Raw genomic sequence first — 56031 nt, 5'->3', positions numbered from 1 at the left:
CCGACCGGGGCCGGCGCACGCACCGCGCCCGCCGCACCGGTCGTGCCGGGGACGACCGCCGCCCCGCCCTGCGAGCCCGTCCCGCCCTGCGGACCCGCCGCACCCGCCGCACGGCCCGCGTCCGGCACCGCGCTCGCCGACACCAGGCGATCGATCCCCTCGGCCGCCTGCACGAGCCGGCGCGCCTCGTCGTCGGGCAGCTCGTCGAGCAGGACGCGCGTCCACCCGCCCGGGCCGAGCACGACCGGGACGCCGAGGACGCCGCGCGACGGCACGCCGTCGGCCGGGGCGAGGCGTCCGTCGAGCTCGCCGTCGAGCGCGACCTGCCCCGCGACGACGATCTCGCGGCCGTCGAGGATCACCTCCAGCAGGTCGACGGTCGCGCTCGCGGTGCCCGCGGGGGTCTTGGCGCCGGACTGGTGCGTCATCCAGGGCCGCGTGACGAGCCGCAGGTCGGCGGGCCAGGTGTCGATGAGCTCGAACGCGGCGCCCATGTCCTGGCTCGCGACGCGCGCGAGCTCGTCCTTCGCCGCGGCGATCTCGCCCGGCAGCGCGTCGAGCGTGCGGCCGCGGCGCAGCGCGGCGACGGCGCGCGCCCGCTCGTCGGCGTCGAGCCCGCTCACCCGGACGGTCGACCAGAGCGGGACGGCGTCCTCGCCGTGCTGGCCCCCCACGAACCCGCCGACGCGGTGCCGCCGCACGCCCAGCTCGACCGCGAGCTCGCGCCGGAACCGCAGCGTGTCGAGCCAGGCCCCCATGCCGAGCACGCGGTGCCGCCCGAGCCGTTCCGCCATGACCGCGACACCGAGCTCGACGGGGTTCGTCACGACGATCACGACCTCGTGCCCCGAGCCGTGCCGCGCGATCGCGTCCGCGTACTCGGCGAGCACCGCGCCGTTGGTCGCGGCGAGCACGCGCCGGTCGGGGTCGGCGCCCGTGCGGGCCGGGGGAGTGAGGCCGGCGGCGACGACGATGACGTCGGCAGTGACGTCGTCGGGCGAGTGCGCGACGTCGAGGAGCGGCGCGTGCTCGTCGTACGCGTCGACGAGGTCGGCGCGCAGCCCGTGCACGGCGCGCCCCGACGCGCCGCCGGCCCGACCGACGAGCTGGAGCCGCGCCGTCGGCGGGAGCACCCGCCGCTCGACGATCTGCGTGCACACCTGTCGGCCGACGTCGCCCGTCGCCCCCACCACCGCTACGTCCACCCCGGCAGGCTACGACGCCCCGCGCCGTCGCGACCCTCAGCGGCCCTGGGATCGTCCGGCGGACCCGGGGACCACGACGTCAGGCGAACGCGATGTCGCCCGCGGCGGCGACCATCTCGTCGAGCACCGCGGAGACGACCGACCGGGGCTCGTGCCGGGTCGCGCGGTGGCGCGCGACGAGGCGGCGCGAGCCGAGCCCGGGCAGGCCGACGACCGTGACGCCGTCGGGCACCTCGTCCGACGCGCCGCCCTCCACGGCGAGCGCCGGGAGCATCGCGACACCGAGCCCGGCGGCGACGAGCGAGAGCGCGACGTCGAAGTCGTAGTAGTTGTGCCGCGTGCGCAGGGTCCCGCCGAGCCCCCGGGCCAGCCGCCGGAGCGCACGGGCGGCGGCGGTGCCCGGCTCCGGTCCCAGCCAGACGGCGTCGCGCACGTCGTCGAGGCGCGCGGGCGTCGGCATGCCCGCGGGGACGACGAGCCGCCACGGCTCGTCGAGCAGGACGATCTCGCGCGTGCCGCGCGGGGCGGGGGAGTCGGCCTCGTAGTCGCGCTCGAGCAGCACGACGTCGAGCTCGCCCGCGCGCAGCAGCCGCAGGGCCTCGGTGGGCTCGCGCTCCTGCACGTCGAGCTCGATCCCCGGCGCGGTCTCGGCGAGCCTCCCGGCGACGGGGGCGACGACGGCGCGGATCGCCGTCTGGAAGGAGCCGACGGCGACGCGCCCGCTCACCTCGTCGCCGAGCGCGGCCAGCGCCTTGCGCGCCTCGACGAGCTCGGTCTCGATGCGCTCGGCGGTCTCGGCGAGCACGCGACCGGCCGGGGTGAGGGTCACGCCGCGCGGTCCGCGGTCGAGCACGACGACCCCCTCCTCGGCCTCGAGCCGCTGGATCTGCTGGGAGACCGCGGACGGGGTGACGTGCAGGAGATCCGCTGCCGCGAGGATGCCTCCGCCCCGGTGCACGGCAAGGAGGAAACCAAGTCTGCGTGGGTCCGTCGCCATGTAGAGATGCTAAACGCCCGGTGCAGAATCCTTCGATTGTGCTGAACCTCGGAAGGCCTCACACTTGTCGTGGCGCCGGTCGGTTACCTCCTCCTCCTTACGGGTCGGCGCCCGAGCTTCGCACCACCCGCGCCACCAGCCATCGGCCCGGAGCGCACAGCCACCGCAGCGTCGCGGTACCCCCTCCACCCCTTCTTCGTCACCGGAGTACCGCTGTGCCCGTCACCCTCGACGCGATCGTCATGTTCCTCGGCTGGATCGGTGCCGCCGCCGGCGTCGTCGCCTACGCGATGGTCAGCCGTGGCCGCTGGGCGCCGTCGTCCGCCCCGTTCCAGCTCACCAACCTCACCGCCGCAGGCCTCATGGGCATGGTCGCCGCCGCGAACGGCGTGTGGCCGTCCGTCGCCGCGAACCTCGTGTGGGTCCTCATCGGCGCCCAGGCGATCGTCGTCATCGTGCGGGCGCGCCGTGCGCGCCGTCCCGCGCTCGCCGAGGCCGCCGGGATCACGGCGGCCGCCTCCGCACCGGCCGCCGTGCGCGCCGACGGCGACCCCGCACCCCAGGAGGTCGGGCTCGCCGCCTGACCACCCCCGGCCCGGCTCAGCGCTAAGCGCCCGGCGCGGGCTCCAGGACGACGTCCACGACGACCGCGCGGTGGTCGGACAGCCCTGTGTCGACGGCCGTGGCGGGCCCGAGGGCCCGGACGGTCGGGCCGCCGGGCAGGCCGTCGGCCAGCACGTGGTCGATCTGCCGCACGGGCCGGTCCACGGGGTGCGTGAGCACGTCGGCGAGCGACGTGAACCCGGTGATCTCTGCCGGCTCGGGCGCGCGCAGGTTGAGGTCGCCCAGCAGCACGAGCGGGCGGGGGAGCGGCGCGCAGGCCCCCGTGAAGGACCGGAGCTGGTCCGCGGTGAACTCGGGGCGCGACGTCGTGTGCGCCGTCACGACGGTGAGCGGCCCCCACGGCGTGCGGACGGCGGCGGCGAGCGCGGCGCGCGGCTCGTCGGGCACCACCCGGAACGGCAGCAGGCGCGCGGCCCCCGTCGCGGTCCCCGGCCGTCGCCGCCGCACGCGCGACCGCCACGGCATCCGGTCGAGCTCGAGGCGCGACCACCGCTCGACGGGGAACCTGCTGACGAGCCCGATCCCGTACGACGCGACGCCGGGGACGCGCCGCACGCCCGACCCGGGCCGGCCCGCGCGCACCCACGCACCGGAGACGCCGCGCAGCGTGGGGGACAGGTGCCGGTGCTCGGCGCGCAGCGCCTCCGCCGCGACGGCCACGAGGTCGGCGCGGTGCGAGCGGGGCGAGTCGCGCTCCACCTCCTGGAGCGCGAGCACGTCGGCGTCGAGGTACGCGACGGCGCGCGCGAACCGCTCGACGTCGACCGTCCCGTCGAGCGCGGCACCGTGCAGCGTGTTGAAGGTCGCGAGGCGCAGGGCGCCCTCCGGTCGCGGGGGCAGCGGTCCGTCGGTCAGGTCACGGGAGTCGTGGGGCACCGGACGATCCTCGCGCGGGCCGCGGACCGTCGCGACCAGGGCGGGTCCCCCGCCCGGCACCGGGGACGCCGCGGGGGCGACGCGCCCCGGGCCTGTCAGAGGGTGCGGCGCCAGGCGGCGATCCGCTCGACCGCCTCGGCGACCGTGCTCGGGGCCGCGGCGAACGACAGCCGGACCCAGTCCCCGCCCCGGACGCCGTCGAAGTCCGTGCCGGGCGTGAGCGCGACGCCCGCCTCGGCGAGCAGGCGCGCGCACCACGTCACGGAGTCGAGGCCGTCCCCGGACACGTCGGCGTAGACGTAGAAGGCGCCGTCGGCGGGCGCGACGCGCGACCACCCGAGGTCGTCGAGCCGGGACAGCACGAGCTCGCGCGACGCCGCGTACCGCGCGACGTTCTCGGCCGCGGCGGCGTACCCCTCGGGGGAGAACGCGGCGACGCCCGCGTGCTGCGCGAGCGCGGGCGGCGACAGCGCGACGTTCCCGGCGAGCGCGTCGACCGGCCCGACGAGCTCGTCCGGCAGCACGAGCCACCCGAGGCGCCACCCGGTCATCGCCCAGTACTTCGAGAACGAGTTGACGACGACCGCGCCGTCGGGCACGTACCGCGCCGCCGTGGGCAGCGCCGCGGCCGGACCGTCCGCGCCGTCGCCGTAGACGATGCCGTGGTAGATCTCGTCGCTGACGAGCCGCACGTCGTGGTCGGTGCACCACGTCGCGACGGCGTCGAGCTCGGCGGGCAGGATCATCGTCCCCGTCGGGTTCGCGGGGCTCGCGACGACGAGCCCGTCGAGGCCGCCGTCGTAGTACGCCTCCATGAGCTGCGACACCGTGGGCTGGTAGCGCGTCTCCGGGCCGCAGTCGAGCTCGACGACCTCGCACCCCAGCGCGCGCAGGATGTTCTTGTACGCGGGGTAGCCGGGGCGGGCGAGCGCGACGCGGTCGCCGACGTCGAAGGCCGCGAGGAACGCGAGGAGGAACCCGCCGGACGACCCGGTGGTCACCGCGACCCGCGCCGGGTCGATCTCGACGCCGTACCAGCGGTCGTAGTGCTCGGCGATCGCGCGCCGCAGCGCGGGGACCCCGAGCGACTCGGTGTAGCCGAGGTCGCCGTGCTCGAGCAGCTCGATCGCACGCCGCCGCACGACGTCCGACGCCCCGGTCGACGGCTCGCCCGCGCAGAGGTTGAGCACGGACGCGCCCGCGTCGCGCAGCCGGTTCGCCTCGGCGAGGACCTCCATCACCGCGAACGGCGGCACGTGGGAGCGGCGTGAGACCTTCATCGACCCGGGCATGAGCCCATCATGCCCGGGTCATCCGTTCGTCGGACGTCGGCCGGCCGCGCACCGGGGTGTCGGTCGTCCGGCGGACGCGCCGTGCCCGACGCCCGGGGTCGGATGGGACCATGACGACCGACGACGCCTGGCGCGACGGCCCCGACGACCGAGAGGACGGCGACCGCGGCGGAGGGCGGGACCGCGCCGCGACCTTCCGCCCCGTCCGCGGGTGGGCGGTCCTGTGGCGCAGCGCGTTCGGGCTCCGGCACGGCGGCCACGAGTACGTCGTGGCCGTGGACTTCCTCGACTGGGACGAGCGCATCCGGCTGTACCGGGACGGTCGGCTCGTCGACGAGCAGCGCTCGCGAGCCCGCTTCGACCTCGGGGGCGCGACGCTGGAGGCGAGGATGAGCACCTACGGGATGCGGTACGTGCGCGTCGTGGACGCGGTCGGCACCGTGCACGACGTCCCGCCGCTGCCCGGGACCGCCGAGGCGTGGCGCGACCGCATGGACCGCGAGCGCCCGACGGCGAGCCGCGCCGTGGGCGTGACGGCGTGGGTCGTGCTCGCGGTCGCGCTCCTCACGCAGGTGCCGCAGCTGCTCGAGCTGGCGTCGCAGTTCACCGGCTGGACGCCGCCGTTCGTGCCGGACCTCCCGGGCCCGGTGAACACGGTCCTCACGGTCGGCGGCGTGCTGGCCGCCCTCGACCGGGCCCTGCGCCGCCGGTACCACCCGCTCCTCGACGGCTGAGCTCTCTGCTCGTCCGGCCGGCCCGCGGCTGCCTACGCTGGGCGGAGACGACGAGGGAGGTGCTCGTGTTCCGACGACGTTCCCGCACCCCGGACGACGACCCCGTCCGGCGGGCCGCGCAGTACCGGGTCGAGCGGGAGGCCGCGCGCGAGGCCGCGGAGCGGGAGGCGTCCGACGACGACCCCGCCCGCCGTGAGCCCGTGGACGCGCCGGGCGAACCCGGCACGCGCGGCGCGGCCGAGGCGCGCGAGGACGACCTCCCGGCCGGGGGCCCACGTCGTGTACGACCCGAGGACCGTGCGATGTACGTCGACACCGTGATCGACCAGGCGGTCCGGCGCGGCGAGTTCGACGACCTCCCGCTCGCGGGCAAGCCGATCCCCGGGCTCACGGGCACGCACGACCCGGACTGGTGGCTCAAGGCGGTCATCGAGCGCGAGCAGCTCACCGGTCTCGGGCCGCCGGCGATGCTCCTCAAGACCGAGGACCGTGAGCTCGACGACCGCCTCGACCGCGAGCTCGACGAGCAGGCCGTGCGCGAGATCCTCGCGGACTTCAACGCGCGCGTCGTCGACGCCCGCCGCCAGCTGCTCGGCGGGCCGCCCGTCGTGACCCCGACGCGCGACGTCGAGCACGAGGTCGCGCGCTGGCGCGCCCGCCGCGCCGACCGTTGACCACCGGAACCGGCCCGACCGGACCCGACCCCGCCCGACCGGTCCGCGACCCGCCGGGCGGGCGGTCGTCGTCGGGCCCGCCTAGGGTCGGCCGCATGGCGGACTGGCAGCCCGACGTCCTGGGCGACGACTACGAGCAGCTCACGCTGCCGCTCGCGCCCGACGAGGAGGGCGACGTCGTCGCGACGCTCGTGCGGCGCCGGCGCCCGGGGCCCGACCCGTACCTCGACGTGCTGTACGTGCACGGCTGGTCCGACTACTTCTTCCAGACCGAGCTCGCCGACTTCTGGGAGGCGCACGGCGCGCGGTTCCACGCGCTCGACCTGCGCAAGTACGGCCGCAGCCTAAGGCCCGGCCAGACTCCCGGGTTCGTCGCCGACCTCGCGACGTACGACGAGGACATCGAGGCCGCGCTCGTCGCGATGGGCCACCGGGGCGACGGGCGGTCCCCGCGCGAGGTCGTGCTCATGGGCCACTCGACCGGCGGCCTGACGCTGAGCCTGTGGCTCGCGCGCCACCCCGGGCGTGCGGCGGCGCTCGTCCTCAACAGCCCGTGGCTCGAGTTCCAGACGCGCGAGGTCGGCCGTCTTCTGCTCGAGCCCGTGATCGGCGCGCGCGCCCGGCTCACGCCCACGCGCCCGCTGCCGAACGTCGACCTCGGCTTCTACACGCGCTCCGTGAGCAAGGAGTTCGACGGCGAGTGGTCCTACGACCTCGCCTGGCGCCCGCAGCACGGCTTCCGGACGACGCCCGCGTGGCTGTCCGCCGTCTTCCGCGGGCAGCAGACCGTCGCGCGCGGGCTCGGGATCGGCGCGCCGGTGCTCGTCCTGCTCTCGGCCCGGAGCACGCTGCTGCCGCGGTGGACGCCGGAGATGATGCACACCGACACGGCGATCGACGTGGACGGCGTCGCGCAGCGCTCGGTCCAGCTCGGCGACCTCGTCACGGTCGCGCGCCTCGACGGCGCCCTGCACGACGTCGTCCTCTCCTCCCGGCCCGTGCGCGCGCTCGCCTACGGGCGGATCGCGCAGTGGGTCGGGGCGTACCTGCCGCGGCCCGCGCCCGTCACCCCGCCCGTGCCCGACGCCGTCGCCCCCTCTCCCCGCGGCGCGCCGCGCGCGACGGGCGGCGTGGGCCGCGCGCTCGGCCGGCTCGGTGCCACGGTGCGTCACGCGGGACGGTCCGTCGCGCGGTCCGTGGGCACCGCCGTCGGGACGCTGCGCGGGCGGACCCGCCGCCGGTGACGCTCGACGACACCCGATGACACCTCGGGCGGCGCGCCCCGGTCCACCCGCAGGGGGAGGGCGCCGCGGCCGGGGTCGCACCGTCGGGGGATCTCCCGGGTGGCGGGGCACCGCTACCGTCGGCGACGTCGTGCGTGGCGTCGTCAGCTGAAGGAGCGGTTCGAGTGTTTCGCGAGGTCCCCGTCCTCCCCGTCGTCGTCCCGCTGGGGGCGGTGGTCCTCGGGCTGCTGCTGTGGCGCCTGCACCGGTCCGGTCGTCTCACGCTGCCGCGGGCCGCCGTCGCGCTCGCGCTCGCCGTCTACGCGGCCGGGGTCGTGGCGAACACGGTGTTCCCGATCTTCCTCGACAAGCCGGCGAGCAGCGCCGCGTGGGACGCCCACCTGGTCCTCGTGCCCCTCGTGGACTACGAGGTCGCCGACGCGGTGATGAACGTCCTCGTGTTCGTGCCGCTGGGCGTGCTCCTGCCGCTCCTCCTGGCGCGGCCGTCGTGGTGGCGCGTCGTGCTCACGGCAGCGGCCTTCAGTCTCGCGATCGAGGTCACCCAGTACGTCACCTCGCACCTGCTGGGTGGCGGCCACGTCGCGGACGCCAGCGACCTGCTCTTCAACGTCGTGGGCGGCGTGCTCGGCCTCGGGCTGTTCACCGTGCTGTCCCGCGTCCCCGCGCTCGACGCGTTCTTCGACCGCTTCCGCTGGTCCACGGCCCCGCTGCGCGGGTCACGCGCCGACGGGACGGACGCCCGTCGCGCGCGCTCAGCCGTCGAGCTCTGAGCGCACGAGGTCCACGATCCCGTCAGCCGCGGCCTCGACCTCGGCGAGGCAGTCCTCGAAGTCCTGCTGCCCGCCGTACCAGGGGTCGGCGATGTCGAGCACGTGCTCGGACCCGCCCGGCTCGACGCGCGGCGCCGCCGGGTCGAACGAGCGGTACAGGCGCACCGGCGCCGACGCGTCGAGGCGCCGCAGCGCCCGCGCGTGCTGGGCGGTCATCGCGAGCACGAGGTCGCGCGCGCCGAGGTCGCCCGCGCGCACCTGACGCGCCCGGTGCGTCCCGTCGACGACGTACCCGTGCTCGGCCAGGACGGCCCGGGCGCGGCGGTCGATCGGGTTCCCCCGCTCCTCGTCGCTGATCCCGGTCGAGTCCACCACGACGCGGTCGCCGAGACCGGCCGCCTCGAAGCGGTCGCGCAGCACCACCTCGGCCATGGGGGAGCGGCAGATGTTGCCGGTGCAGACGGTCATGACGCGGTAGGGCCCGGGGCGGGTCTCGGCACTGGACATGGCCCCATTCTGCGCGAGGAGGGCGCTCCCCTCCCGTCCAGGCCGGTCGTCGGGCGGCCCGTGACCAGGGCGCCTACCGTGAGGAGATGATGATCGGGGCGGGGTCGGGACGGGTCGCCGTGACGGGCGCGAGCGGTCTCCTGGGGTCGAAGCTCGCGTTCCGGCTCGCCGCCGAGGGCGCGCCGCAACGCCTCGTGGTGCGCGACGCCGCCCGCGCGCCCAGCCTGGGCGACGACCCGCTGCCGGAGTCGGACGTCGCCGTCGTCGCCGGGTACACGGACACGCGCGGCATGGTCGAGGCGTTCACCGGCGTGGACACCGTCCTGCTCGTGTCCGCGCGCGAGGACGTCGACCGCGTCGCGCAGCACCGCGCGGCCGTGGACGCGGCCGTCGCGGCGGGCGTCCACCGCATCGTCTACGTGTCGTTCGTGGGCGCCGCCCCCGACGCCGTGTTCACGTTCGCGCGTGACCACTGGCGCACCGAGGAGTACATCCGCGCGACGGGCGTGCGGCACACGTTCCTGCGCGACAACCTCTACCACCGCGGGCTCGCGCTCATGGTGGGCGACGACGGCGTGATCCGCGGCCCCGCGGGCGACGGGCGCGTCGCGTCGGTCTCGCACGACGACATCGCCGACGTCGCGACCGTCGTGCTGCTCGACGCCGACGCGCACCGCCACGACGGCGTCACCTACGACGTCACGGGCCCCGAGGCGCTCACGCTCGCCGAGGTCGCGGCCGAGCTGTCGTCGGCCACGGGCCGCGAGATCACGTACCACCCCGAGACCGTCGACGAGGCGTACGCGTCGCGCGACCGGTACGGGGCGCCGCGGTTCGAGGTGGACGGCTGGGTGTCGTCGTACACGGCGATCGCCGCGGGCGAGCTCGCCCACGTGAGCGACACGGTCCCGCGGCTCGTCGAGCGACCCGCGCAGTCGTTCGCCGCGTGGCTCGACGACTACCCCGAGGAGTGGGCGCACCTGCGCCCCGCCTGACCCGCGTCGAGCGCGCGACGTCGGACCGCGCGTCGCCCGGCCGACCCTCGAAGGACCGACCGGGCGACCGGGCGGGACGCGCCACGGCGGTTCCACGCCGTGGGCGAAAACCCCTGGCGTGGCCGCGGGAGGCGGACGTACCGTCGTCGTACACGCGAAAGGAGGTGGTCCTGGAAGTGAAGATTCTTCGGACTCGTGAGGTGGTTGCGCGCTAGTCGTCGCGCAACCGATCCAGCAACGGACCGGATGCGGTGAGCCCGTGAACCGGGCGGGGTCTTCCGAGGGGAGCCCCCGGCGGCGAGCGAGTACCACGCAACCACCGGAGCCCGCGGGTGTCGTGCCCTCGTCCAGCACGACAGGAGGAACCCTCCAGCCCGCGGGCTTCTTGCTGCCCGCACCCCGACGCTGAGTAGGCGTCAGAAGGGCTTGCGCGCGACCACGAGGAAGCGCGGCGCCTCGTCGACGAACTCGTGGCCCGCGGCGAGGTGCAGGTGCAGGGCGCGCAGGGGCGCCTCGTAGCGCGCGACCGCCTCGGGCGAGAGCGACGCGAGCTCCGGCACCTGCCAGGCCATGAGCCGCAGGTACCAGAGCAGGGCGGACAGGTCCCGGAACCGGCGCAGGCCCTCGTGCTCGCGCGCGGCGTCGACCACGAACCCGGCCTCGCGGAGCACCTCGACCGCGGCGTCGAGCGTGACCGAGTCCGGGTCCCACGCCGGCTCGGCACCGAGCGCGGTGCTCAGACGCACGCCGTCGCGCGAGTCGGCCTGCTGCGTGAGGAAGACGCCGCCCGGCTCCAGGACGCGGAGCACCTCGTCCGGGTCGAACTCCTCGTGCCGGTCGAGGACGACCGCGAACTGGCCGTCGAAGAACGGCAGGAGCTGCTCGTCGTCGCCCTCCACGGGCCGCACCTCGACGCCGAGGGGCTCGAGCCGCCGTCGGGCCACCGGCAGGTTCGGGGCCCAGCCCTCCGTCGCCGCGGAGCCCGCGGGGAACGGGCCGAGCGTGGAGAGGAGCTCGCCGCCGCCCGTGCCGAGGTCGAGCACGGGCCCGCGCCCGCTCGCGACGAGCTCGCGCGCGAGCGCCACGTAGTCCCACGGCAGCGGGTCCTCGACGACGCGGCCCGCCACGGGGGAGAGGTCGAACCCGACGACCGGGACCGCGCGGGCCCACGCGACGTGCTCCTCGAACGAGGCGTCCCGGGCGGGCACCGGCGCCTCGCTCGCGCGGTCGGGGGTGGCGGGGGTGTCGGGTACCGCGTCAGGCATGGGTCGATTGTCACCCGCCCGGGCGCCGGAGCCGAACGCGAGCGGTGCGCGGGCGCGGGCGCGCCACGACCCGACGGGGAGGACTCCCCATCGCCCGCACCACGGCGCGCACGATAGCCTCCCCGGTGCCCGCCTCGCGCGTCCCGGACACCGGGTGCCGGCGGGCCGGACGACCGACGAGGGGACGAGGACGACGTGAGCGGTATGTGGGGCGCGGACGTCAACGAGCTGCGGAGGCTGGCGCAGTCGCTGCGGTCCGCCTCCGACCAGCTCGTGAGCACGACGTCCGAGGTCAGCGGCCTCGTGGAGGCGGCGGGCCGCTGGCAGGGCGGCGACGCCGACCAGTTCCGCAGCGAGTGGACCGGCACGTCCGTCGCGCTGCTGCGCGGCGTGAGCCAGACGCTCTCCGAGGCGTCGCAGGCCGTCCTGCGCCACGCGGACCAGCAGTTCGCGACGAGCACCGAGGGCGGGTCCATCCCGTCCCCGGGCGTCCCCGGGCCCGGCGTGCCGACCGGCCCCGGCGGCGGCCCTCCCGGCGCGGGCGACCCGCTCGACGGGTCGATCTGGGACGTCGGCGACACCGCGCTGTCCGCGTGGGGCGCCGGGAGCGGCGCGTGGATCGCGTACCGCACCTTCCTCGCCGCGCGCGGCTTCCTCGACGCGAGCCGGCTCGCGGCGCTGTCGCCCGCGGCGGCGAGCGCCCTGCAGCTCACGCGCGGGATGGCGGTCGGGGACGCGCTGAGCGTGCTCGGGCGGGCCACGACGTTCTCCCGGTTCATGGGCTTCGCCGGCGGTGCAGCCGGCGTGGTCGGCGGCATCAACCAGATCGTCAACACCCAGTACGACGGCGTGCGCGGCGGCGTCGACCGCGGCATGGGCGTCCTGTCCGTGATCGGCGGCGCGGGCACCATGGCGATCGCGGCGGGGCTCCTCACCAACCCGGTCGGCATCGCGGTCGTCGCGGGCGCGGCGGCGGTCGCGGGCGTCTGGGCGCTCGGCAACCTCGTCTACGACAACTGGGACTCGATCACGGGGTTCTTCTCGGACCCGGGCCCGTACCTCGCGGACGGCTGGAACGACGTCACGAGCTTCGTCGGGGACGCGGCCGATACCATCGGCGACGTCGCGTCCGACGTCGGTGACGCGATCGGCGACGGGCTCTCCGCCGCCGGCGACTTCATCGGAGGCCTCTTCTCGTGACCCAGCAGCCGACCATGCAGTGGTCCGCGGCCGACATCGCGGCCGCCGAGCAGACGCTCGCGCGCACGGCGCCCGGCGAGGTGACGCACGTCGTCACGCTCACGGACGAGGAGGTCGCGATCCTCGACGGGCTCCAGAACCCGCAGCTCGTCCCGCTGCCCTGGCTCGACGCGCAGGAAGGCGCGGACCGCACGCTCGTGGGGCGCGTGGCCCTGCGGTCGCTGCTCGCGCGGGGTCTCGTGGTGCCGTCCGACGAGGAGCGCCCGCCCGGGCCGGGCGGCGAGCCGCAGGTCGGGATCGACGCGGTCCCCGAGGTGACGGGCCCGCTCGTGCTGCGGCGTACGGCGTCGGCCATCCTCTCCGCGGACCGCACGACGGCGCTCGGCAAGCACTGGGTGTACGTCTACCTGCACGACGAGGACCGGGTGCTCGAGGAGGAGGTCGGGCCGAGCGGCCACCACTCCTTCAGCGTCTACCCGCTCGCCGAGCTCGCGGGGCGCCTCGCGGTGTTCCTCGACCCCGCGGCGAAGGCCGTGCTCGACGGCCGCGCCCGCACCTTCACGACCGAGCAGTTCGCCGCGGAGGCCCGCACGTCGCCGGAGCTCTCCGGAGCGGTCGCCGTCACGGTGCTCGGGGCGGTGCGCGCAGGCTCGGACACCCTCGTCCGGGTGAGCGTCTACGCGACGCCGGACGGCGTGTACGTCGTGCGCGGCGGCGAGCACGACGCCGACGGCGCGCCCGTCACGCTCGAGCTGTCGGAGGTCGGGCCGGCGACGCTGCGCCGCCTCCCCGCCGAGCTGCTCGGCCGATGACGGCCGCGCCGACCGGCGACCGCGCGACGCGCAAGGTGCGCCACTGGGCCGACGCGTCGCGCCTCGGCCGCCTGCGGCACGTCGAGGCCGCGACGCCGAACGGCCCCGCGTGGGCCGTGGTCCTCGTGCTCGTGCTGCTCGCGCCGGTGGCCAGCCTCGCCGACGGCGAGGTCGTCGCCGCGGCCGTCCTGCTCGTGGCCGTCGCCGCCGTGCTCGGCGTCCTGCTGTGGTTCCTCGGCTCGGAGAAGCTGCTCGTGCTCGACGGCGGCATCGTCGTGGGCTCGTTCGCGCCGTTCCTGCGGCCCACGGTGATCCCGTGGTCGGGGATCGACCCCCGCACGGTCTCGGCGGTCGTGGGCAACCAGCGCACGATCGGGCTCCTCATGGCCGATCGCGGCGTGAGCGGCGCGTCGCGCACGGTGCTGTGGTCGCGCCGGCCGGTCACGTTCCTGGCGGTGTCGCCGGTCGTCGCGCGGCACGCGTGGGCGCAGGGCCAGCCCGTCGACCTCGCGACCGCCCCCGGCTTCGACCTGTGGGTCTTCTCGACGCGGCGGCCGTCCCGGCAGGCGCCCCTGGTGCACGCGCTCGCCGCCGCGATGCACGACGCGCGGGTCCCCGGCGCCGACGCGGTCCTCCCGCACGCGCTCCCGCCGCGGCGGCTGCGCTCGACCGCCGAGGACGCCGACCACCTGGGCATCCCCGAGCGGTTCCGCCGCGCGCAGCTCCGTCGCGTCTGACTCCTCGCCCCTACCCGGTCGCGGGCCGGGCGCGGTCAGGCGGAGGCGGGACCGAAGGCCGCGGCGAGGGGCGCCGTCGGGCCGTCGCCGGCCGTGCTCGCGCCGCCCAGCGCCCCGACCTGGAGCACCATCCACGGGCTGAACGCCCACGGCGTGGCGGCGACCCCGCGCGCGACGTCCCGCGGGTCGGCCCAGGCGAGCTCCATCACCTCGTCGGGGTTCGCCTCGACCGGGCCCGCCGCACGGGCCGCGTAGACGGGGCAGATCTCGTTCTCCACGACGCCCGACGCGTCGACGGCCCGGTAGCGGAACCCGGGGACCGCGACCTCCAGGTCCGCGATCTCGAGCCCGAGCTCGTGCCGCGCGTGGCGGAGGATCGACTCCTCGGTCGACTCCGTCCAGCGCGGGTGCCCGCAGAACGAGTTGGTCCACACGCCGGGCCACGTGCGCTTCGCGAGGGCGCGCCGCGTGAGGAGCAGGCGGCCCGCGTCGTCGAGCACGTAGCAGGAGAAGGCGAGGTGCAGGGGCGTCTCGGTCGTGTGGACCGCGGCGCGCTCGAAGGTGCCGGTCCGGCGACCCTGGTCGTCGACGGTGACGACGTGGTCGGCGGCGACGGGGACGTGCGAGGTCATGCGGCCACTCTCGCACACGCCGCTCGCGGACCGGCAACCCCCTCCGGCACCGACGGTGAGCGGGGTCACTCCACCGGGTTCGTGGACGATCTTGCCGGACCCTCCGGGGCGTGAATTAAGGTGAGGGTAACCTCACTCGTGTTGACCCGCCGGGCCGAGCGCCCTCGAGCAGATCCGAGCACCATGACCTCGCCCGCGACCGCCGCCACGACGGCCGACGTCCCCGGCGGCACGGCACCGGCCGACCGCGCCGACCGCCCGGCCGGGGTCGCCCGCACGAACGCGGGGCGCAGCCTCGGGCTCCTCGTCGCCCTCGCGATCCTCGTGCTCGCGGTCGTGCTGAGCCTCGTCGTCGGCTCGAAGCCGGTCCCGCTCGGCACGGTCTGGGACGCCCTCACCGGCTACGACGGCTCGGGCGACCACGTGATCATCCGCGACCTGCGCCTCCCGCGGACGGTCGTCGGGCTGCTCGTCGGCACCGCGCTCGGCGTCTCGGGCGCCCTCATCCAGGCCATGACGCGCAACCCCCTCGCCGACCCGGGCATCCTCGGGGTCAACGCGGGCGCCGCGTTCGCCGTCGTGCTGGCCGTCGCGTTCCTCGGGCTCACGGACATCGGGTCGTTCATCTGGTTCGCGTTCGCGGGCGCCGTCGTCGCGACCGTCGCGGTGTACGCCATCGGGTCGCAGGGCCGCGGGGGAGCGACGCCCGTGCGTCTGACGCTCGCGGGCGTCGCGCTGGGCGCGGTGCTCGGCGGTGTCTCGCAGGGCATCACCCTGCTCGACCCGGCGGCGTTCGACCGCATGCGCTTCTGGGGCGCCGGCTCGCTCGCGGGCCGCACGATGGAGATGGCGGGGACGATCGCGCCGTTCGTCGTGATCGGGCTCGTCATCGCGCTCGTCGTCGCGCGCCCGCTCAACACCGTCGCGCTCGGCGACGACCTCGCGAGCTCGCTCGGCGCAAACGTCGGACGCACGCGCGTGCTCGTCGGCGTCGCGGTCATGCTCCTGTGCGGCGCGGCGACGGCCGCGGCCGGGCCCATCGCGTTCGTCGGCCTCATGGTGCCGCACGTCGCGCGGTGGACGGTAGGCCCGGACCAGCGCTGGATCCTCCCGTACTCGGCGGTGCTCGCGCCCGTCCTGCTGCTCGTGTCCGACGTCGTCGGCCGGGTCGTCGTCATGCCGGGCGAGCTCCAGGTCGGGATCGTCACCGCGTTCGTCGGTGCCCCGGTCCTCATCGCGCTCGTGCGCCGCTCGAAGGCGAGCGGGCTGTGAGCGCCCCGGTGCAGGACCGTCTCCCGGCCGGGGCGCCCGGTCCGGACCGGCGCGTCGACTTCGGCCGCCCGACGCGCGTCGTGCGCGGCCGGGGCGTGAGCCTGCGGCTCGACCTGCGCACGCTCGCGGTGTGCGGGGCGCTCCTGCTCGTCGCGCTGGCCGTCGGCGTGGTCGCGCTCACCACCGGCGACTACCCGCTCACCGTGCCGCAGGTGCTCCAGGCGCTCGTCGGCGCGGCCGACGGCCCGGTGCACATGGTCGTCGTCGAGTGGCGCCTCCCGCGCGCGCTCATGGCGCTCGTGCTCGGCGCGGCGCTCGGCGCGAGCGGCGCCATCTTCCAGTCGCTCACGCGCAACCCGCTCGGCAGCCCCGACGTCATCGGCTTCAACACGGGCGCGTACACCGGGGCGCTCGTCGTCATCATGCTGCTCGGCGGCGGGTACGTCGGCGTGGCGGCGGGCGCGCTCGTCGGCGGGATCGTCACCGCCGGGGTCGTGTACGTCCTCGCCTACCGGCGCGGCGTGCAGGGGTTCCGCCTCATCATCGTCGGCATCGCGGTGTCCGCGATGCTCGCCTCCGCCAACCAGTGGCTCATCGTCAAGGCCGACCTCGAGACCGCGATGGCCGCCGCCGTGTGGGGCGCGGGGTCGCTCAACGGCATGACGTGGGCGCAGGCAATCCCCGCGTGCGTGCTCGCCGCGCTCCTCGCCCTGCCGCTCGTGTGGCTCGCCCCGCGCATGGGCCTGCTCGAGCTCGGGGACGACGCCGCGGCCGCGCTGGGCCTGCGCAGCGAGCGGGTGCGGCTCGCGCTCGTCGTCCTCGGCGTCGCGCTCACCGCGCTCGTCACCGCGGCGGCCGGGCCGATCGCGTTCGTCGCGCTCGCCGCACCCCAGCTCGCGCGCCGCCTCACGGGCAGCGCGGGCGTGCGCATCCTGCCCGCCGCGTGCATGGGCGCGGTGCTCCTGGCCGCGAGCGACCTCGTCGCGCAGCGCGCGTTCGCCCCGACCCAGCTCCCCGTCGGCGTCGTCACCGTGAGCGTCGGCGGCGCCTACCTCGTCTGGCTCCTCGTCCGCGAGGCCCGCAAGTGACCCCGACCCCGCAGACCGGAAGGACCCCGGTGGCACCCACCCAGCTCGCGGACGCCCCGCACGACGCGGCCGCGCCCGGCACCGCCGACCGCGCTTCGGCCCCCGCCGCCGACCGCCTGCACGCCGACGGCATCACCGTCGGCTACGACGACCGCGTCATCTCGTCGGGGCTCGACGTGACGATCCCCGACGGCTCGTTCACGGTGATCGTCGGGCCGAACGCGTGCGGCAAGTCGACGCTGCTGCGGGCGCTGTCGCGCCTGCTCAAGCCGTCGCAGGGCGAGGTCGTGCTCGACGGCCGCTCCATCTCGTCCATCCCCGCGAAGGAGGTCGCGCGCCGCCTCGGCCTCCTGCCGCAGTCGTCGATCGCGCCCGAGGGGATCACCGTCGCGGACCTCGTCGCGCGCGGGCGCTACCCCCACCAGAAGCTCCTGCGCCAGTGGTCGCGCGAGGACGAGGCGGCCGTTGTCGCCGCGCTCGCCGCGACCGGCACGACCGACCTGTCGGGCCGCCTCGTCGACGAGCTGTCCGGCGGTCAGCGCCAGCGCGTGTGGGTCGCGATGGTCCTCGCGCAGGAGACGCCCCTCCTCCTGCTCGACGAGCCGACGACCTTCCTCGACATCGCCCACCAGATCGAGCTGCTCGAGCTGTGCGCCGACCTCAACCGGGACCGCGGGCACACGCTCGTCGCCGTCCTGCACGACCTCAACCACGCGTGCCGCTACGCGACCCACCTCATCGCCATGAAGGACGGCGCGATCGTCGCCGAGGGCGCGCCGGGCGAGGTCGTCACGGCCGAGCTCGTGGAGGACGTGTTCGGCCTCCCGTGCCGCATCATCGCCGACCCCGTGACGGGCACCCCGCTCGTCGTGCCCGAGGGCCGGCCCCGCCGCGCCTGACGCGGCCCCGTTCTCCCGGTCGGACCACCCCGCCCGACCGACCCCCCACCGTCCTGCGCTCGCCCGCACCGCCTCGTCGGAGGAGCACCGCATGACCCGCACGACCCGTCCCTCGTCCACCCTGCCCGGCGCGCCCCGTCCACGGCGCCGGCCCGCCAGCGCGGTCGCGGCGGCCACGCTCGCGCTCGGTCTCACGGCCGTCGTCGCGGCGTGCTCCCCGGGCACCGACGCGGGCGCCGACGGCGCCGGCGACGGCCAGCCGTCCGCGAGCGCCGACGGCTGGTCGTGGACGTCCTCGGGCCACGGCACGACGTACGAGCTCGACGAGGCGCCGGACCGCCTCGTCGTCGACGGCTACTCGGCCGCCGCGCTGTGGGACTACGGCGTGCGGCCCGACGGCGTGTTCGGGTACGGCTTCTCCGACACGGGCGCGCTGTCGATCGGCAACGCGCGGGTCGACGAGATGGAGGTCGTGGGCACCGACGCCGAGCTCAACCTGGAGAAGCTGCTCGCGCTCGACCCCGACCTCGTGATCGGGTTCGGCACGGAGGACGGCACGGCGTGGCGGTGGTGGGACGAGAAGATCACCGAGGAGGCGACCGCCGTCGCGCCGTTCGTCGGGATGAAGTTCTCCGGCCGGCCCGTCGTCGAGGTGATCGAGGACTACGCGTCGCTCGCGGAGGCGCTCGGCGGCGACGCGGACACCCCGGAGGTCGCGGAGGCGCGCGCCGCGTTCGACGAGCGCCTCGACACCCTGCGGGCGATCGCGGCGGAGAAGCCGCTGACGATCCTGCCGCTCAACGGAGCCGAGGAGCTGTGGGTCGGGCAGCGCACCCTGGGCCAGCTCGCGCTGCTGGAGGAGCTGGGCTTCACGATCGGCGGCCCGCAGGACCAGCAGGCCTGGGCGGAGCTCAGCTGGGAGCGCGTGCCGGACTACCCGGCGGACGTCGTGCTCAGCTACACCGGCTCCGACGAGGCCATGGCGGCGAACCCCGTCTACGCGGGCCTGCCCGCGGTCCAGGCGGGGCAGGTCGTCGGCTGGGACGACAAGCGTCCGTTCACGTGGGCGAGCTACGTCGAGTGGTTCGACGAGCTCATCGCGGTGCTCGACGGCGCCGAGGTCGTCTCGGGGCCGCCCGCGTCCTGACCGTCCCACCAGTCGAGGACGACGGTCGCGTGGTACGTGAGCCAGCGTGACGGCTCGCCCGCGGGGGCGTCGACCTCGAACCACACGCGGCCCGGGTGCCGCCGGCCCTGGAGCCAGGTGCCGTCCGGGCGCCGCGCGCGGCGGACGTGCTCGACCGCGTCCGCCGCGCGCGGGTCCGGCGGCGTGCCGTCGAGCAGCGACGCCGCGCGCAGGTAGACGAGCGCGTTGAGCACGCTGTAGTACCAGCGGAACGGGTAGGCGAGGCGGAACGCCCAGTCCCCGACGGGCTCGCCGGTGCCGAGCCGGCGGAACAGGCCGCGGCGGAGCAGGTACTCCTCGCCGGCGCGGCGCGCGGCGCGCAGCTCGTCCGTTGCCCCGGCGTGCTCCTGATAGGCGAGGAGGCCCTTGAGCGCGTTGAGCGTCGAGTGGTACGACGACACGGTCGCGCCCTCGACCCACGCGCAGTTCCACCCGCCGTCGGGCAGCCGACCGTCGAGGACGGTGCGGAGCAGCCCCGTCACGTCGACGCCGAGCCACGCGCCCGCGGCGAGCGTGTACCCGTTGATGCACCAGTCGACCTCGCCGCCCCAGTAGGGCAGGTCGTCGTACTCCCAGCGGCAGTGCTCGGCCAGCAGCTCGGGCGTGCGGCGCGCGCGGAGCACCTCGGGGTCGAGACCCCACTCGCGCAGCGCGACGAGCGACCAGGTGGTCGCGGTCCAGGGCTGGCCCTCCTCGGGCCTGCCCTCGGCGTCCGGCGGGGCCGCGCCGTCCCCGCCGACGTCCGCGGGGAAGTACGCGCCGCCCGCCCACTGCCCGTCGGGGTCCTGGTGGCCGAGGAGCCGGGCGCCGAAGCCCTCGGTCGCGACGCGCGCCCGCGTCGCCCGCCACACGGAGGGCGGGGCGTGCACGACGTCGCGCTCCACCTGCCAGCGCAGCGCCGGGTCGGCGTCGAGGAGCCAGCCGACGACGTCGTCGTCGACCGGCCCGCCGGACGGTCGGTCGGCCATCCCGTCACGCTACGCCAGGGGACGGCCGACCGCCGTCGGTCAGGCGAAGCCGAACACGGGCGGGAACACGAGGGCGACGACCGCCGCCCACACCGCGTAGACGGGGAGGAAGCGCGTCTGCCACGCGACGAGGTCGGCGAACGGCCGGCGCCCGCGGAGGAACGCCGTCGCGAGCACGGCCGACCACGCGAGGTGGACGAGCAGCAGGAGGTTGAGCCCGAGCGCCGCCGCCTTGTTCGGGCTCACTCCGAACTCGGCGATGCGCGTGAGCATCGCGGTGAGCGCGACGGCGTCGACGGCGAGCGCCGCGCCGACGAGGACCACCAGGAGCCCGTCGAAGAACGACCCGGGCGCGAGCGGGTCGCGTGCCGAGACGGAGTAGAGGAGCAGGCACAGGACGAGCACGAGGATCGCGTCCATGAGGATGAGCAGCTCGCGGTCGACGGCCGCGAGGTTCCCCGCGGTCGCGAGGACGACGAACGCGGCGAGAAGCATGACGAGCGTCAGCGGAGTGAACACGCGCGTGAGCACGGGCGCGATGTTCTCGACGACGTTCTGCTTGGCCTCGACGAGCCAGGCGGCCACGATGAGCGCCGCCGGGACGCACAGGGTGAGGATCCAGGTGTCGAGGTAGGGCTCGAGGTCGACGCCGGCGAGCGAGAAGACCCCGATCGTCAGGCCGAGCAGCACCGCGCCCCCGAGCGCGATGAGCGTGTAGTACACGGCGAGCTCGCCCGTGAACCGCACGAAGTCCATGCGGCGCGCGTCCGAGCGCCACCGCCCGCCCACGTAGGCGAGCCCGACGACGGACCACAGCGTCACCGGGGCGGCGAGCGCTGCGAGGACGAACGTCGCGTCCGTGGGCGCGAACGGGTACACGTTGAGCACGACGCCCAGCACGACGAACGGCACGACGAGCGCGCCGACGACGCGCAGCGTGACCTGGCGCTTCCACGCGAGGTAGGCCGTGAGGAACGGCAGCACGAGGAGCCCGACGTTGAGGCCGACCGTCTCCCAGGGCAGGAGCACGGTCGCGACCTTGACGGTGACGCCCACCGCGACGGCGAGCCCCAGCACGACCGCGAGCTCGCGCCACGAGCGGGTGCGGCCCGGCTGCTGGCCCACGAGGACGAGCTGCTTCCACAGACGCTCGGAGTGCTCCTGCGCGAACTCGCGCGACAGGTCGTCGAGCGTGCCCATGCGCTTGACGGCGACGAGGAAGGCCTCGTCGTCGTCGAGGCCCGTCGCGCGCAGGTCCTCGACCCGCTCGCGCAGGTGGTCCTCCATCTCGTCGACGTCCGCCGCGGAGATCGCCTCCCGGCGCCGGACGTACCCGCGCCACTGGTCGATCTGCGCCTCGAGCGCGGCGTGCGGGCCGGGGCTCGCGGCGCCGGCCGGCGCGGTCGCGGCGCCCATCAGGCCCACCCCTCCGCGACGCGCGGCGGGCTCTGCAGCCCGTCCTGGGCGGAGCGCCACACCTGCTGGAGCGCGTGCGCGACGACGTCCCACTGCGCCTGGCGCTCGACGAGCGCCTCGCGCCCCGCGGCCGTGATCGCGTAGTGCTTGCGGCGCCGGCCGACGTCGGACGTGCCCCAGGACGCCTCGACGAGCCCGAGGCGCTCCAGCCGGTGCAGCAGCGGGTAGAGCATGCCGTCGGTCCACTGCATCCGGCCGCCCGAGAGCTCGTCCACACGCTTGAGGATCGCGTAGCCGTAGGACTCGCCGTCGGCGAGGATCCCGAGCACGAGCGGGGTGGCCGAGGCGGCCACGAGGTCCTTGTCGATACGCATAACGCTCCTATGCCTAGTTGTTCTAGGGGCTATGACCCTAGCAGATCTAGGGTTGGCTTCGGCGGCCTCGCCCGGCGCTACGGTGACGCGATGGACGCCGCGACCCACGCCCGCCTCGTGCGAGCGCACCTCGACGCCGCGACGCCGGAGGCCGTGCGCCGCCTGCGCGCCGTCGTCGACGCGCTCCCGGACCGCGCGGAGGAGATCGTCGTCACCGTCTTCCCCGACCAGGACGGCGAGGGCACGTTCGACGTCGTCGTGTCGCTCGACGGCCCCGACGCCGCCGTGCTCGACCGCGCGATCGCGCCGCACCGCACGCTGTTCGAGGTCGTGCAGGGCGAGGACGGCCCCGTCCCGGACGTGCCGCTCGTCGCGCCCGGCCGCGAGCCGTACGACGCGCGCGACGTCGTCGTCGACACCGCCGCCGACTGGGTCGTGGACGTGTGGGACGCCGCAGCGCGCGGCAGGTCGCGCGTGCGGGGCGTGGCGGACGGGCACGACGGCCACGGCACCTCCGTGCCGCGCGCGCTCGCGCCGTGAGCGGGGGAGCCGGGCCACGCGTGGTCGCCGGGGGCGACCCCCGGAGGCGCCGCCTGGAGGAAGAGCAAGGGCCGGGAATGCGAAAGTCCCGGTCAGGGACGACCTGACCGGGACCTCGTCACGTGCGCGAGGGGGGAGTTGAACCCCCACGCCCTTTCGGGCACACGGACCTGAACCGTGCGCGTCTGCCTATTCCGCCACTCGCGCGTGCCGCAGAAGACTAGCACGGCGCGGGCGACCGACCGGCACCGCGCCGTCCTGCGTGACGCCCGCCACCCGGACGCACCGCGGCGCGGCCCCGTCGCCGACCACGACCTTCGTCGCCCTCGAGCACGTCGTCGCTCCCGGGAAGAGCGGCGGGACGACGGCAACCTCGTGCTCGGCGGGGGAGCGGACGCCCGACGTTCACACGCTCCGCCACGAAAGCGCCACATCCGTCCGGTAATCGTCCGACGAAACGGGCCTCCTGGTCCGACGCGATCGATACGATCTAGGTAGTCTGCCCGGACGCGGGTGCGCGGGGGGCCACCGGGGAAGGGTGCCGGCAGAGCAGACGAGATCCGCGCGGCGTGAGCCGCGGCACGAGCGAGCACGAGGGAGGAGGTGGCATGGGAGTCCTGGACCGCTTCGAGAAGGGCGTCGAGCGCGTCGTGAACAACGCGTTCGCGAAGGTCGGGCGCAGCGAGGTCAAGCCCGTCGAGCTCGCGAGCGCGCTGCGGCGCGAGGTCGACGACCGCGCCGCCGTCGTCGACCGCGAGCGCACGGTCGTGCCCAACGAGTTCACCATCGAGCTGTCGGTGGACGACTTCGGCCAGGTCGAGGGGTGGGGCGCGGAGACGCTCGCCGACGAGCTGGCGTCGAACGTCACCCAGTACGCCGCGTCGCAGCACTACGCGTTCGTCGGCCCCGTGAGCGTGAGCTTCGAGCAGAACGACACGCTCGACGTCGGCCGCTTCCAGCTGCGCTCGGCGAGCGTGCGCGGCAACGTCGCCCCCGCCACGACGGCGTCCCCGAGCACGCGCCACCCGCTCGTCGACATCGACGGGCAGCGCTACCTGCTCACCGGCCCGGTCACGGTGATCGGCCGCGGCTCGGAGGCCGACATCGTCGTCGACGACCCTGGCGTCTCGCGGCGCCACCTGGAGATCCGCGTGACCCCGGAGGGTGTGATCGCGACGGATCTCGGCTCCACGAACGGGCTGTTCGTCGAGGGGCACCAGGTGCCGGCCGCGACGCTGCTCGACGGGAACTCCCTGACGATCGGCCGGACCCGCATCATGTTCTGGACCGGCGCGTCCGACAACGAGGAGTGGTGATCCGGCCCGCATGACCGATCTCACGTTCACCCTGCTCCGGCTGGGCTACCTGGTGCTGCTCTGGGTGTTCGTGCTCTCCGCGATCGGGGTGCTACGTCGGGACCTGTACGGCACGAAGATCACGCCGCGCCGCGGCAAGAAGGGCGGTCCGGCCCCGGCCGCCCGCCCGACGTCGGGCCCCACCCCCGCCGCCCCGGAGCCGTCGCGGCCCGCCGCGCCCGCGGGACCGTCGCGGCTCGTCGTCACCGCCGGCCCGCTGACCGGCACGACGATCCCGCTCACGACATCGTCGATCCTCATCGGCCGCGCGCCGAGCTGCACGCTCGTCCTCGACGACGACTACTCGTCGTCGCGCCACGCCCGCATCTTCCCGCAGCACGGGTCCTGGTTCGTCGAGGACCTGGGCTCCACGAACGGCACCTACGTCGAGGACCAGCGGATCGCCCAGGTCACCCCCCTGGGCCCGGGGACGCGGGTGCGGATCGGTCAGTCCGTCGTCGAGCTGCAGAGGTAGCCCGCAGTGAACATCGCCCTGCGCTACGCCGCGCGCTCCGACGTCGGGCTCGTGCGCTCCAACAACCAGGACTCCGGCTACGCGGGCCCGCACCTGCTCGTCGTCGCGGACGGCATGGGCGGCCACGCGGGGGGCGACGTCGCGTCGTCCATCGCGATCGCCGCGCTCGCCCCGCTCGACGGCGAGTCGCACGGCCCGGACGACGCGCTGGCCGAGCTCGAGCGCTCGATCGACCACGCCCGCCAGGACCTCGTGGACCGCAGCGTGACCGACCCCGAGCTGGTCGGCATGGGTACCACCGTCACCGCGATCCTGCGCGCGGGCAACAAGCTCGCCATGGCGCACCTCGGCGACTCGCGCGCCTACCTGCTGCGCGACGGCGAGCTCAACCAGGTCACGACCGACCACACGTTCGTCCAGCACCTCGTCGACACGGGGCGCATCTCGGCGGACGAGGCGGAGACCCACCCCCAGCGCAACGTCGTCATGCGCGTGCTGGGTGACTTCGACATCGACCTCACGCCGGACATGTCCGTGCGCGAGGCGAAGCCGGGCGACCGCTGGCTCCTGTGCTCGGACGGCCTGTCCGGGTTCGTCAGCCAGGAGACCATCGCGCAGACGCTCGCCGACACGGACGACGTCGACGCGTGCGCCGACCACCTGCTCCAGCTCGCGTTGCGCGCGGGCAGCACGGACAACGTGACGGTCGTCGTCGCGGACGTCGTGGACGTCGACGCCCTGCCCGACGGCGGGGCCCCCGGCACGGGCGCGCAGGTCGTCGGGTCGGCGGCGATCGACCGCGACGCCCCGACGTCGGCCGCGGACGGCCCGGCGGCCCGCGCGGCCGCGCTCATGGCGAGCACGAAGACGACCGCCCCGGCCGAGGACCCGGACGCCGACGCGGCGGACGAGGACGGCACGGAGGGTCGCACCATCGCCGAGGGCTCTGGCGACGACGAGGACGACGTGCGCCCGGGTCGCGCGCCCCGGCGCTGGGTCACCGTGGTCGCGATCCTGCTCGTGGTCGCGGGCCTCGGCGTCGCCGGCTGGGCGGGCTACCGCTGGACGCAGTCGCAGTACTACGTGGGCGTCGCCGACGGCCAGGTCGCGGTGTTCCGCGGCATCCCCGAGAACGCGGGCCCGGTCACGCTGTCGACCCCGATCGAGCTCACGGGGACGCGCGTCGACGACCTGCCGGGCTACGTCGTCGACCGCCTGGAGACCACGATCCCCGCGCAGTCGCTCGAGGACGCCCGCGCCCGCGCCGAGCGGCTGGTCGCCGAGGCCACGGAGGACACCACCGAGACCCCCGCGACCGACGGCTCGACCGAACCGCCCGCGGACGGGACCGTCGACGGCGCGACGACGGGGACGCCGGAGGCCGACGCGCCGGACGTGACCCCGGCGCCCGCCGACGGCGCCGGCTCGGGGGCCTGATGGCCACGGTGGAGACCACCGAGGTGCGCCCCGGCCGGGGCGCGGAGCTCGGTCTGCTCGTCCTCGCGCTCGCGCTGGGCATCGGGGCGTACGCGCTCGTGGGTCTGCAGCTCACGGGCGAGCTCCCGGGCCGCTTCTACGTGTACAGCATCGGCACGGTGGTGCTCGCGGGCGCCGCGCACGTGCTGCTGCGGTTCAAGGCGCCGTACGCGGACCCGGTGATCCTGCCGATCGCCGTCGCGCTCAACGGCATCGGCCTCGCCATGATCTTCCGCCTCGACCTGGGCTCGCAGGTCACGGGCGGCGAGCAGGACCTCGCGCCCCGCCAGCTCCAGTGGACGGCGCTCGGCATCCTCTGCGCGTTCGCCCTCGTCTGGTTCCTGCGCGACCACCGGACCCTGCGCCGCTACACCTACACCGCGATGATCGCGGGCATCGTGCTCGTCGCGCTGCCGCTCGTCCCGGGCCTGGGCACCCGCATCAACGGCGCCCAGATCTGGATCAACCTGTTCGGCTTCTCGCTCCAGCCGGCCGAGTTCGCCAAGGTCGCGTTCGCGATCTTCTTCGCGGGGTACCTCGTGACGAACCGCGACACGCTCGCGCTCGCCGGCCCCCGCGTGCTCGGCCTCCAGCTCCCGCGCCTGCGCGACCTCGGGCCGATCATCATCGTCTGGCTCGTCTCGCTCGCGATCCTCGTGTTCGAGCGCGACCTCGGGACCTCGCTCCTGTTCTTCGGCCTGTTCGTCGCGATGCTCTACATCGCGACCGAGCGCGTGAGCTGGGTCGTCATCGGTCTGCTCCTCATCGCGGTCGGCGCAGTGCTCGCGGCGTCGACGTTCGGGCACGTGCAGGCGCGCGTCGACGTGTGGCTGCACCCGTTCGACCCGGAGATCTTCGGCCGCAAGGTCGGCGGGTCCGGCCAGCTCGTGGGCGGCCTGTTCTCGCTCGGCAACGGCGGCCTCTTCGGCACGGGCTGGGGCGCCGGTTACCCCCGCACGGTCCCGTACGCGTTCTCCGACTTCATCTACGCGTCGCTCGGCGAGGAGCTCGGCCTCACGGGCCTCATCGGCATCCTGCTCGCGTACCTCGTCCTCGTGGAGCGCGGCCTGCGCACCGCGATCGGCGTGCGCGACGGGTTCGGCAAGCTGCTCGCGGGCGGTCTCGCGTTCGTCATGGCGTGGCAGCTCTTCGTCGTGGTCGGCGGGATCACGCGGATCATCCCGCTCACCGGCCTGACCATGCCGTTCGTCGCCCAGGGCGGGTCGTCGCTCCTCGCGAACTGGCTCGTCGTCGGGCTGCTCCTGCGCATCTCGGACGACGCGCGGCGCCCCTCCTCCCTGCCCGTGCGCGGGCAGGTCGCGCCCGGCGGGGCGCGCAGCCGCACGGACTCCGACCCGGTCGCGGTCGTGGGCGGCGGCGCGGCCGTGGGCGCCCTGCCCGACGACGCCCCCACCACGGTCGGCGCGCCCGCCGTCCCCGGTCCGTCCACGGGCCCCGCGCGCGCGACGACGGGCGTCCAGCCCGCCGTCGGCCGCACCGGGGAGGTCCCCGACCACCCGGACGACCTGCGGACCGAGGTCGTGCAGCGCCCGGACGCGGGTGCCGAGACCGACCGTGACCCCTGGGGAGGAGCCCGGTGAACGTCCCCCTGCGTCGCGTCGCGACCGTCGTCCTCGTGATGTTCCTCGCGCTCATGGTGTCGACGACGTACATCCAGTTCGTCCAGGCCGACTCGCTCAACAACGACTCGCGCAACGCCCGCACGATCTACCGCGAGTACAACAAGTTCCGCGGCCCGATCGTCGTCGCGGGTGACGCCATCGCGTCCTCGACGCCGGTGGACGACGCGTTCGGCTTCCAGCGCCAGTACTCCAACGGCCCGCTCTACGCGCCCGTCTCCGGCTTCCTGTCGCTCACCAACGGGCGCACGGAGATCGAGGACAAGGAGAACGACTACCTCAACGGTGAGGCGAGCTCGCTGTGGCTCGACCGCCTGAGCGCGCTCTTCACGGGGCAGCAGCCGCAGGGCGCGTCCGTCGAGCTGACCATCGACCCGGCGGCCCAGCAGGCCGCGTGGGACGCGCTGGGGGACCAGCGCGGCGCCGTCGTCGCGATCGAGCCCAAGACGGGCCGGGTCCTCGCGCTCGTGTCGAAGCCGAGCTACGACCCGAACGAGCTCGCGACGCACGACACCGCCCTCGCGCGCCAGCGCTACCAGGAGCTGCTCAACGCCGAGGGCAACCCGATGTCGAACCGGGCCATCCGCGGCAACACGTACCCGCCGGGCTCGACGTTCAAGATCGTCACCTCCGCCGCGGCGCTCGAGAGCGGGCAGTACACGCCCGAGACCGTGATCCCGGCCCCGGACGAGCTGCCGTACCCCCAGTCGACCCAGACGATGAAGAACTTCGGCGGCACGCGCTGCTCGCCCACGGGCGAGATGACCCTCGCGGACGCGCTGCGCATCTCGTGCAACACCGCGTTCGGCGACCTGGCGATGACCCTGGGCGAGGACGCGATGCGCGACCAGGCCGAGGACTTCGGCTTCGACGCCTCGCTCGAGATCCCCATGGACGTCACGCCGAGCCGCTTCCCCGCCGAGGGCACGCCGGGCGCCGACGCCGCCGGGATCGCGCGTGCCGGCATCGGCCAGGGCGAGGTCAAGGTCACGCCGCTCCAGATGGCGATGGTCGCCGCCGCGATCGCGAACGACGGCGTGCAGATGGCCCCGTACACCGTCGAGACGATCCGCAACCCCGACCTCGACGTCGTCCGGCAGTCGGAGCCGCGCCGTCTGCGCACCTCGGTCTCCCCGTCGACCGCCGAGCAGCTCACCCAGATGATGGTGGGCGTCGTGCAGAACGGCTCCGGGAAGTCCGCGCAGATCCCGGGCGTGCAGGTCGCGGGCAAGACGGGCACCGCCGAGACGGGCGGCGAAGCCGCGCCGCACGCGTGGTTCACGAGCTTCGCCCCGGCCGACGACCCGCAGGTCGCGGTCGCGGTCATCGTCGAGAACGGCGGCTCGATGGGCAACGAGGCGACGGGCGGCGCGATCGCCGCGCCGATCGCCCGCGCCGTCATGGAGGCGGTGTTGAACGGATGAAGCCGGTCCGGGGGCTGACGCTCGGCAACCGCTACCGCCTCGTGCGGCGCATCGCCGTCGGCGGCATGGGCGAGGTGTGGGTCGCGGCCGACGACGCGCTCGGCCGCGAGGTCGCGGTCAAGGTCCTGCGGAGCGAGTACGCGGGCAACGAGGACTTCCTCAACCGGCTGCGCACCGAGGCCCGCAACAGCGCGGCGCTCTCGCACCCCAACATCGCGCAGATGTACGACTACGGCGAGACGAACGGCTCCGGGTACCTCGTCATGGAGCTCGTCGTGGGCGAGCCCATGGCGGACCTGCTGGAGCGCGAGCCGGTGCTCCCGCCCGCGCGGCTCCTGCCGATCCTCGCGCAGACCGCCCGGGCGCTGCACGCCGCCCACCTGTCCGGCGTCGTGCACCGGGACGTCAAGCCCGGCAACATCCTCATCGACCGCTCCGGCACGGTGAAGATCACCGACTTCGGTGTCTCGCTCGCGGCCAACCAGGTCCCGATGACCGCGACGGGCATGGTCATGGGCACGGCCCAGTACCTCTCGCCCGAGCAGGCCGTCGGCCAGGCCGCCACCGGCGCCTCGGACATCTACGCGCTCGGCATCGTCGCGTACGAGTCCATCGCGGGGAACCGTCCGTTCACGGGGTCCACGCCGGTGGACATCGCGGTCGCGCACGTCAACGAGCCGGTGCCGCCGCTGCCCACGTCGGTCGACCCGGAGCTCGGCGAGCTCGTCATGGTCATGCTCGCCAAGGACCCGCTCGCGCGGCCCCACCCGGCCGACGCGCTCGCACGCGTCTTCGAGGGCATCGCCGCGCGCCTCGCGAGCGACCCCTGGTCCGCCCGCACGGGGGCGCCGGCCCCCACGCGCCGCGCGCGCCGGGCCCGCACCACCGCCGACGACGTCCCCGCGCCCGAGCCGGACCCGGCACCCGTCATCACGCCGCTCGTCATCCCGGCCGCGGTGCGCGACCCGCACGCGCCCGACCCGGCGAACCCGTGGGTCGCCCCCGAGCCGCGCCGCGCCGCGCACGCGGAGGTGCCGCCGTCGGCCGCGACGCCCCCCGGGCCGCCCGACGACGACGCCACCCGCGTCCGCCCGCTCGGCCGGCACGGCGGGACGGTCCCGGAGACCGCCGAGCCCGTCCCGGCACCGCCCGGACCGGACGACGCCGCGCCCGGCCCGGCCCTCCCGTGGGAGCGCCCCGTCCCCACGGCCCCGGCGGACGACCCGGCCGCCCCGCGGTCGTACCCGCCGCGCCGCGAGATGCACGGTCCGACGCGCTCCTCACGACGGCCGCAGCCCACCCGCGCGGGCACGCGCCCGGCCGGCGCGGCCGGGGGCTCGACGCGCGCCGAGCCCGTCGCCCCGGCGACCCGCGCCGAGGCCCGCCGTCAGTCGCAGTCGGCACCCGTGCCCTCGCGCTCCGCGGGGCGCCGCACGTCGACCACGACGGGCCGCCGCCTGGGAGGCCTGCCCAACGGCCTGACCTGGCCGCTCGTCGCCCTCCTGGGTCTCCTGCTCGTGCTGGTGATCGCGACGATCGCCACGCTCGGGGACCGGGACGGCGACGGCGGCGACGCCGCCCCCGTGCGGGGCGCGGAGACCTCCGTCGAGGTCGCCGTGCCCGACGCCGAGACGCTCCCCGGACGGGTGACATCGTGACGACATCGTGGTGTTCCCCGCGTGGCCGCAGGGTCGCGGGTGGGATGATTGCGCCAGCTGTGCCGTGGGCGGACGCGCCCACGGCTCCGACGACACCGAAGGACGAATGAGTGGTGGACAACGCTCCCCGAGTGCTTGCCGGGCGCTACCAGGTCGGTGAGCTCATCGGCCGTGGTGGCATGGCCGAGGTGCACATCGGGCACGACAACCGCCTCGGTCGTACCGTCGCGATCAAGATCCTGCGCTCCGACCTCGCGCGCGACCCGTCGTTCCTCGCGCGCTTCCGTCGCGAGGCGCAGGCAGCGGCCTCCCTGAACCACCCGGCCATCGTCGCGGTCTACGACACGGGCGAGGACGTGCACGAGGACGCCACCAGCAACGCGGTGCACGTCCCGTTCATCGTCATGGAGTACGTCGAGGGCCACACCGTGCGGGACATCCTGCGCGACGGTCAGGCCGTGCCCATCGACGAGGCGGTCGAGATCACGGCGGGCGTCCTCGCGGCGCTCGAGTACTCGCACCACGCCGGGATCGTCCACCGCGACATCAAGCCCGCCAACGTGATGATCACGCCGACGGGCGCGGTGAAGGTCATGGACTTCGGCATCGCCCGCGCGGTCGCCGACTCCGCGGCCACCATGACCCAGACGCAGGCCGTCATCGGCACCGCGCAGTACCTCTCCCCGGAGCAGGCGCGCGGCGAGACGGTCGACGCGCGCTCCGACCTGTACTCGACCGGCTGCCTGCTCTACGAGCTGCTCACGGGGCGCCCGCCGTTCATCGGCGACTCGCCCGTCGCAGTGGCCTACCAGCACGTGCGCGAGGCGCCCGCAACGCCGAGCGCGATCGCTCCCGACGTGCCCGAGGTGCTCGACCGCATCACGCTCAAGGCGCTCGCGAAGGACCGCACGGCGCGCTACTCGAGCGCCGCCGAGTTCCGGGCCGACCTGGAGAACGCCGTGCGCGGCGGGTCGATCACGGCCCCGGCGCTCGGGGTCGCGGCCGCCGCCGCCGGCCTCGGTGCCGCCGCCGCGGCCGCCGACCTCCAGCCGACGATGGTCGAGTCCGCGACGCAGGTCATGGCACCGGCCGCCGCGGCGGCGAACCCCTGGGCGACCAGCGCGGCGCCCGCCGTCCCGCCGGGGGAGCAGCCGCCCGGCGAGGACGACGAGCAGCCCAAGAGCCGCAAGGGCCTCATGTGGACGCTCATCGCGGTCGGCGTGCTCGCCATCGCGGCGATCGTGACGATGCTGCTCATCAACCAGAACAAGGACGTCGAGCCGGAGCTCGTCACCGTGCCGACGGTCCAGGCGGGCATGACCCAGGAGGAGGCCGCCGCACTCTTCGACGGCCTGGACCTCGAGTTCAACCCGCTCCTCGAGGAGAACTCCGACGTCCCGGAGGGCGAGTTCATCCGCCAGAGCCCCGCCGGTGACGCCCAGGTCGACCCGGGCACCTCGGTCGACGTCTGGTTCTCGACCGGTCCCGACGCCGTCACCATCCAGGACCTCAAGGGCAAGACGCAGGAGGAGGCCCGGCAGTACCTCTCCGACGCCGGGCTCAACGTCGGCGACGTCAACACGGAGGACTCGCCGGACGTCCCGAAGGGCGCGGTGACGAAGACCGACCCCGGCGCCGGCCAGTCCGTGCCGGCGGGCTCGACGGTCAACCTGTTCGTGTCGAGCGGCCTCGTCGCCCTCCCGGACGTCACGGGCCAGCAGTTCGACGCCGCGAAGTCGACCGTCGAGGCGCTCGGCCTGAAGGTCGACCGCAGCGAGGAGGAGTCCGACGAGCCGGAGAACCAGGTCCTCTCGCAGCAGCCCAACGCGGGCAGCGTCCCGCAGGGGTCGACCGTGACCCTCAAGGTCGCCATCCCGCGCGCGGCGGAGACGACGACGGTGCCGACGAACCTCGCCGGCATGACCGAGCAGCAGGCCCTCGAGGCGCTGGGCGGTGCCGGGCTCGTCCCCGGGGCACGGCAGACCCAGGAGTCCGAGCAGTGGCCGGCGGGCACGGTCATCGGCTCCGACCCGCGGGGCGGGACCGAGCTCGAGGTCGGCTCAGAGGTGCGCCTCATCGTCTCGACCGGTCCCGGACCGTCGAACGGCGGCGGCGACAACGGCGGCGGGAACAACGGCGGCGGCAACGGGAACGGCGGGGGCAACGGCGGGGACGGCGAGGGCTGACCCACCGCCCCCGGGCCGTCCACGACGACGGGCCCTCACCTCCACGGAGGTGAGGGCCCGTCGTCGTGCGGGGCGTCCGAGGGCGGCAGACCGGGGCCGGTGCCGCGCGGTGCTCGCTACTGGCGCACGAGCGGGGCCATGCCCGCGGAGCGCTCGACGGCGCCCTCCAGGCCGCACGCCTCGAGCCAGTTCGCGAGCAGGCGGTGGCCACCCTCGGTGAGCACGGACTCCGGGTGGAACTGGACCCCGTGCAGCGGCAGGTCCTTGTGCTGGAGGCCCATGATGACGCCCCCGGCGGTCGTCGCCGTCACCTCGAGCTCCGCGGGCACGGTGTCGCTCACGACGGCGAGCGAGTGGTACCGCGTCGCGGTGAACGGGTGGGGGAGGCCCGCGAGCACGCCCTCGCCCTCGTGCTCCACGAGGCTCGTCTTGCCGTGCATGAGCTCGGGCGCGTGCGTGACCGTCGCGCCGTATACCTCGGCGAGGGCCTGGTGGCCCAGGCACACGCCGAGCATCGGCGTGCGCGACGCGGCGCACGTGCGGATCACGTGCTCGCTCTGCCCGGCCTCCTTCGGCGTGCCGGGCCCGGGGGAGACGAGGACGCCGTCGAACACGGTGCCGTCCGCGTCGCGGAAGCGACCGTCGGCGTCGGGCTCCGGCACCGCGTCGTTGCGCACGACGACGGTCTGCGCGCCCAGCTGGTCGAGGTAGCCGACGATCGTGTAGACGAACGAGTCGTAGTTGTCCACGACGAGGATGCGGGTCGGGTGGGTCATCGCGGGGCCTCCACGGACACTGCGCCGGCGGCGTCGGTCTGGATGTTGGGGTCGTTGAACGGCATGTACTCGGACACGAGCGGGAACAGCCACTCGAAGCACGCGAGCACGACGGCGGCCGCGAGGACGAGCAGGATCAGCACCCGCAGCCACGCCGGGCCGGGCAGCACGCGCCACAGCGCCCCGTACATCACGAGCCTCCTTCGGCGGCGGGAGCGGTCTGGCCGACGAGCTCCGGCGGCGTGCCGTCCTCGACGGGCATCCAGTAGTCGAACTTCGCGTTGACGATGTACCGCGCGACGAGCGAGTTGAGGCCGATCGGGTGGCACGTCGTCAGCGTGAGGTACCGCTCGGCGGGCTCGACGCCGGGCTGCCACGGGACGGGCGCGATCGCCTCGACCTGGTCGGGCTTCACGGCCTGCATGTGGTCGACGCGGTAGACGTACCACGTGCCGTCGGCCTCGACGACGATCGGGTCGCCGATCTCGAGCTCCTCGACGTCGTGGAAGATCTTGCCGTACGTCTGCCGGTGCCCGGCGAGGGAGAAGTTCCCGACGGCGCCCGGCATGACGGTCTCGGGGTAGTGCCCGGCCATCGCCTGGTCGAGGATCGACCGCTTGTCGGTGCCCTCCGCGATCGGCATCATCTTGCCGTCCCAGCGCGGCACGTAGAGCGTGCCCCACACCTCGCCGAGCGCGGGCGCGGCGGGGACGGGCGGGTCGTCGCGCAGGATCGTCGTGCCGACGTCCGCGGCGTCCGGCGTCGGCGCCTGGATCTCCTCGAGGACCTGCGCCTGGACGCGGTCCGCCTGGACGTCCGTCCACCACAGCTGCCAGACGACGTACAGGCCGAGCAGGATCCCCAGCGTGATGAGCAGCTCGCCGAGCACCCCCACGACGGCGGACACCGGACCGCGACCCGAGCCGCGGTGCCCCGCGTGGCGGACCGGTGCGGGGGTCGTCGCGGTCACGACGCCACCGCGTCGGACGGGCGCGCGTAGCGGAGCTCGAGCGCCCCCTGGTAGCCCGGCATCTCGATGTCGCTCTCGTCCTCGACCGACCAGCCGAGGTTCACCGCGTCGACGTACTCCTTGTACACCTGGACGCCCGGCGAGCGGTCGAGCGCGTCGCGCAGGGCCTCGGGGTCACCCACGGCCTCCACGACGTAGGGCGGGGAGTACACGCGGCCGTGCAGCAGCAGGATGTTGCCCGCGCAGCGGAACGCCGACGTCGCCGTGACGCGCTGCCCCTGGAGCGTCATCGCCTCGGCACCGCCCGCCCACAGCGCGTTGACGACGGACTGGATGTCCTGCTGGTGCACGACGAGGTCGTCGGGACGGATCCCCGCCGGGTAGCTGCCCTCCGGGGGCGCGTCGTCGAGCGTCACGGAGACGCCGGCGCCCTCGACGGGCGTCGTCCCCGCGGCGACGGCGGTGCGCGCCGCGAGGTCGGGGTCGACGCCGGTGGGCGCGTCCCCGGTCTGCGACAGGTCCGCGACCTCCGCCGTCAGGGCGTCGACCTGCGTCGCGAGGTCGGCCACGCGGTCGGACTCGCGGTCGACGAGCTGCGCGAGGTTCTCCGGGTGCCGGGACTCGTCGCCGCGCGCGAGGCGCGCGTTCGCCGTGAACATGACCCCGGCGAGCGCGAGGACGAGCGCGACCGTCACGGCGGACCGGACGCGACGCGCGCGCGGCGTGCCGCCCGGGGCGGACGACGGCCCCTCGGCGGGGTCGTCCGGGCCCGTGGCGCCAGGGTCCGTGGTGCTCACGCGACCGTCTCCTTCCTGGGGGCGGACGAGGTCGTCGACCGGTTCGGCGTCGTGCGTCGGCGTGGTGCGTCGGCGTCGTGGACTGCGTGGTGCTGAGGTCGTGCGCGGCACACCTCGCGGCACGTCCTCCGCGCGCGGTGTCCGTGCCTATTGTGTGCGCCCACTACGCTAGTCGACGAACGTCGTCCACGATCGTGACGGACCTGTGCTCCGGCAGAGCCTCGCGGCGCGTCGACGACCTTCGCCCGACCCATGCACGGTTCCTGCACGACGACGGCAGGCGTCCGCTCCCGCGGTGCGTCCCGGCGCCGGCGCAGCGAGCCCCACCAGGACAGGAGCCCACCCTCGTGCCCGAGTCGAAGTCGCGCAAGAAGCCCAAGCCGCAGCGTCCGCCGAGCGTGCCGAAGCCCGAGACGGGCAACCCGCGCTGGCTCGTGCCCACGATGCTCGGGCTCATGCTCGTCGGGCTCGCGTGGATCGTGCTGTTCTACCTCAGCGGTCCGAAGCAGCTCCCCGTCCCGCCGCTCGGTGCATGGAACCTCGGGGTCGGCTTCGCCTTCATCATCGCGGGCTTCGCGCTCACGACGCGCTGGAAGTAGCCGCGCACCGGGCGGGGCCTGGGCCCCGTCCGGTGCCGTCGGGCCTCACACCGGTGTAGTTCCACACCTGTGAGTAATCCTGGGGATAACTCCTGTGGCCGCCTCGTCAGGTGAGATGGCCGAACTGGTCCGCCGCCGCGTAGGTGAGCCAGGAGGCGGCGACCAGCGCCACCACGACGACGACCGTCGCCCCCACGGACACGAGGGTGCGACGCTCGCGCGGCGCGTAGGCGTAGGCGGCGCCGAGCGCGAGCCCCACGACTAGACCGCCCAGGTGCGCCTGCCACGCGATGCCGGGGAAGAACAGCCCGATCGCGAAGTTGATGCCGATGAGCACGACGATCTGCATCGCGTTCCGGCCCGTCCGGCGCAGGACGAGCAGGATCGCCCCGAAGAGGCCGAACACCGCGCCCGAGGCGCCGACGACAGGCTGGTACCAGGCCTCCGACGTCGGGCCCCCCGCGAGGAGCAGGTAGCCGACGGAGCCGCCGAGCGCGGAGAGCAGGTAGAGCGCCGTGAAGCGCAGCCGGCCGAGCTGCTGCTCGAGGAACGGGCCCGTGATCCACAGGGCGTACATGTTGAAGAGGATGTGGACGGGGCTCGTCGAGTGCAGGAACGCCGCCGTGAGGAAGCGGTAGGGCTGCAGCTCGCCGACCCAGGGCGCGAACGCGAGCATGTTCGTCCACGTGCCGCCCGTGACGAGCTGGAGGAGCCAGCTCACGACGCACAGGCCGATGATCGTGAACGTCACGACGGGCGGCCCGCCGCGCACCTTCCCACCCAGCGCGGTGCGCTGCGTCGGCGCCTGGCGGGCGGCGTCGCGCACGCAGTCGACGCACTGGATGCCGACCGCGGCCGGTCGCTGGCACTCGGGGCACGCCGGGCGCCCGCACCGCTGGCAGCGCACGTACGACACGCGGTCGGGGTGCCGCGGGCACACCGGCGGGACGGCGGGACCGTCGTGCGGTCCGGCCGTCCCGTACGCCGGCGGGCCGGGTGGCCCGGGAGGTGTCGCCGAGATGGTCAGTCCTCGATGGTGACGGACGTGATGACGATGTCCTCCTGCGGGCGGTCGCCCGGACGCGTGGGCGTCGCGTTGATCGCGTCGACGACGGCGCGGGACTCGTCGTCCGCGACCTCGCCGAAGATCGTGTGCTTGCCGTTGAGCCACGGCGTGGGGACCGTCGAGATGAAGAACTGCGACCCGTTGGTGCCCTCGGCCTCGCCCGTCACCGGGTTGCGGCGCACGCCCGCGTTCGCCATCGCCAGCAGGTACGGGCGGTCGAACTGGAGCTCGGGGTGGATCTCGTCGTTGAACGTGTAGCCGGGGCCGCCGGTGCCGGTCCCGAGCGGGCAGCCGCCCTGGATCATGAAGTCCTGGATCACGCGGTGGAAGATCAGGCCGTCGTAGAAGGGCTCGGTGCGCTCGGCGCCGGTGCGGGGGTCGGACCACGTCGTGGTGCCCTGGGCGAGCCCGACGAAGTTCGCCACCGTCTTCGGGGCGTGGTTCGGCAGGAGCTCGATCCGGATGTCACCTGCGGTCGTGTGGAGGGTTGCGAACATGGGCACCATCTTCCCACGAGACCCGCGCCCGACCCGTCCGGGGCGATGTCTCGCGGCGTGGCCGGGGTGGTGGCAGAGTGGGCGGAAACGCATCGCATCCGCACATTCGTCCCGTCGGACGACGACCCCGGGGAGCACGCATGACCCGTACTCGCTCAGCGAGCGACTCCGTCAAGGACACGCTCGAGTCGATCGACACCGAGAAGCTGAAGGAACAGGCCGCGCAGGCCGCCGCGACCGCGCAGAGCGCCGCGACCCAGCTCGCGGACCAGGCCAAGGACGCCGCGGTGCACGCCAAGGAGTGGGGCACGCCCAAGGTGGAGGCGTTCCTCGAGTGGCTCCAGCCGCGCGTCGAGAAGGCGTGGCAGGACAGCATCCAGGCCGCCGCGCCGCGCGTCGAGAAGGCCGCGACCAAGGCCGCGCCCGCGATCGACACGGCGCACGACCGCCTCGTGGAGGACGTGCTGCCGAAGATCGTCGCGAGCTTCAACGCCGCCGCCGCCAGCGCGGCCGACTCCGCCCAGCGCGCCGCGGACAACGCGGCCGAGGCGACCGCCGCCGCCACGGCCGCGGCAGCCGCCGCGTCGGGCAAGAAGGCGCGCAAGCTCGCGAAGCAGGCCAAGAAGGCGACGGCGGAGGCCGCGAAGCAGGCGCAGAAGTCCGCGGGCAAGGCCGGCAAGAAGGCCGCCAAGCACGCCGACAAGACCGCGGAGAAGGCGGCCGCCAAGCTCGCCGCGGCCGCGGACAAGGCGGCGGCCAAGGCCGCCGCGGCGGACTCCTCGAAGGGCAAGGGCCGCACGCTCTGGTGGATCGCCGGTGGCGTGACCGCCGCGGGCGTCGGCTACGTGCTCTACCGCCGCGCGCAGCCCACGACCGACCCCTGGGCCGAGCCGTGGGAGCAGGAGCAGCAGCAGGTCCACTTCGACGACGTCGTCGGCGACGCCAAGCACGCCGTCGGGGACGCCGCCGAGTCGATCGGCGAGGCTGCGGGCGCCGCCGTCGCGAAGGGCCGCGAGGCCACCGACAAGCTGGCCGAGCGCGCTGCCGAGGTCCGCGACGACGTCACCGACCGCGTCACCGAGGCCGTCTCGGACGCGAAGGACGCGGCGAAGAAGGCGACGAGCCGGGCCCGCAGCACCACCCGTGGCGGCGCTGCCGGCGCGAAGGACGCGGTGAAGGACACGGCGGAGGACGTGAAGGACGCCGCGGCGGACGCCAAGGACGACCTGGGCGACGCCGGCAAGAAGGCGCGCGAGGCCGCCGAGTCCGCGGCGCAGGACGCCGCGAAGAAGGCCGACGACGCCTGACGCTCCACCCCGCCGTCCTCGCACGGTGACAGACGACCGAGGGGCCCGTCCCAGCAGGGACGGGCCCCTCGTCGTCCCCCAGGGGCGGAGACCTCACGAGCACGCGGGCACGGCGGCGGCACGCGGCGGCAGCACGCAGCCTCGGCGGCGGGCACGCCGACGCCGAGGCCGGACGCACGAAGACCCCGTCCGCAGCCGGACGGGGTCTTCGTGGTCGTGACGATGGTGGAGCCAGGGGGACTCGAACCCCCAACCCCCTGCTTGCAAAGCAGGTGCGCTACCAATTGCGCCATGGCCCCGGGTGACGCGGCCGGGGCCGGTCAGCGGCGAGAGGTGCTCACTCGAAGGTGTCGGTGACCTCTGCCCAGAGGTCGCGCTCGGCGTTGTCCTCCGTGTACTTGCGCCACACGAGGTACCCGGCGCCGGCAGCGAGGAGCAGGAGCAGAAGCTTCTTCATGATGTTCCCCCTCGAGTGGGTTGGCAGTGGGCCTAAGAGGACTTGAACCTCTGACCTCTTCCTTATCAGGGAAGCGCTCTAACCGTCTGAGCTATAGGCCCGCACGCGCCTCGCCGGACAGCCCCAGGAGGGCTGCTCCGCTCGCAGGCAGCGATTGAGGTTACCCCACCGGGAGCCGCAGACCCAAACCGAGGGCCCGTGCGTCCCGGTCGGGGAGCCGGTGCGCGGTCAGTCGTCGGTGAGCGTGAGGTGCACGCCACCCACGAGCGCCGCGACGATGTTGTACAGGAACGCCATGATCGTCGAGAGCGCCGTGATGATGACGACGTTCACCACGCCGAGCAGCGTGGCGATCGAGATCACGCGGCCGAACGCGACGTACTGACGGATGTCGACGTCCGTCTCCGTGCCGACGATCTGCGTGAACAGCTCCTCGATCTTGAAGAAGACCTGCATGCCGTCGAGCACGTACCAGACGACGGCGGTCGCGACGACGGTCATGATCCCGATGGCGACCGCGAGGAGGAAGCCGAGCTTCATCGCGGACCACGGGTCGATGCGCGAGACCGCGAGCCGCACGCGGCGCGGGCCGCCGTCGGGCCGGACGGCGGGCGTCGCGCCCGTCGCGGTCCCCACGGCGGGCGTGGCGCCCGTGAGCGGGCTCGCGGTGCCCGTCACCCCGGCGGCGGAGTAGTGCATGGAGGCCCCGGCGGGAGCGCCGGCGGCACCCGCGCTCGTGGGGGCCGAGGTGGTCGTGGGCACGCGCCTCACCGTCTCGTCGTCGATCTCGTCGTGCCCGCGCTCGGGCTCCGTCTCTGCGGGTGCGGCGGGGACCGCCGCCGACACCTTCTTCGCGGCCGTCTTCGCCGCCGCGATCGCCGCGGCCGCCGCCTTCACGGCCCCGGCCCGGGCGACCGCGACACGGCTCTCGCCCGACGCGCGCTCCATGCCGTCGTCGTCCACCGTGCCCTGCGCGGGCGCGGGCGCGGCCTGGGCGGCCGGGCCCGGGGGCGGCGGGGGAGGCGGCGGGACGGCGGCCGTCGCCCCGTCACGCGGGGTCGCCGGCGCCGAGGCGCCCTTCGACGAGCCCTTCTTCGACGAGCCGTTCGACGACGTCCCGTCCGCCTCGCCGTGCCGGCTCGGGGACGCGGCCGCGGGGCGTGCCGACGCGTCCGTGTCCGGCCGCGGCACGGTCAGCCGCGGCGTGATGGTCGGCGGTGCGTTGTTCTCGCTGCTCATCTGGTTTCCTCGGTGGTTCCGGGGGCCGGGTCGGTCCCGCCCGCCCCGTCGGACGAGGCGGTCGCGTCGGTGGTCGGTGCGCTGCTCGTGTCGGTGACGCCCGGGGCCGTGCCGGTCCCGTCCTCGCCCTCCACGGTATCCCGATCCTCTCCGAGACGACGCTCGACGTTCCGCGCGACCGCGATGATGCGGTCGCCCTTGTCGGGCTTCGCGAACGTCACCCCCTGCGTGTTCCGACCGGTGAGGTTCACCTCGCCGACCGCGGACCGCACGATCTTCCCGCGCTCCATGATGACCAGCACCTCGTCGTCGGCCTCCGTCACCAGAGCCCCCACGAGATCTCCACGAGCCTCCACCAGGTTGGCGACCTTGATGCCCAGACCGCCGCGGCCCTGGACGCGGTACTCGTCGATCCGCGTGCGCTTCGCGAACCCGCCCTCCGTGACCACGAAGAGGTCGGAGCCCTCCTCGACCACGTCGGCCGAGAGCAGCTCGTCGCCGTCGCGGAACTTCATGCCCGTGACGCCCGACGTCGCGCGGCCGAGCGGCCGCATCGTGTCGTCGTCGGCGGGAAAGCGGATGGACTGGCCCTTGCGCGACACGAGGATGAGGTCGTCGTCGGCGTCCACGAGGAGCGCCGCGACGAGCTCGTCGGGCGTCCCGGACTCGTCCTCGCGCAGGTTGATCGCGATGAGGCCGCCCGAGCGCGGCGAGTCGTACTCCGACAGCCGCGTCTTCTTCACCAGGCCGCGACGCGTCGCGAGCACCAGGTACTGCGCCGCGTCGTAGTCGCGCAGGTCGAGCACCTGCGCGATCTTCTCGCCCGGCTGGAACGCGAGCAGGTTCGCGACGTGCTGACCCTTGGCGTCGCGCCCGCCCTCCGGGAGCTCGTACGCCTTCGCGCGGTAGACGCGGCCGAGGTTCGTGAAGAACAGCAGCCAGTGGTGCGTCGTCGTCACGAAGAAGTGGTCGACGATGTCGTCCTCGCGCAGCTGCGTGCCGCGCACGCCCTTGCCGCCGCGCTTCTGGGCGCGGTAGCTGTCGCTGCGCGTCCGCTTCACGTACCCGCCGCGCGTGATGGTGACGACCATCTCCTCCTCGGCGATGAGGTCCTCGATGGAGACCTCGCCGTCGAACGGGAGGATCGTCGTCCGACGCTCGTCGCCGTACTTCGCGACGATCTCGCCCATCTCGTCGCCCACGATCGACCGCTGTCGCTCGGGCTTGGCCAGGATGTCCTGGTAGTCGAGGATCTGGCGCTCGAGCGCGTCGTGGTCGTCGAGGATCTTCTGCCGCTCCAGGGCCGCAAGTCGGCGCAGCTGGAGGTTGAGGATCGCGGTCGCCTGGACCTCGTCGACGCCCAGCAGCTCCATGAGGCCCGTGCGCGCCTCCTCGACGTCGGGCGAGCGCCGGATCAGCGCGATGACCTCGTCGAGCGCGTCGAGCGCCTTGAGGTACCCGCGCAGGATGTGGATGCTGCGCTCGGCCTCCGCCAGCAGGTACCGCGTGCGGCGCACGACGACGTCGAGCTGGTGCGTCGTCCAGTGCCGGACGAACGCGTCGAGGCTCAGCGTGCGCGGCACGCCGTCGACGAGCGCCAGCATGTTCGCGCCGAACGTGTCCTGGAGCTGGGTGTGCTTGTACAGGTTGTTGAGGACGACCTTCGCCACCGCGTCGCGCTTGAGCACGACGACGAGGCGCTGGCCCGTGCGGCCCGACGTCTCGTCGCGGATGTCCGCGATCCCCTGGATGCGGCCCTCCTTGACGAGGTCCGCGATCTTCGCGGCGAGGTTGTCCGGGTTCACCTGGTAGGGGAGCTCCGTGACGACGAGGCACACGCGGCCCTGGATCTCCTCCACGTTGACCACGGCGCGCATGGTGATCGAGCCGCGGCCCGTGCGGTACGCCTCCTCGATGCCCTTGTGGCCGAGGATCGTGGCGCCCGTGGGGAAGTCCGGGCCCTTGATGCGCTGCAGCAGCGCCGCGAGGAGCTCCTCGCGCGAGGCGTCCGGGTGGTCGAGGTGCCACTGCACGCCCGCCGCGACCTCGCGGAGGTTGTGCGGCGGGATGTTGGTCGCCATGCCGACGGCGATGCCCGCCGAGCCGTTGACCAGCAGGTTCGGGAACCGGGCCGGCAGGACCGACGGCTCCTGGGTGCGGCCGTCGTAGTTGTCCTGGAAGTCGACGGTGTCCTTGTCGATGTCCCGGACCATCTCCATGGCGATCGGCGCCATGCGGCACTCGGTGTACCGCGGGGCGGCCGCCGGGTCGTTGCCGGGGGAGCCGAAGTTCCCCTGGCCGGCGACGAGCGGGTAGCGCAGCGACCAGTCCTGCACGAGGCGCACGAGCGCGTCGTAGATCGCGCTGTCGCCGTGCGGGTGGAACTTGCCCATGACGTCGCCGACGACGCGCGAGCACTTCGAGTACGAGCGGTCGGGGCGGTAGCCGCCGTCGTACATCGCGTACAACACGCGCCGGTGGACGGGCTTGAGGCCGTCGCGCACGTCCGGCAGCGCACGACCCACGATGACGCTCATCGCGTAGTCGAGGTACGACCGCTGCATCTCGAGCTGCAGGTCCACCTGCTCGATGCGCCCGTGGTGCACCGCGACCGCCGTCCCGTCGGCGTGCACGATCTCCTCGGACCCGTCGCCGGGAGCCGTGGGCTCGTTCTCGGGGTTCTGCTCGTCGGTCACGGTCTACCTCGTTCGTTCGTCTCTTCGTGCGTCGTCGTCCTGGAAGACCTCCGGACCCGCCCGGGAGGGCGGGCCGCGCCGGGGTGTCCGGTCCTGCCGCCCCCCGGCTCCGCGAGGAGCGGCTCAGATGTCAAGGAACCGCACGTCCTTCGCGTTGCGCTGGATGAAGCTCCGGCGGGACTCGACGTCCTCGCCCATGAGGACGGAGAAGATCTCGTCGGCCGCCGCGGCGTCGTCGAGGGTCACCTGGTTGAGCGTGCGGTGCTCGGGGTCCATGGTCGTGTCCCACAGCTCCGAGTAGTCCATCTCGCCCAGACCCTTGTAGCGCTGGATCCCGTTCTCCTTGGGGATCCGCTTGCCGGCGGCCTGCCCGGCGGCGAGGAAAGCGTCGCGCTCCTTGTCGGAGTACACGTAGTCGTGCGGGGCGTTCGACCACTTGAGCCGGTAGAGCGGCGGCTGCGCGAGGTAGACGTGCCCGTTCTCGATGAGCGGGCGCATGTACCGGAACAGCAGCGTGAGCAGGAGCGTCGCGATGTGCTGGCCGTCGACGTCGGCGTCGGCCATGAGGACGATCTTGTGGTACCGGAGCTTCGTGAGGTCGAAGTCCTCGCCGATGCCGGTGCCGAACGCCGTGATGATCGACTGGACCTCCTGGTTCGACAGGGCCCGGTCGAGGCGCGCGCGCTCGACGTTGAGGATCTTCCCGCGGATCGGCAGGATCGCCTGCGTCCGGGGGTTGCGCCCGCGCACGGCCGAGCCGCCCGCGGAGTCACCCTCGACGATGAAGATCTCGCACTCCTCCGCGCGGTTCGACTGGCAGTCGCGAAGCTTGCCCGGCATGCCGCCGGACTCGAGCAGGCCCTTGCGGCGGGTGGCCTCGCGTGCCTTGCGGGCGGCGAGGCGCGCCTGCGACGCCTGGATCGCCTTGCGGATGACGTCGCGACCCTCGTTCGGGTGCGCGTCGAACCAGTCGGTGAGCTGCTCGTGCACGACGCGCTGCACGAACGTCTTCGCCTCGGTGTTGCCGAGCTTCGTCTTCGTCTGGCCCTCGAACTGCGGCTCGCCGAGCTTCACCGAGATGACCGCCGTCAGGCCCTCGCGGATGTCGTCGCCCGTGAGGTTCTCGTCCTTCTCCTTGAGGATGCCCTTGTCGCGCGCGTAGCGGTTGACCAGCGAGGTCATCGCCGCACGGAAGCCCTCCTCGTGCGTGCCACCCTCCGTCGTGGAGATCGTGTTCGCGTAGGTGTGGACGGACTCCGAGTACGCGCTCGTCCACTGCATCGCGATCTCGACCGAGATGCGCTTCTCCGTGTCCTCCGACTCGAAGTCGATGACGTCGGGGTGGACGAGCTCGACCTTCTTCGCCGTGTTGAGGTGCTTCACGTAGTCGACGAGGCCGCCGTCGTACTTGTAGGTCACGGTGCGCGCGGGGGACGAGCCGGCCGCGGCGGTGCCGTCGGCCTCCGAGACGCCGTCGGCGTCCGCCGCCGCGTCGTCCCCGCCCGTCACCTCGTCGCCGGTGTCGAGGTGGGCCGGACGCTCGTCCGTGAGCGTGATGCGCAGCCCCTTGTTGAGGAACGCCATCTGCTGGAAGCGCGCCCGCAGGGTCTCGAAGTCGTAGTCGGTCGTCTCGAAGATCTCCGGGTCGGCCCAGAAGGTCTGCGTCGTGCCCGTCTCCTGCGACGGCTCGAGCCGCTCGACCGGCGCGACCGGCTTCCCGCCCTCGGTGAACTCCTGCCGCCACGCGTACCCGTCGCGCCGGACCTCGGACACCATGCGCGTCGAGAGCGCGTTGACGACCGACATGCCCACGCCGTGCAGACCGCCGGAGACGGCGTACCCGCCGCCGCCGAACTTGCCCCCGGCGTGGAGGATCGTCATGACGACCTCGAGCGTCGGCTTGCCCTCGGTCGGGTGGATCGCCACGGGGATGCCACGGCCGTTGTCGACGACGCGCACGCCGCCGTCGGCCAGGAGCGTCACGTCGATCGTGTCCGCGTGCCCGGCGAGGGCCTCGTCCACAGAGTTATCCACAATCTCGTACACAAGGTGGTGGAGACCGCGCTCACCGGTGGAGCCGATGTACATGCCCGGACGCTTGCGGACCGCCTCGAGGCCCTCGAGGACGGTGATGTTGCTCGCGTCGTAGCCGCCGCCCGCCGAGGGTGCCGCCTCCGCGGACGCCGTCGGGTCGGGGATGGCGGTGTCGGTGTGCTCTGCCACGGGCAGGACTGCTCCTCGTCGTCGTGCGCGCGACCGCCGTGTCCGTGCCGGACCGGCCGCCGCTGCTCAAAGGTTCCGGGCCCGCACCGCCGCCTGCGCCGGCTCCGTGCGAGGAGCGTCCGACCGGCCGCGGACGGCCGGTGGAGGCGCCGCGGACGGGTTGCGCGGGCGGGTGGTGACAAGACCCGGAATGACCTCCCCAGTCTACCCGCCACGAGCCGAATTCCGCGGATCTCGGCCGTCCTGAGGACATCTCGCAGGGCATTCGCGACGCGATCCGCGCCGTCCCGGCGGAAGTTCTCCACACGGTTGTCCACAGGCTCTGTGCACGACGCTCGGGCGACCGTCGACGGTCGCCGGAAAAGTGCCCGCAGCAACCGTCCTGCGCTCCAGGTGGGAGCGCTACCGCAGCGGACAAGTCGGGAATCGGTGTTTCACGCGGAAAGTGGTCTAATACCACACACCATCCTGATTCGCGCGTCGTCCGCGCAGCAGCGATACCACGCGGGCGGCTCGACCCCGAAGGGACCCCACTCAGTGAAGAGACTCCTCGCGAGCGCTGCGGCGACAGCGCTCGCGCTCGGCGGCCTGCTCGTGGCCACCGCGGCACCCGCCTCCGCTCACACGCCCGACGTCACCGCCGACTGCACGACGCTCTCGGTGAAGCTCTGGGCCTACTCGAAGAAGAGCAACGAGCTCACCGTCACCGTGGACGGGAAGGAGGTCGAGTCCACGACCTTCGAGCGCCAGCTCACACGGTCGTACGACCTCGACCCCACGCAGGACCACACCTGGACCGTCTCCATCGACGCGTCCGACGGCCGCCAGTACGACTACGAGCAGTCCGGCTCGACCCGGGCCTGCGAGACGCCCGACGCCCCGGTCCAGGTCGGCGTCTACGTGTACCCCAAGCTGGACCGCACGAAGGACGCGGCCTGGGAGAACTCCGGTCCGCAGAAGATCGTCACGAGCGCCGAGATCGCCGCGCCCGAGAAGCCGTGGGACAAGGCCTGGGTCGTGCAGCCCCTCGACCTGGACGACGTGCGCGAGGTCGCCCGCGCGATCCAGCCCGGCGTCGACACCGCCGAGCTGTGCACCGCCTGGGCCGTCCAGCAGGACCTCGTGGACCTGCCCGGCGGTCTCGACGACCTCCCGACGGACATCCGCTACTCGCCCGACGGCAAGCACCTCGGGGAGTTCCCCGAGGGCACGCTCGTCGCGTGGGACCACCAGGACCTCGCCGACCTCCTCCCCGAGGGCGCGTGCGACACCCCGAGGCCCGGTGCGCCTGCCCAGCCGGTCCAGGAGGAGGTCGACGTCCTCGTCACGCCGGACGTGCCGACCGCCGTCGAGGTGTGCGGCACCGAGCTCACCGAGCAGAACCTCCCCGCCGAGTCGGAGGACGTCCGGTACACCCTCACCGAGGAGGGCGTCGTCGCCGAGCCGAAGGACGCCGAGGCGACGTTCTCCCTCGAGACCGAGGGTCTCGGCTACCTCGTGACCGAGGACGGCCGCTTCGCGCTCTTCCCGCTCGAGGACCTCCTGCCGTCCGACGAGGCGTGCGCGCTCGTGCCCGGCGAGATCGGCGCCGTCTGCCAGGGCGACGTCCCGTACCTCGGCTACGAGATCGGCCTGCCCGAGGGCGTCACGGTCGACTCGGAGACCCCGCTGACGATCACCTTCCTGCACCCGAACGGCGGCGAGGACTACGTCGTGACGGACCAGCCGCTCAGCGGGACCCTCCTGTGGCCGGGAGCCTCGGCAGAGGAGCCGAAGCAGTGGCCCGGGTTCGTCCGGAACGAGGACGGCTCGTACACGGAGACCGACGGCAACTACGCCTGGACCCGCGACGGCGCCCTGGTGCTGTTCGAGGTCAACCCGTCGTACTCGACCGTGGTCGAGTACCCGCCGGCGACGAGCGCGTGCGCGAACCCGCCGGTCGCCCCCGTGGCCGTCGAGGACGTCGCCGGGCCCGAGGAGCCGACCGGCCCCGCGCTCGCCACGACCGGTGCGACGGTCGCCGGCGCGGCCGCGTTCGCCGCGCTGCTCGTCGGCGGCGGGGCCCTGGTGCTCTGGCTGCGCCGTCGCGCCCAGGCGTGACCCCCCTGACGTGGTGACCAACGCCCCGGTCACCACCCGCGAGGCCCGCCGTGCCCCCTGCACGGCGGGCCTCGTCGTCGGTCCGGACCCTCTCAGCCCCAGGTGTCGCGGGGACCCGGCCCGCGGACGGACTTCTTCCCCCGGCGGAAGCTCGGTCCCGCCGGCCCGAGGACGGTCACCGTCTCGACGACCCCCTCGCCCACCTCGCGCGCGAGCCGCTCGAGCAGCTGCGGCGTGAGGAGCCGCACCTGCGTCGCCCACGCCGTCGAGTCGGCCCGCACGACGAGCACCTTGTCCTCGAACGTCTCGGGCTCGCAGTGGTCCGCGACCTGGTCGCCCACGACCTCCCGCCACCGCCCGACGACGCCCCCCACCGACACGTCCGCGACCCAGTCCCGCTCGCGCAGCAGGCGCGCGACGACGTCGCCCAGGAGCTGCGGGTCGCGGCCGCCCGGGCGCGCCCCCGACGTCGGCGGGTCCGCCAGGATGCGTCGGCGAGGCTCCTGCCCGGGCCGCAGCCCCTTTGCGCGCGCCGCCGCCTTGGCGCGGTTCAGGGCCTGGCGCGCCACCTCCGCCGGCGGGGTCAGCTCCACGACGTGGCCGACGGGCAGCCCCGTGGCGCGTCGCTCCGGGAGGTCGTCGGCCGGGCCGGGGCGCGCGTCGTCGTCCTGGCGGTCCGCCGGGTCCCGGTTCGCGGGCTCAGTCCTCGACACGGTGCACCGTCCCGTCGTGCACGGCGAACCGCGCGCCGTCGAGCCGGCTCGGGACGTCGTCGGGCACGGCCGCGGTGATGATCACCTGGCCCGCGTCGGCCACGAGCTCGGCGAGCCGCTCGCGCCGGCGGACGTCGAGCTCGGCGAACACGTCGTCGAGCACGAGGATCGGCTCGCCGTCGGGCCCCCACTGGTCTGCCCACAGGAGCGAGTCGAGGCCCGCGGGAGCGCCGTCGCGCAGCAGCCGGTACGACGCGAGTCGCAGCGCGAGCGCGAACGACCACGACTCGCCGTGGCTCGCGTAGCCCTTCGCCGGGAGGCCGCCCAGGGTGAGGACGAGGTCGTCGCGGTGGGGACCGACGAGGTTCACCCCGCGGTCGACCTCCTTCGCGCGCACGGCCTCCATGGCCTCCAGCATGCGCCTCTCGAGCGCCGCCACGTCGGGGATGCCCGACGCCGGTCCGTCGCCCGGGTCCGCGGCGTCACCCGCCGCGGGCGGCCCCACCCGACCGTCGTCCGCGTCGAGCGCCTCGTCCACGGACGAGCGGTACGCGATGCGCGCCTCGCCCTGCCCCGCGCTGACCTGCTCGTACGCCTCCGCGACGTAGGGCGTGAGCGCGGCCACGAGCTGCAGGCGCAGCGCCGTGATCTCCGCGCCGAGGCTCGCGAGACGCGCGTCCCACACCTCGAGCGTCGCGAGCGGCGAGGCCGCGGTCTCGGGCGCGTCGTCGTCGGGCGGCGGCTCGGCGGCGGACGGCCTCCGCCGGCCGCGCCCGCGCAGCGCCGTCGCCGACTTGAGCAGCGCGCCGCGCTGGCGCAGCACCCGGTCGTAGTCCGCAAGGAGCGCCGCCACGCGCGGCACCAGGAGCACCGCGAGCTGGTCGAGAAAGCGGCGCCGTCCGTCCGGGTCGCCCTTGACGAGCGCGAGGTCCTCCGGCGCGAAGAGCACGGTCCGGACGATGCCGAGCACGTCGCGCGGCCGCTGGGCCGGGGACCGGTTGATCCGCGCCCTGTTGGCCCGCCCCGACGCGATCTCGAGCTCCACGGTGCTCGCCCGGTCGCCCCGCACGACGCGCGTCCGCACAACCGCGCGCGTGGCCCCCGCACGGACGAGCGCGGCGTCGCCCGCGACACGGTGGCTCGCGAGCGTCGCGACGTACCCGATCGCCTCGACGAGGTTCGTCTTGCCCTGCCCGTTCTGCCCGACGAGCGCGTTCACGCCCGGGACGAGCTCGACGTCGACGGACTCGTACGAGCGGAAGTCGACCAGGGAGAGGTGCGAGACGTACATCGGTGCGGCGAGGGTCGAGGAGGTCGGCGGGGACCGGTCAGGCCGGGGGTTCGAGCGGCCCGGCTCCCGGGGAGGCCGGACCGGCCGCCTTGACCGCGTGCCCGCCGAACTGCTGGCGCAGCGCGGCGACGGCCTTGAGCGCGGGCGACTGCTCCTGACGCGAGGCGAAGCGCGCGAAGAGGGCGGCGGAGATCACGGGCAGCGGGACGGCGTTGTCGATCGCCTCGTCGACCGTCCAGCGGCCCTCGCCGGAGTCGTCGACCCAGTCGTCGATCGCGGCGAGCTGCGGGTCCTCCTCGAGCGCCTTGACGAAGAGGTCGAGGAGCCACGAGCGCACGACCGTGCCACGGGTCCACGCCTTCATCGTGCCGTGCACGTCCTTGACGAGCTCGCTCTTCGCGGCGAGGAGCTCGTAGCCCTCGGCGTACGCCTGCATGAGCCCGTACTCGATGCCGTTGTGGACCATCTTCGCGAAGTGCCCGGCGCCGACCTCGCCCGCGTGGACGAAGCCCTCCTCGCGCGGGCCGTCGGGACGCAGCGCGTCGAAGACCGGCATGGCCGCCTCGACGTACGTCCGGTCCCCGCCGACCATGAGCCCGTAGCCGTTCTCGAGGCCCCAGACGCCGCCCGAGACGCCGACGTCGAGGTAGCCGACGCCCTTCTCGGCCAGCTCCGCGGCCCGCGCCTGGTCCTCGGCGTAGTAGGAGTTCCCGCCCTCGATGACGAAGTCGCCCTCGCCGAGCAGGCCGCCGAGCTCGGTGACCACGCCGCGGGTCGCGTCGCCCGCCGGGACCATGACCCACACGATGCGCGGGCCGTCGTCGGGCAGTGCCGCGACGAGGTCGGCGAGCGTCGCGACGTCGGACACCTCCGGACGAGGGTCGTAGCCGACGACCTCGATGCCGGCGGCGCGGACGCGCGCCCGCATGTTGTTGCCCATCTTGCCGAGGCCGACGAGGCCGATGCGCGTGACCATACGAGTCCTCCGGGTGCGGTGGTGCGGTGCGAGCCGTCCGGCTCCGTCGGGGTCAGCCGGCGAAGCGGATCGGCACCAGCAGGTAGCGGTAGTGGGACGAGTCCTCGCCGTCCAGGGAGTCCTGACCCGTGAACTCGACCGGCTTGTTCGGGTGCGTGAAGCTCAGGCGCACGAAGTCGGTGCCGAGCGCGCCCAGGCCGTCGAGCAGGAACTGCGGGTTGAACGCCACCGAGATGTCCTCGCCGACGAGCACCGCCTCCAGCGCCTCGGACGCCTGCGCGTCGTCGCCCTGCCCGGCGTCCAGGACGACCTGCCCGTCCGTGAACGACAGACGGATCGGCGTGTTGCGCTCGGCGACCAGGGACACGCGCTTGGCGGCGTCGATGAGCGGGGCGGTGGGGACGACGGCGTGGATGGGCGTCTCGTCCGGGAAGAGCCGGCGCACGGCGGGGTAGTCGCCGTCGACGAGCTGCGACGTCGTGTGACGGCCCCCGGCCTCGAAGCCGATGAGGTCCACGCCGGCGCCCGTGTTGAGCCCGATGTTGACGAGGCCCGAGCCGCCGAGGGACTTCGCCACGTCGTTGAGGGTGCGCGCGCGCACGAGGGCGACGGCGGAGTAGCTCGGGGTGACGGGCGTCCAGGTGAGCTCGCGCAGGGCGAGGCGGTACCGGTCCGTCGCGAGGAGCGTGATCTTCTCGCCCTCGATCTCGACGCGCACGCCCGTGAGGAGGGGGAGCGTGTCGTCGCGGCTCGCCGCCACCGTGACCTGCGCGACGGCGTTCGTCAGCTCGTCGCCCGAGACGGTGCCGGAGAGCTCGGGCATCGCGGGCAGCGCCGGGTACTCGTCCACCGGCATGGTGAGGAGCGTGAACCGGCTCGCGCCGCACGTCACCGTGACCTTGTTGCCCTCGAGGACGACATCCACGGGCTTCGCGGGCAGCGCCCGGGATATCTCGGCGAGCAGCCGGCCGGAGACGAGGACCGTGCCGGGCTCGCTGACCTCGGCGGGGATCTCCGACCGGGCCGAGACCTCGTAGTCGAAGCTCGACAGCCCGATGGTCCCCGACGCGTCGGCCTCGAGCCGGACCCCGGCGAGGACGGGCGCGGGCGGGCGGGTCGGCAGGGTTCGCGCCGTCCAGGTCACCGCGTCGGCCAGGACATCACGCTCAACCCGGAACTTCATCCCACACCCTCTCGTCCCCACGTCTCGGTCGGACCCGATCTTCACATGTGCCGTCCTGCTTCGCCGCGACGCCGGGCTCGCCGTCGGGGCCGCTCGTCCTCGCTCGTCCACCGGGCAGGTCTGCCGCTGTGGACACGAGGTGCCGGGTCGCAGGTCCGCGCACACGTGTCGTGCATGAACCCTACGCGAGGAGGCGGGTGGGAGGAACTGGAACGGCGGGCCTGGGGATGGAGGCCCGACGGCGGTCTCCGCCGACGTCGCGCGCTCGCCGCGGCTCGACGAGGATCGGGAGCAGGCTCGTGGAGCACAGGTCGCACCGTCGGCCGCCGGAGCCTGATGAAGGCGTGTGGAATTTCCCCTCTGAGAACACTTTCGTCGTCGTCATAGGGGTTGTGGATCTCGTGGAAAACCGGTGTCCGCCCAGGTCAGAGGGCACAAATGCGTGTGGACGAACCGGTGAGCCCAGTGTGGGAAAGTCGCGGCGCCTGTGGGCGGCCGATCTGTCCCCACACGTCGTCCACCGATCGAGGGTGCCCCGTCCACACCCAGAGGGCCTTCGTCCACAACTGTCCACAGAACTGTGCACAGGCCCGGTCCGGGTGGGCCGTCCACAGGGTGTGTACGAGGGCGTCCATCCACAGGTTTCGGGGGGAAAACCATGATGTTGTCAGGATTTGTCGCGACACACGAGACCCTGTGGTCCACCGTCGTCGTCCGCATTCCGCGGATGTGAATACCCACAGGAGTCCTGTGGATGACTGTGGACAACTCCACCCACATGCTGTGTACGAGTGTCGTTCACGACCGTGGCTGGGGAGTCGCGTGGTCGCTTGGAGCCGATATCCACAGAATATGGCACCGCAGTGGGCAACCCTGTGGACAGCACGCGAGACCGGTGAGGAAGGGTCTTCGGGGTCCGTGACGAGCTGGCGACACCGTCCGGCGGCGGTGGACAAGGCCGATGACATGCCGCTCGGGGAGGGGTGCGTCCGGTCCGTCCGGGGTCGTCGGACGGCGTCTCGTCGCGACGAGGCTCGACAGCCGGAAGAAGATCGGATGGTCGCCGAGGGATCTCGGTGATCTCGGACCCGCTCCGCGGGGATAGCAGGAATCCGGGCAGAGGCCTGGAACGCGATCGATGTGGATCGTCCGAGCTCGACGCAGGTCGAGGAAGGCCACTGGGGGCGCGTGACACGGAGGGCCACCGGGGGCGTGCGGTGCGACGCGAGAGAGCCCGGCCGCGACGCCGGCCGCGACGCCCGGCCGCGACGCCGGCCGCGACGCGTGCCGAGGGCTGCGTCGTGCCCGGGTGCGAGGCAGAGCGGCGGGGATGTGCGGTCGCCCGCCGTACGGCGGACCCGCCGTGGGCTCAGGGAGCCCCGGTGCGCAGGGGCGGCGGGAGCGACCCGCCTCGTCCGGGACCGAGCCGCACGGTGAGGGGAGAGAGCCGCGGTGAGCACGTCGTCGAGTCGAGGAGCAGCACCGTCCGGGCACGGCCGCGCCGCCTCAGCCGCGGTGCTGCTGCTTGATCCGGCTCGTGAGCTCCGTGACCTGGTTGTACGTGGAGCGGCGCTCGGCCATCTGCTCGGTGATCTTGCGGTTCGCGTGCATGACCGTCGTGTGGTCGCGGCCGCCGAACTGCTGCCCGATCTTCGGGAGCGACAGGTCGGTGAGCTCGCGGCACAGGTACATCGCGATCTGGCGAGCGGTGACGAGGACGCGCGATCGCGAGCTGCCGCAGAGGTCGTCGATCGTCAGGCCGAAGTACGCGGCCGTCTGCGCGATGATCGCGGCGGGGGTGATCTCCGCGCTGTCCTCGTCGGTGATGAGGTCCTTCAGCACGATCTCCGCGAGCGGGAGGTCGACCTGCTGGCGGTTGAGGTTCGCGAACGCGGTGACACGGATCAGCGCGCCCTCGAGCTCCCGGATGTTCGTCGAGATGCGCGACCCGATGTAGGACAGCACGTCGTCCGGAGCGGCGAGGCGTTCGCTCGACGCCTTCTTGCGGAGGATCGCGATGCGCGTCTCGAGGTCCGGCGGCTGGACGTCCGTGATGAGGCCCCACTCGAACCGGGAGCGCAGGCGGTCCTCGAACCCGTTGAGCTGCTTGGGGGGCAGGTCGGACGTGATGACGACCTGCTTGTTGGCGTTGTGCAGCGCGTTGAAGGTGTGGAAGAACTCCTCCATCGTCTGCTCCTTGCCCTGCAGGAACTGGATGTCGTCGATGAGGAGCACGTCGACGTCGCGGTAGCGCCGTTGGAACGCCCCGGCCTTGCCCTCACCGATGGAGTTGATGAAGTCGTTCGTGAACTCCTCCGAGTTCACGTAGCGCACGCGCACGTTGGGGTACAGGTTGTGGGCGTAGTGCCCGATCGCGTGCAGCAGGTGCGTCTTGCCGAGCCCGGAGTCCCCGTAGATGAACAGCGGGTTGTAGGCCTTGGCGGGTGCCTCGGCCACCGCGACCGCGGCGGCGTGCGCGAACCGGTTGGAGGAGCCGATGACGAACGTCTCGAAGACGTACTTGGGGTTCAGCCGGCTCGGCTCGGCCTGGGGACGCGGCGGGGGAGGTGCCGGCAGGTCAGGGAGGAGCACGTCGTCGGGCTCGATGTAGGGGCGCTCCACCGCCGGCCGCGACGCGGGCGCGAGGACGGGGTCGGAGCTGAGCTCCGGGTCGACGGTGATGCCGAACCGGACGTCGCGCCCGAGGCAGGACGACATCGCGGTCACCAGCTCGTCCCGGACGCGCGTCTCGAGGTACGTGCGGGTCTGCTCGTGGGGAACCGCGATGAAGACGGTGTCGTCCAGGATCGCCAGCGGCTTGGCCAGCCGGATGAACGCGATCTGCCGCGGGGTGATGTCCGGGCTCGCCTCGAGGATGCTCAGGGTCTGTGCCCAGACGTCGGCGATGTTCTCGTCCGGGTTGGCCACGGGCAGTTCCTCACGGGGGTCGACAGCGTGCGCCGGGCAGAGCTCCGGCCGTCGAGCACGCTGACGAGCCGGGCGGGGGTGCGCCGACGAGGAGAAGGTCACGGATGGGGTGATGCTGGGGTCGATCGTGCCACGGGAACCCCTCATCCACATAGTTGTCCACAGGCTGTGGGTTGTAGGGTGAGGATGCTCTCACCGGCAGGATGCCGGGATCCGGGACGACGCCGCGCCATCGTCGCACGCGGCGAAGGTCACCCGTCGTGGTTTGACCCGGAGGGGTCGCGCAGCGTAACGTCAGACAGCCGTTCCAGGTGTTCTTGGCGCGCCCGCGTGGAGGAAACTCGACGCGAGGCCTCACGTCAGGAACTCCCTGCGAGGACCCGGTGCCCCCAGCAATGGCCATCCGGTCCGCGCGCCTGAGCGGTGACCGGGCGGGGGACCGTCCGGCGCACGACCCGAACCACCGGCAGGAGCCAACCGGAGCCTGTCACTGCATCGTCGAGGACATAGACGGTGTACCTCCCCGACGTTCTTGGAGTACCTCGTGAGCAAGCGGACCTTCCAGCCGAACAACCGGCGCCGGGCGAAGACCCACGGCTTCCGGCTGCGCATGCGGACCCGCGCCGGCCGCGCCATCCTGGCTGCCCGCCGCCGCAAGGGCCGCACCGAGCTCTCTGCCTGATCGCACGTGCTCCCCGCGGCGCACCGACTGCGCCGTTCCGTCGATTTCGAGCGGGCGGTGCGCCGCGGCGTGCGTGCTGGTAGGTCGACCGTGGTCGTGCACCTCTCGGAGGATCCCGAGGGCGCTGCCCAGCCGCAGGTCGGCTTCGTCGTCTCCAAGGCAGTGGGGAACGCGGTGCACCGCAACCTCGTGAAGCGCCGACTGCGTGCCGCCACGGCGTCGCGCCTCTCCGTGCTGCCCGCGCACGGGCGCGCCGTCGTCCGCGCGCTTCCCGGCGCGGCGCTCGCCTCCTTCGAGGAGCTCAGCGCCGACCTCGACAGCGGTCTCGTACGTGCGATCCGTCGGCTCGACGAGCGAGCGGGCGAGCGTCGATGACGACGACCCACCCGCCGCGCGTCCCTGCGCCGTCCTCGCCCGAGGAGCCGGGGACCGACGAGCGCGGCATCGTCCGCCGGGTCGTCGACCTGCTGCGCCGGGTCCCCGCTCTCACGCTGATCGGCATGATCAGGGCCTACCAGTCGGTGATCTCCCCGATGACCGGGCCCACGTGCAAGTACTACCCGTCCTGCTCCCAGTACGCCCTCACGGCGGTGCGTCGTCACGGCGCCCTGCGCGGAACGGGCCTCGCCCTCTGGCGGCTGCTGCGCTGCAACCCCTGGAGCCTCGGTGGGGTCGACGACGTTCCGCCGGCACGACACACGCACTAGCCCGCTGCCCGGGAAACGGGCTTTCACACGCTTTGTCCGAAGTTGAGGGAGCAGTCACGGATGGACTTCTTCGCGTTTCTCTACCCGATCGAGTGGGTAGTCGCCTGGATCATGTACTTCTGCCACCAGGGACTCACGTTCCTGGGGTTCTCCGACGGCCCGGGGCCCGCCTGGGTCCTGTCGATCGTCGGCCTGGTCATCATCATCCGCATCCTGCTGATCCCGCTGTTCTTCAAGCAGATCAAGGCGTCGCGCGGCATGCAGCTGCTGCAGCCCGAGATGCAGGCGATCCAGAAGAAGTAC

The 56031-nt window shown here is 73.9% G+C and carries 53 protein-coding genes and 3 tRNA genes (2 of these 56 only partly in view); 28 read left to right on the top strand and 28 right to left on the bottom strand.

Annotated features, from left to right (window positions below; translation table 11 throughout):
• Together ACI769_RS10370 and ACI769_RS10365 are read right to left on the bottom strand one after the other, a co-directional pair.
• On the bottom strand, nt 1–1205 hold the 5' portion of the coding sequence (locus ACI769_RS10370) for a lactate/malate family dehydrogenase (protein WP_137281389.1). It extends 277 nt beyond the left edge of the window; 1205 of the gene's 1482 nt are visible here — the first part of the coding sequence; its start codon is at nt 1203–1205; its stop codon lies beyond the left edge, outside the window.
• Nucleotides 1206–1284: 79 nt separating this feature from the next.
• Nucleotides 1285–2202 (bottom strand): LysR family transcriptional regulator, encoded by a 918-nt coding sequence (locus tag ACI769_RS10365; RefSeq protein WP_409141549.1) that lies wholly within the window; start codon nt 2200–2202, stop codon nt 1285–1287.
• Nucleotides 2203–2417: 215 nt separating this feature from the next.
• Here ACI769_RS10365 and ACI769_RS10360 point away from each other — a divergent pair, with 215 nt between their 5' ends.
• The gene (locus ACI769_RS10360; protein WP_198163137.1) at nt 2418–2786 is read left to right on the top strand and encodes a CBU_0592 family membrane protein; all 369 of its coding nucleotides are present in this window, start codon (nt 2418–2420) and stop codon (nt 2784–2786) included.
• Nucleotides 2787–2808: 22 nt separating this feature from the next.
• Here ACI769_RS10360 and ACI769_RS10355 read toward each other — a convergent pair whose 3' ends face one another.
• Together ACI769_RS10355 and ACI769_RS10350 are read right to left on the bottom strand one after the other, a co-directional pair.
• Nucleotides 2809–3702, bottom strand: a complete 894-nt coding sequence (locus ACI769_RS10355; RefSeq protein ID WP_232322660.1) for an endonuclease/exonuclease/phosphatase family protein — start codon at nt 3700–3702, stop codon at nt 2809–2811.
• Nucleotides 3703–3797: 95 nt separating this feature from the next.
• Nucleotides 3798–4982: a pyridoxal phosphate-dependent aminotransferase gene (locus tag ACI769_RS10350; RefSeq protein ID WP_085388587.1), complete on the bottom strand. Its 1185-nt coding sequence runs from the start codon at nt 4980–4982 to the stop codon at nt 3798–3800.
• Nucleotides 4983–5104: 122 nt separating this feature from the next.
• On the opposite strand from ACI769_RS10350, the gene ACI769_RS10345 reads away from it, so the two are divergent.
• The 4 genes from ACI769_RS10345 to ACI769_RS10330 all read left to right on the top strand — a co-directional run bounded on the left by ACI769_RS10345 (nt 5105) and on the right by ACI769_RS10330 (nt 8416).
• Nucleotides 5105–5728 carry a hypothetical protein gene (locus ACI769_RS10345; protein WP_232322661.1) on the top strand — a complete coding sequence of 208 codons (624 nt, stop codon included), beginning with the start codon at nt 5105–5107 and terminating at the stop codon, nt 5726–5728.
• A 65-nt stretch (nt 5729–5793) separates the two neighbouring features.
• Entirely contained in the window at nt 5794–6402 is a 609-nt protein-coding gene (locus ACI769_RS10340; protein WP_232322662.1) for a DUF1992 domain-containing protein, read from the top strand.
• A gap of 95 nt (nt 6403–6497) precedes the next feature.
• Complete coding sequence (locus ACI769_RS10335) at nt 6498–7646, top strand: alpha/beta hydrolase (RefSeq protein WP_085386945.1); 1149 nt, start codon at nt 6498–6500, stop codon at nt 7644–7646.
• Nucleotides 7647–7810: 164 nt separating this feature from the next.
• The gene (locus ACI769_RS10330; protein ID WP_085386946.1) at nt 7811–8416 is read left to right on the top strand and encodes a VanZ family protein; all 606 of its coding nucleotides are present in this window, start codon (nt 7811–7813) and stop codon (nt 8414–8416) included.
• Here ACI769_RS10330 and ACI769_RS10325 read toward each other — a convergent pair.
• Nucleotides 8399–8923, bottom strand: coding sequence for a low molecular weight protein-tyrosine-phosphatase (locus tag ACI769_RS10325; RefSeq protein WP_232322663.1), 525 nt, complete (start codon nt 8921–8923; stop codon nt 8399–8401). The genes ACI769_RS10330 and ACI769_RS10325 overlap by 18 nt on opposite strands.
• Nucleotides 8924–9009: 86 nt before the next feature.
• Between ACI769_RS10325 and ACI769_RS10320 the strand changes: the two genes are divergently transcribed.
• Complete coding sequence (locus tag ACI769_RS10320; RefSeq protein WP_198163138.1) at nt 9010–9918, top strand: SDR family oxidoreductase; 909 nt, start codon at nt 9010–9012, stop codon at nt 9916–9918.
• Between the two features lie 416 nt (nt 9919–10334).
• Here ACI769_RS10320 and ACI769_RS10315 read toward each other — a convergent pair whose 3' ends face one another.
• Nucleotides 10335–11183 carry a class I SAM-dependent methyltransferase gene (locus ACI769_RS10315; protein WP_085386948.1) on the bottom strand — a complete coding sequence of 283 codons (849 nt, stop codon included), beginning with the start codon at nt 11181–11183 and terminating at the stop codon, nt 10335–10337.
• 195 nt (nt 11184–11378) lie between these two features.
• Between ACI769_RS10315 and ACI769_RS10310 the strand changes: the two genes are divergently transcribed.
• Genes ACI769_RS10310 through ACI769_RS10300 form a run of 3 tightly spaced genes read left to right on the top strand, consistent with a single transcriptional unit; the run spans nt 11379 to nt 13932 of the window.
• A complete protein-coding gene (locus ACI769_RS10310) occupies nt 11379–12383 on the top strand; it encodes a hypothetical protein (RefSeq protein WP_137281383.1) in 1005 nt (334 codons plus the stop codon).
• Entirely contained in the window at nt 12380–13195 is an 816-nt protein-coding gene (locus ACI769_RS10305) for a hypothetical protein (protein ID WP_085386949.1), read from the top strand. The genes ACI769_RS10310 and ACI769_RS10305 overlap by 4 nt, the downstream gene beginning before the upstream one ends.
• On the top strand, nt 13192–13932 hold the full coding sequence (locus tag ACI769_RS10300) for a hypothetical protein (protein WP_085386950.1): 741 nt from the start codon (nt 13192–13194) through the stop codon (nt 13930–13932). The genes ACI769_RS10305 and ACI769_RS10300 overlap by 4 nt, the downstream gene beginning before the upstream one ends.
• 35 nt (nt 13933–13967) lie before the next feature.
• Here ACI769_RS10300 and idi read toward each other — a convergent pair whose 3' ends face one another.
• Nucleotides 13968–14564: an isopentenyl-diphosphate Delta-isomerase gene (gene idi / locus ACI769_RS10295; RefSeq protein WP_051027835.1), complete on the bottom strand. Its 597-nt coding sequence runs from the start codon at nt 14562–14564 to the stop codon at nt 13968–13970.
• A gap of 183 nt (nt 14565–14747) precedes the next feature.
• Between idi and ACI769_RS10290 the strand changes: the two genes are divergently transcribed.
• The 4 genes from ACI769_RS10290 to ACI769_RS10275 all read left to right on the top strand — a co-directional run bounded on the left by ACI769_RS10290 (nt 14748) and on the right by ACI769_RS10275 (nt 18970).
• Entirely contained in the window at nt 14748–15836 is a 1089-nt protein-coding gene (locus ACI769_RS10290) for an iron chelate uptake ABC transporter family permease subunit (protein ID WP_085386951.1), read from the top strand.
• Complete coding sequence (fepG, locus tag ACI769_RS10285; RefSeq protein WP_232322664.1) at nt 15833–16924, top strand: iron-enterobactin ABC transporter permease; 1092 nt, start codon at nt 15833–15835, stop codon at nt 16922–16924. Before ACI769_RS10290 ends, fepG begins: the two co-directional genes overlap by 4 nt.
• Before the next feature lie 29 nt (nt 16925–16953).
• On the top strand, nt 16954–17823 hold the full coding sequence (locus ACI769_RS10280; RefSeq protein WP_021482257.1) for an ABC transporter ATP-binding protein: 870 nt from the start codon (nt 16954–16956) through the stop codon (nt 17821–17823).
• Nucleotides 17824–17914: 91 nt separating this feature from the next.
• Nucleotides 17915–18970 (top strand): ABC transporter substrate-binding protein, encoded by a 1056-nt coding sequence (locus ACI769_RS10275; RefSeq protein WP_085386952.1) that lies wholly within the window; start codon nt 17915–17917, stop codon nt 18968–18970.
• On the opposite strand, the gene ACI769_RS10270 is transcribed toward ACI769_RS10275, so the two are convergent.
• The 3 genes from ACI769_RS10270 to ACI769_RS10260 are packed head-to-tail and all read right to left on the bottom strand — an operon-like array spanning nt 18895 to nt 21767.
• Nucleotides 18895–19977, bottom strand: a complete 1083-nt coding sequence (locus ACI769_RS10270; RefSeq protein ID WP_085386953.1) for a squalene cyclase — start codon at nt 19975–19977, stop codon at nt 18895–18897. The genes ACI769_RS10275 and ACI769_RS10270 overlap by 76 nt on opposite strands.
• Nucleotides 19978–20016: 39 nt before the next feature.
• The gene (locus tag ACI769_RS10265; protein ID WP_085388591.1) at nt 20017–21393 is read right to left on the bottom strand and encodes a permease prefix domain 1-containing protein; all 1377 of its coding nucleotides are present in this window, start codon (nt 21391–21393) and stop codon (nt 20017–20019) included.
• A complete protein-coding gene (locus ACI769_RS10260; protein ID WP_024841614.1) occupies nt 21393–21767 on the bottom strand; it encodes a PadR family transcriptional regulator in 375 nt (124 codons plus the stop codon). The genes ACI769_RS10265 and ACI769_RS10260 overlap by 1 nt, the downstream gene beginning before the upstream one ends.
• A gap of 90 nt (nt 21768–21857) precedes the next feature.
• On the opposite strand from ACI769_RS10260, the gene ACI769_RS10255 reads away from it, so the two are divergent.
• On the top strand, nt 21858–22307 hold the full coding sequence (locus ACI769_RS10255) for a DUF6389 family protein (RefSeq protein ID WP_085386954.1): 450 nt from the start codon (nt 21858–21860) through the stop codon (nt 22305–22307).
• Nucleotides 22308–22430: 123 nt separating this feature from the next.
• Here ACI769_RS10255 and ACI769_RS10250 read toward each other — a convergent pair.
• Nucleotides 22431–22514: transfer RNA gene (locus tag ACI769_RS10250), tRNA-Leu, on the bottom strand.
• Nucleotides 22515–22915: 401 nt separating this feature from the next.
• On the opposite strand from ACI769_RS10250, the gene ACI769_RS10245 reads away from it, so the two are divergent.
• The 7 genes from ACI769_RS10245 (at nt 22916) to pknB (ending at nt 32521) form a co-directional block, all read left to right on the top strand.
• Nucleotides 22916–23623, top strand: a complete 708-nt coding sequence (locus ACI769_RS10245; protein WP_021480387.1) for a DUF3662 and FHA domain-containing protein — start codon at nt 22916–22918, stop codon at nt 23621–23623.
• A gap of 10 nt (nt 23624–23633) precedes the next feature.
• Nucleotides 23634–24137 carry an FHA domain-containing protein gene (locus tag ACI769_RS10240; RefSeq protein WP_034652653.1) on the top strand — a complete coding sequence of 168 codons (504 nt, stop codon included), beginning with the start codon at nt 23634–23636 and terminating at the stop codon, nt 24135–24137.
• A 6-nt stretch (nt 24138–24143) separates the two neighbouring features.
• Entirely contained in the window at nt 24144–25574 is a 1431-nt protein-coding gene (locus ACI769_RS10235) for a Stp1/IreP family PP2C-type Ser/Thr phosphatase (protein WP_085386956.1), read from the top strand.
• On the top strand, nt 25574–27214 hold the full coding sequence (locus tag ACI769_RS10230; RefSeq protein WP_085386957.1) for an FtsW/RodA/SpoVE family cell cycle protein: 1641 nt from the start codon (nt 25574–25576) through the stop codon (nt 27212–27214). Before ACI769_RS10235 ends, ACI769_RS10230 begins: the two co-directional genes overlap by 1 nt.
• A complete protein-coding gene (locus ACI769_RS10225; protein WP_085386958.1) occupies nt 27211–28677 on the top strand; it encodes a penicillin-binding protein 2 in 1467 nt (488 codons plus the stop codon). The genes ACI769_RS10230 and ACI769_RS10225 overlap by 4 nt, the downstream gene beginning before the upstream one ends.
• Nucleotides 28674–30335 carry a serine/threonine-protein kinase gene (locus tag ACI769_RS10220; protein WP_085386959.1) on the top strand — a complete coding sequence of 554 codons (1662 nt, stop codon included), beginning with the start codon at nt 28674–28676 and terminating at the stop codon, nt 30333–30335. Before ACI769_RS10225 ends, ACI769_RS10220 begins: the two co-directional genes overlap by 4 nt.
• 110 nt (nt 30336–30445) lie before the next feature.
• Nucleotides 30446–32521: a Stk1 family PASTA domain-containing Ser/Thr kinase gene (pknB, locus tag ACI769_RS10215; protein ID WP_396049789.1), complete on the top strand. Its 2076-nt coding sequence runs from the start codon at nt 30446–30448 to the stop codon at nt 32519–32521.
• A gap of 116 nt (nt 32522–32637) precedes the next feature.
• On the opposite strand, the gene ACI769_RS10210 is transcribed toward pknB, so the two are convergent.
• From ACI769_RS10210 to ACI769_RS10195, 4 genes are read right to left on the bottom strand one after another with little or no spacing between them, the layout of a single operon-like run.
• Nucleotides 32638–33297 carry an aminodeoxychorismate/anthranilate synthase component II gene (locus tag ACI769_RS10210; protein ID WP_085386961.1) on the bottom strand — a complete coding sequence of 220 codons (660 nt, stop codon included), beginning with the start codon at nt 33295–33297 and terminating at the stop codon, nt 32638–32640.
• Nucleotides 33294–33488 carry a hypothetical protein gene (locus ACI769_RS10205; RefSeq protein ID WP_021482317.1) on the bottom strand — a complete coding sequence of 65 codons (195 nt, stop codon included), beginning with the start codon at nt 33486–33488 and terminating at the stop codon, nt 33294–33296. Before ACI769_RS10205 ends, ACI769_RS10210 begins: the two co-directional genes overlap by 4 nt.
• The gene (locus tag ACI769_RS10200; RefSeq protein WP_085386962.1) at nt 33488–34267 is read right to left on the bottom strand and encodes a class E sortase; all 780 of its coding nucleotides are present in this window, start codon (nt 34265–34267) and stop codon (nt 33488–33490) included. The genes ACI769_RS10205 and ACI769_RS10200 overlap by 1 nt, the downstream gene beginning before the upstream one ends.
• Entirely contained in the window at nt 34264–35064 is an 801-nt protein-coding gene (locus tag ACI769_RS10195; RefSeq protein WP_232322665.1) for a DUF881 domain-containing protein, read from the bottom strand. The genes ACI769_RS10200 and ACI769_RS10195 overlap by 4 nt, the downstream gene beginning before the upstream one ends.
• 347 nt (nt 35065–35411) lie before the next feature.
• On the opposite strand from ACI769_RS10195, the gene ACI769_RS10190 reads away from it, so the two are divergent.
• Nucleotides 35412–35663 carry a cell division protein CrgA gene (locus ACI769_RS10190; protein WP_021483485.1) on the top strand — a complete coding sequence of 84 codons (252 nt, stop codon included), beginning with the start codon at nt 35412–35414 and terminating at the stop codon, nt 35661–35663.
• A 106-nt stretch (nt 35664–35769) separates the two neighbouring features.
• On the opposite strand, the gene ACI769_RS10185 is transcribed toward ACI769_RS10190, so the two are convergent.
• Nucleotides 35770–36579, bottom strand: coding sequence for a rhomboid family intramembrane serine protease (locus ACI769_RS10185; RefSeq protein WP_342065157.1), 810 nt, complete (start codon nt 36577–36579; stop codon nt 35770–35772).
• A 107-nt stretch (nt 36580–36686) separates the two neighbouring features.
• A complete protein-coding gene (locus tag ACI769_RS10180) occupies nt 36687–37226 on the bottom strand; it encodes a peptidylprolyl isomerase (protein WP_021483785.1) in 540 nt (179 codons plus the stop codon).
• Nucleotides 37227–37366: 140 nt separating this feature from the next.
• On the opposite strand from ACI769_RS10180, the gene ACI769_RS10175 reads away from it, so the two are divergent.
• Complete coding sequence (locus ACI769_RS10175) at nt 37367–38533, top strand: hypothetical protein (protein WP_085386963.1); 1167 nt, start codon at nt 37367–37369, stop codon at nt 38531–38533.
• Between the two features lie 223 nt (nt 38534–38756).
• Here the strand turns inward: ACI769_RS10175 and ACI769_RS10170 are convergent.
• From ACI769_RS10170 to gyrB, 6 genes are all read right to left on the bottom strand, one after another.
• A tRNA-Ala gene (locus ACI769_RS10170) sits at nt 38757–38832 on the bottom strand.
• A gap of 38 nt (nt 38833–38870) precedes the next feature.
• On the bottom strand, nt 38871–38990 hold the full coding sequence (locus ACI769_RS10165; protein WP_021483216.1) for a DLW-39 family protein: 120 nt from the start codon (nt 38988–38990) through the stop codon (nt 38871–38873).
• A 27-nt stretch (nt 38991–39017) separates the two neighbouring features.
• Nucleotides 39018–39091 (bottom strand) — tRNA-Ile (locus ACI769_RS10160).
• A gap of 127 nt (nt 39092–39218) precedes the next feature.
• On the bottom strand, nt 39219–40229 hold the full coding sequence (locus tag ACI769_RS10155) for a DUF3566 domain-containing protein (RefSeq protein ID WP_085386964.1): 1011 nt from the start codon (nt 40227–40229) through the stop codon (nt 39219–39221).
• Nucleotides 40226–42865, bottom strand: coding sequence for a DNA gyrase subunit A (gyrA, locus tag ACI769_RS10150; RefSeq protein WP_232322760.1), 2640 nt, complete (start codon nt 42863–42865; stop codon nt 40226–40228). The genes ACI769_RS10155 and gyrA overlap by 4 nt, the downstream gene beginning before the upstream one ends.
• Nucleotides 42866–43048: 183 nt before the next feature.
• Nucleotides 43049–45124 (bottom strand): DNA topoisomerase (ATP-hydrolyzing) subunit B, encoded by a 2076-nt coding sequence (gyrB, locus tag ACI769_RS10145; RefSeq protein WP_031315400.1) that lies wholly within the window; start codon nt 45122–45124, stop codon nt 43049–43051.
• Between the two features lie 561 nt (nt 45125–45685).
• Between gyrB and ACI769_RS10140 the strand changes: the two genes are divergently transcribed.
• Nucleotides 45686–47248, top strand: a complete 1563-nt coding sequence (locus tag ACI769_RS10140; protein WP_409141548.1) for a hypothetical protein — start codon at nt 45686–45688, stop codon at nt 47246–47248.
• Nucleotides 47249–47340: 92 nt separating this feature from the next.
• Here ACI769_RS10140 and ACI769_RS10135 read toward each other — a convergent pair whose 3' ends face one another.
• The 5 genes from ACI769_RS10135 to dnaA form a co-directional block, all read right to left on the bottom strand.
• Nucleotides 47341–47841, bottom strand: a complete 501-nt coding sequence (locus ACI769_RS10135) for a DUF721 domain-containing protein (protein WP_061268303.1) — start codon at nt 47839–47841, stop codon at nt 47341–47343.
• A 106-nt stretch (nt 47842–47947) separates the two neighbouring features.
• A complete protein-coding gene (recF, locus tag ACI769_RS10130) occupies nt 47948–49252 on the bottom strand; it encodes a DNA replication/repair protein RecF (RefSeq protein ID WP_085386967.1) in 1305 nt (434 codons plus the stop codon).
• Between the two features lie 37 nt (nt 49253–49289).
• On the bottom strand, nt 49290–50228 hold the full coding sequence (gene gnd, locus ACI769_RS10125; protein ID WP_034651935.1) for a phosphogluconate dehydrogenase (NAD(+)-dependent, decarboxylating): 939 nt from the start codon (nt 50226–50228) through the stop codon (nt 49290–49292).
• Nucleotides 50229–50280: 52 nt separating this feature from the next.
• The gene (gene dnaN / locus ACI769_RS10120; protein ID WP_034651929.1) at nt 50281–51411 is read right to left on the bottom strand and encodes a DNA polymerase III subunit beta; all 1131 of its coding nucleotides are present in this window, start codon (nt 51409–51411) and stop codon (nt 50281–50283) included.
• Nucleotides 51412–52917: 1506 nt separating this feature from the next.
• Nucleotides 52918–54339, bottom strand: coding sequence for a chromosomal replication initiator protein DnaA (gene dnaA / locus ACI769_RS10115; protein WP_043651559.1), 1422 nt, complete (start codon nt 54337–54339; stop codon nt 52918–52920).
• A 544-nt stretch (nt 54340–54883) separates the two neighbouring features.
• Between dnaA and rpmH the strand changes: the two genes are divergently transcribed.
• The 4 genes in view from rpmH to yidC are tightly spaced (at most 60 nt apart) and all read left to right on the top strand, a layout consistent with a single transcriptional unit that may run on beyond the window.
• Entirely contained in the window at nt 54884–55021 is a 138-nt protein-coding gene (rpmH, locus tag ACI769_RS10110) for a 50S ribosomal protein L34 (protein WP_034225701.1), read from the top strand.
• A gap of 6 nt (nt 55022–55027) precedes the next feature.
• Entirely contained in the window at nt 55028–55396 is a 369-nt protein-coding gene (rnpA, locus tag ACI769_RS10105) for a ribonuclease P protein component (RefSeq protein ID WP_409141547.1), read from the top strand.
• On the top strand, nt 55393–55728 hold the full coding sequence (yidD, locus tag ACI769_RS10100; protein ID WP_021479903.1) for a membrane protein insertion efficiency factor YidD: 336 nt from the start codon (nt 55393–55395) through the stop codon (nt 55726–55728). Before rnpA ends, yidD begins: the two co-directional genes overlap by 4 nt.
• A 60-nt stretch (nt 55729–55788) precedes the next feature.
• Nucleotides 55789–56031, top strand: partial view of a membrane protein insertase YidC gene (gene yidC / locus ACI769_RS10095; protein WP_043651562.1) — the 5' end (the start) only. It continues 849 nt past the right edge of the window; the window shows 243 of its 1092 coding nt (coding positions 1–243); it begins with the start codon at nt 55789–55791; the stop codon falls past the right edge of the window.

The organism is Cellulosimicrobium sp. RS (assembly GCF_046159675.1).
GTDB classification, from domain to species: Bacteria; Actinomycetota; Actinomycetes; order Actinomycetales; family Cellulomonadaceae; genus Cellulosimicrobium; species Cellulosimicrobium funkei.
The sequence above is the reverse complement of the archived record's forward strand: the minus strand, read 5'-3'. Positions and strand labels throughout refer to the sequence as shown.

Bases quoted from the DNA above. Each gene is read 5' to 3' on its own strand.
- ACI769_RS10365 (WP_409141549.1), bottom strand. From the start codon at position 2,202: ATGGCGACGGACCCACGCAGACTTGGTTTCCTCCTTGCCGTGCACCGG.
- ACI769_RS10350 (WP_085388587.1), bottom strand. From the start codon at position 4,982: ATGAAGGTCTCACGCCGCTCCCACGTGCCGCCGTTCGCGGTGATGGAG.
- ACI769_RS10345 (WP_232322661.1), top strand. From the start codon at position 5,105: ATGACGACCGACGACGCCTGGCGCGACGGCCCCGACGACCGAGAGGAC.
- ACI769_RS10335 (WP_085386945.1), top strand. From the start codon at position 6,498: ATGGCGGACTGGCAGCCCGACGTCCTGGGCGACGACTACGAGCAGCTC.
- ACI769_RS10325 (WP_232322663.1), bottom strand. From the start codon at position 8,923: ATGTCCAGTGCCGAGACCCGCCCCGGGCCCTACCGCGTCATGACCGTC.
- ACI769_RS10320 (WP_198163138.1), top strand. From the start codon at position 9,010: ATGATGATCGGGGCGGGGTCGGGACGGGTCGCCGTGACGGGCGCGAGC.
- ACI769_RS10315 (WP_085386948.1), bottom strand. From the start codon at position 11,183: ATGCCTGACGCGGTACCCGACACCCCCGCCACCCCCGACCGCGCGAGC.
- ACI769_RS10300 (WP_085386950.1), top strand. From the start codon at position 13,192: ATGACGGCCGCGCCGACCGGCGACCGCGCGACGCGCAAGGTGCGCCAC.
- idi (WP_051027835.1), bottom strand. From the start codon at position 14,564: ATGACCTCGCACGTCCCCGTCGCCGCCGACCACGTCGTCACCGTCGAC.
- ACI769_RS10290 (WP_085386951.1), top strand. From the start codon at position 14,748: ATGACCTCGCCCGCGACCGCCGCCACGACGGCCGACGTCCCCGGCGGC.
- ACI769_RS10275 (WP_085386952.1), top strand. From the start codon at position 17,915: ATGACCCGCACGACCCGTCCCTCGTCCACCCTGCCCGGCGCGCCCCGT.
- ACI769_RS10270 (WP_085386953.1), bottom strand. From the start codon at position 19,977: ATGGCCGACCGACCGTCCGGCGGGCCGGTCGACGACGACGTCGTCGGC.
- ACI769_RS10265 (WP_085388591.1), bottom strand. From the start codon at position 21,393: ATGGGCGCCGCGACCGCGCCGGCCGGCGCCGCGAGCCCCGGCCCGCAC.
- ACI769_RS10260 (WP_024841614.1), bottom strand. From the start codon at position 21,767: ATGCGTATCGACAAGGACCTCGTGGCCGCCTCGGCCACCCCGCTCGTG.
- ACI769_RS10255 (WP_085386954.1), top strand. From the start codon at position 21,858: ATGGACGCCGCGACCCACGCCCGCCTCGTGCGAGCGCACCTCGACGCC.
- ACI769_RS10245 (WP_021480387.1), top strand. From the start codon at position 22,916: ATGGGAGTCCTGGACCGCTTCGAGAAGGGCGTCGAGCGCGTCGTGAAC.
- ACI769_RS10240 (WP_034652653.1), top strand. From the start codon at position 23,634: ATGACCGATCTCACGTTCACCCTGCTCCGGCTGGGCTACCTGGTGCTG.
- ACI769_RS10230 (WP_085386957.1), top strand. From the start codon at position 25,574: ATGGCCACGGTGGAGACCACCGAGGTGCGCCCCGGCCGGGGCGCGGAG.
- ACI769_RS10220 (WP_085386959.1), top strand. From the start codon at position 28,674: ATGAAGCCGGTCCGGGGGCTGACGCTCGGCAACCGCTACCGCCTCGTG.
- ACI769_RS10210 (WP_085386961.1), bottom strand. From the start codon at position 33,297: ATGACCCACCCGACCCGCATCCTCGTCGTGGACAACTACGACTCGTTC.
- ACI769_RS10205 (WP_021482317.1), bottom strand. From the start codon at position 33,488: ATGTACGGGGCGCTGTGGCGCGTGCTGCCCGGCCCGGCGTGGCTGCGG.
- ACI769_RS10180 (WP_021483785.1), bottom strand. From the start codon at position 37,226: ATGTTCGCAACCCTCCACACGACCGCAGGTGACATCCGGATCGAGCTC.
- ACI769_RS10175 (WP_085386963.1), top strand. From the start codon at position 37,367: ATGACCCGTACTCGCTCAGCGAGCGACTCCGTCAAGGACACGCTCGAG.
- ACI769_RS10165 (WP_021483216.1), bottom strand. From the start codon at position 38,990: ATGAAGAAGCTTCTGCTCCTGCTCCTCGCTGCCGGCGCCGGGTACCTC.
- ACI769_RS10155 (WP_085386964.1), bottom strand. From the start codon at position 40,229: ATGAGCAGCGAGAACAACGCACCGCCGACCATCACGCCGCGGCTGACC.
- recF (WP_085386967.1), bottom strand. From the start codon at position 49,252: ATGTACGTCTCGCACCTCTCCCTGGTCGACTTCCGCTCGTACGAGTCC.
- gnd (WP_034651935.1), bottom strand. From the start codon at position 50,228: ATGGTCACGCGCATCGGCCTCGTCGGCCTCGGCAAGATGGGCAACAAC.
- dnaN (WP_034651929.1), bottom strand. From the start codon at position 51,411: ATGAAGTTCCGGGTTGAGCGTGATGTCCTGGCCGACGCGGTGACCTGG.
- yidD (WP_021479903.1), top strand. From the start codon at position 55,393: ATGACGACGACCCACCCGCCGCGCGTCCCTGCGCCGTCCTCGCCCGAG.